This is a genomic window from Megasphaera jansseni (genome assembly GCF_047974155.1).
Classification (GTDB): domain Bacteria; phylum Bacillota; class Negativicutes; order Veillonellales; family Megasphaeraceae; genus Megasphaera.
The window spans coordinates 1-57,671 of the sequence record NZ_JBHYRR010000015.1; the positions used below are offsets into that span (position 1 = coordinate 1).

The 57,671-nt window shown below is 50.5% G+C and carries 48 protein-coding genes, 1 tRNA gene and 1 rRNA gene (1 of these 50 running past the window's edge); 28 read left to right on the forward strand and 22 right to left on the reverse strand.

Going from position 1 to position 57,671, the window contains the following annotated elements:
• A 16S ribosomal RNA gene (locus tag ACE418_RS06995) occupies nucleotides 1-491 on the reverse strand; the annotation flags it as partial.
• 500 nt (nucleotides 492-991) lie between these two features.
• Here ACE418_RS06995 and ACE418_RS07000 point away from each other — a divergent pair.
• Nucleotides 992-1,067 (forward strand) — tRNA-Thr (locus ACE418_RS07000).
• Between the two features lie 148 nt (nucleotides 1,068-1,215).
• On the opposite strand, the gene ACE418_RS07005 is transcribed toward ACE418_RS07000, so the two are convergent.
• The gene (locus ACE418_RS07005; protein WP_416449943.1) at nucleotides 1,216-1,875 is read right to left on the reverse strand and encodes a helix-turn-helix domain-containing protein; all 660 of its coding nucleotides are present in this window, start codon (nucleotides 1,873-1,875) and stop codon (nucleotides 1,216-1,218) included.
• Between the two features lie 138 nt (nucleotides 1,876-2,013).
• On the opposite strand from ACE418_RS07005, the gene ACE418_RS07010 reads away from it, so the two are divergent.
• The 11 genes from ACE418_RS07010 (at nucleotide 2,014) to ACE418_RS07060 (ending at nucleotide 13,336) form a co-directional block, all read left to right on the forward strand.
• The gene (locus tag ACE418_RS07010; protein WP_416449944.1) at nucleotides 2,014-2,211 is read left to right on the forward strand and encodes a helix-turn-helix domain-containing protein; all 198 of its coding nucleotides are present in this window, start codon (nucleotides 2,014-2,016) and stop codon (nucleotides 2,209-2,211) included.
• A complete protein-coding gene (locus ACE418_RS07015) occupies nucleotides 2,208-3,512 on the forward strand; it encodes a tyrosine-type recombinase/integrase (protein WP_416449945.1) in 1,305 nt (434 codons plus the stop codon). The genes ACE418_RS07010 and ACE418_RS07015 overlap by 4 nt, the downstream gene beginning before the upstream one ends.
• Nucleotides 3,513-4,805 (forward strand): VapE domain-containing protein, encoded by a 1,293-nt coding sequence (locus ACE418_RS07020; RefSeq protein WP_416449946.1) that lies wholly within the window; start codon nucleotides 3,513-3,515, stop codon nucleotides 4,803-4,805.
• Between the two features lie 346 nt (nucleotides 4,806-5,151).
• On the forward strand, nucleotides 5,152-6,789 hold the full coding sequence (locus tag ACE418_RS07025) for an ATP-dependent DNA helicase (RefSeq protein ID WP_416449947.1): 1,638 nt from the start codon (nucleotides 5,152-5,154) through the stop codon (nucleotides 6,787-6,789).
• Nucleotides 6,790-7,226: 437 nt separating this feature from the next.
• Nucleotides 7,227-7,553 carry a MobC family plasmid mobilization relaxosome protein gene (locus ACE418_RS07030; protein ID WP_416449948.1) on the forward strand — a complete coding sequence of 109 codons (327 nt, stop codon included), beginning with the start codon at nucleotides 7,227-7,229 and terminating at the stop codon, nucleotides 7,551-7,553.
• Nucleotides 7,514-8,719: a relaxase/mobilization nuclease domain-containing protein gene (locus tag ACE418_RS07035; protein WP_416449949.1), complete on the forward strand. Its 1,206-nt coding sequence runs from the start codon at nucleotides 7,514-7,516 to the stop codon at nucleotides 8,717-8,719. The genes ACE418_RS07030 and ACE418_RS07035 overlap by 40 nt, the downstream gene beginning before the upstream one ends.
• A 452-nt stretch (nucleotides 8,720-9,171) precedes the next feature.
• The gene (locus ACE418_RS07040) at nucleotides 9,172-10,353 is read left to right on the forward strand and encodes a zinc ribbon domain-containing protein (protein WP_416449950.1); all 1,182 of its coding nucleotides are present in this window, start codon (nucleotides 9,172-9,174) and stop codon (nucleotides 10,351-10,353) included.
• 964 nt (nucleotides 10,354-11,317) lie between these two features.
• On the forward strand, nucleotides 11,318-12,016 hold the full coding sequence (locus ACE418_RS07045) for a metallophosphoesterase family protein (RefSeq protein WP_416449951.1): 699 nt from the start codon (nucleotides 11,318-11,320) through the stop codon (nucleotides 12,014-12,016).
• Nucleotides 12,017-12,050: 34 nt separating this feature from the next.
• Nucleotides 12,051-12,347 (forward strand): hypothetical protein, encoded by a 297-nt coding sequence (locus tag ACE418_RS07050; protein WP_416449952.1) that lies wholly within the window; start codon nucleotides 12,051-12,053, stop codon nucleotides 12,345-12,347.
• A gap of 23 nt (nucleotides 12,348-12,370) precedes the next feature.
• Nucleotides 12,371-13,114, forward strand: coding sequence for a DUF6557 family protein (locus ACE418_RS07055; protein WP_416449953.1), 744 nt, complete (start codon nucleotides 12,371-12,373; stop codon nucleotides 13,112-13,114).
• Between the two features lie 15 nt (nucleotides 13,115-13,129).
• The gene (locus ACE418_RS07060) at nucleotides 13,130-13,336 is read left to right on the forward strand and encodes a type II toxin-antitoxin system HicB family antitoxin (protein WP_416449954.1); all 207 of its coding nucleotides are present in this window, start codon (nucleotides 13,130-13,132) and stop codon (nucleotides 13,334-13,336) included.
• Nucleotides 13,337-13,416: 80 nt separating this feature from the next.
• Here the strand turns inward: ACE418_RS07060 and ACE418_RS07065 are convergent, their stop codons facing one another.
• Nucleotides 13,417-13,692 carry a type II toxin-antitoxin system HicB family antitoxin gene (locus ACE418_RS07065; protein WP_416449955.1) on the reverse strand — a complete coding sequence of 92 codons (276 nt, stop codon included), beginning with the start codon at nucleotides 13,690-13,692 and terminating at the stop codon, nucleotides 13,417-13,419.
• 30 nt (nucleotides 13,693-13,722) lie between these two features.
• Nucleotides 13,723-13,896, reverse strand: a complete 174-nt coding sequence (locus ACE418_RS07070; protein ID WP_155274709.1) for a hypothetical protein — start codon at nucleotides 13,894-13,896, stop codon at nucleotides 13,723-13,725.
• 362 nt (nucleotides 13,897-14,258) lie between these two features.
• On the opposite strand from ACE418_RS07070, the gene ACE418_RS07075 reads away from it, so the two are divergent.
• From ACE418_RS07075 to ACE418_RS07095, 5 genes are all read left to right on the forward strand, one after another.
• Nucleotides 14,259-14,477: a FliH/SctL family protein gene (locus tag ACE418_RS07075; RefSeq protein ID WP_416449956.1), complete on the forward strand. Its 219-nt coding sequence runs from the start codon at nucleotides 14,259-14,261 to the stop codon at nucleotides 14,475-14,477.
• Between the two features lie 467 nt (nucleotides 14,478-14,944).
• Nucleotides 14,945-16,441, forward strand: coding sequence for a ShlB/FhaC/HecB family hemolysin secretion/activation protein (locus ACE418_RS07080; protein ID WP_416449957.1), 1,497 nt, complete (start codon nucleotides 14,945-14,947; stop codon nucleotides 16,439-16,441).
• Nucleotides 16,442-16,491: 50 nt separating this feature from the next.
• A complete protein-coding gene (locus ACE418_RS07085; protein ID WP_416449958.1) occupies nucleotides 16,492-23,991 on the forward strand; it encodes a two-partner secretion domain-containing protein in 7,500 nt (2,499 codons plus the stop codon).
• A gap of 740 nt (nucleotides 23,992-24,731) precedes the next feature.
• Nucleotides 24,732-25,058 carry a hypothetical protein gene (locus tag ACE418_RS07090; RefSeq protein ID WP_416449959.1) on the forward strand — a complete coding sequence of 109 codons (327 nt, stop codon included), beginning with the start codon at nucleotides 24,732-24,734 and terminating at the stop codon, nucleotides 25,056-25,058.
• Between the two features lie 132 nt (nucleotides 25,059-25,190).
• Entirely contained in the window at nucleotides 25,191-25,724 is a 534-nt protein-coding gene (locus ACE418_RS07095) for a peptidase associated/transthyretin-like domain-containing protein (protein WP_416449960.1), read from the forward strand.
• Between the two features lie 1,154 nt (nucleotides 25,725-26,878).
• Here ACE418_RS07095 and ACE418_RS07100 read toward each other — a convergent pair.
• From ACE418_RS07100 to ACE418_RS07115, 4 genes are all read right to left on the reverse strand, one after another.
• The gene (locus tag ACE418_RS07100; protein ID WP_416449961.1) at nucleotides 26,879-27,439 is read right to left on the reverse strand and encodes a GNAT family N-acetyltransferase; all 561 of its coding nucleotides are present in this window, start codon (nucleotides 27,437-27,439) and stop codon (nucleotides 26,879-26,881) included.
• A 230-nt stretch (nucleotides 27,440-27,669) separates the two neighbouring features.
• Nucleotides 27,670-28,239, reverse strand: coding sequence for a kinesin (locus ACE418_RS07105; protein ID WP_298589232.1), 570 nt, complete (start codon nucleotides 28,237-28,239; stop codon nucleotides 27,670-27,672).
• A 228-nt stretch (nucleotides 28,240-28,467) separates the two neighbouring features.
• Complete coding sequence (locus ACE418_RS07110) at nucleotides 28,468-29,256, reverse strand: hypothetical protein (RefSeq protein ID WP_416449962.1); 789 nt, start codon at nucleotides 29,254-29,256, stop codon at nucleotides 28,468-28,470.
• 75 nt (nucleotides 29,257-29,331) lie between these two features.
• The gene (locus ACE418_RS07115; protein WP_416449963.1) at nucleotides 29,332-30,687 is read right to left on the reverse strand and encodes a purple acid phosphatase family protein; all 1,356 of its coding nucleotides are present in this window, start codon (nucleotides 30,685-30,687) and stop codon (nucleotides 29,332-29,334) included.
• A 143-nt stretch (nucleotides 30,688-30,830) separates the two neighbouring features.
• Between ACE418_RS07115 and ACE418_RS07120 the strand changes: the two genes are divergently transcribed.
• Complete coding sequence (locus tag ACE418_RS07120; RefSeq protein ID WP_416449964.1) at nucleotides 30,831-31,388, forward strand: manganese efflux pump MntP; 558 nt, start codon at nucleotides 30,831-30,833, stop codon at nucleotides 31,386-31,388.
• 282 nt (nucleotides 31,389-31,670) lie between these two features.
• On the opposite strand, the gene ACE418_RS07125 is transcribed toward ACE418_RS07120, so the two are convergent.
• Nucleotides 31,671-32,696, reverse strand: a complete 1,026-nt coding sequence (locus tag ACE418_RS07125; RefSeq protein ID WP_416449965.1) for a branched-chain amino acid aminotransferase — start codon at nucleotides 32,694-32,696, stop codon at nucleotides 31,671-31,673.
• A gap of 226 nt (nucleotides 32,697-32,922) precedes the next feature.
• Here ACE418_RS07125 and ACE418_RS07130 point away from each other — a divergent pair, with 226 nt between their 5' ends.
• The 3 genes from ACE418_RS07130 to bioA are packed head-to-tail and all read left to right on the forward strand — an operon-like array spanning nucleotide 32,923 to nucleotide 35,537.
• Nucleotides 32,923-33,489, forward strand: coding sequence for a biotin transporter BioY (locus ACE418_RS07130; RefSeq protein WP_416449966.1), 567 nt, complete (start codon nucleotides 32,923-32,925; stop codon nucleotides 33,487-33,489).
• Nucleotides 33,490-33,506: 17 nt separating this feature from the next.
• Nucleotides 33,507-34,175 carry a dethiobiotin synthase gene (gene bioD / locus ACE418_RS07135; protein WP_416449967.1) on the forward strand — a complete coding sequence of 223 codons (669 nt, stop codon included), beginning with the start codon at nucleotides 33,507-33,509 and terminating at the stop codon, nucleotides 34,173-34,175.
• A gap of 15 nt (nucleotides 34,176-34,190) precedes the next feature.
• Nucleotides 34,191-35,537, forward strand: coding sequence for an adenosylmethionine--8-amino-7-oxononanoate transaminase (bioA, locus tag ACE418_RS07140; protein ID WP_416449968.1), 1,347 nt, complete (start codon nucleotides 34,191-34,193; stop codon nucleotides 35,535-35,537).
• On the opposite strand, the gene ACE418_RS07145 is transcribed toward bioA, so the two are convergent.
• From ACE418_RS07145 to ACE418_RS07160, 4 genes are all read right to left on the reverse strand, one after another.
• The gene (locus ACE418_RS07145) at nucleotides 35,534-35,815 is read right to left on the reverse strand and encodes a glutaredoxin family protein (protein ID WP_020311601.1); all 282 of its coding nucleotides are present in this window, start codon (nucleotides 35,813-35,815) and stop codon (nucleotides 35,534-35,536) included. The genes bioA and ACE418_RS07145 overlap by 4 nt on opposite strands.
• Before the next feature lie 32 nt (nucleotides 35,816-35,847).
• Nucleotides 35,848-36,246, reverse strand: coding sequence for a NifB/NifX family molybdenum-iron cluster-binding protein (locus ACE418_RS07150; protein WP_416449969.1), 399 nt, complete (start codon nucleotides 36,244-36,246; stop codon nucleotides 35,848-35,850).
• 244 nt (nucleotides 36,247-36,490) lie between these two features.
• Complete coding sequence (locus tag ACE418_RS07155; RefSeq protein WP_416449970.1) at nucleotides 36,491-37,624, reverse strand: L,D-transpeptidase family protein; 1,134 nt, start codon at nucleotides 37,622-37,624, stop codon at nucleotides 36,491-36,493.
• 54 nt (nucleotides 37,625-37,678) lie between these two features.
• A complete protein-coding gene (locus tag ACE418_RS07160; protein WP_416449971.1) occupies nucleotides 37,679-39,007 on the reverse strand; it encodes a nucleobase:cation symporter-2 family protein in 1,329 nt (442 codons plus the stop codon).
• A gap of 224 nt (nucleotides 39,008-39,231) precedes the next feature.
• Between ACE418_RS07160 and ACE418_RS07165 the strand changes: the two genes are divergently transcribed.
• Both ACE418_RS07165 and ACE418_RS07170 read left to right on the forward strand, forming a co-directional pair.
• A complete protein-coding gene (locus tag ACE418_RS07165; RefSeq protein ID WP_416449972.1) occupies nucleotides 39,232-39,861 on the forward strand; it encodes a DUF47 domain-containing protein in 630 nt (209 codons plus the stop codon).
• On the forward strand, nucleotides 39,854-40,849 hold the full coding sequence (locus tag ACE418_RS07170; RefSeq protein WP_416449973.1) for an inorganic phosphate transporter: 996 nt from the start codon (nucleotides 39,854-39,856) through the stop codon (nucleotides 40,847-40,849). Before ACE418_RS07165 ends, ACE418_RS07170 begins: the two co-directional genes overlap by 8 nt.
• 201 nt (nucleotides 40,850-41,050) lie before the next feature.
• Here the strand turns inward: ACE418_RS07170 and ACE418_RS07175 are convergent, their stop codons facing one another.
• Nucleotides 41,051-42,055 (reverse strand): 1-aminocyclopropane-1-carboxylate deaminase/D-cysteine desulfhydrase, encoded by a 1,005-nt coding sequence (locus tag ACE418_RS07175; protein WP_416449974.1) that lies wholly within the window; start codon nucleotides 42,053-42,055, stop codon nucleotides 41,051-41,053.
• A gap of 67 nt (nucleotides 42,056-42,122) precedes the next feature.
• Complete coding sequence (locus tag ACE418_RS07180; RefSeq protein WP_416449975.1) at nucleotides 42,123-43,730, reverse strand: gamma-glutamyltransferase family protein; 1,608 nt, start codon at nucleotides 43,728-43,730, stop codon at nucleotides 42,123-42,125.
• Between the two features lie 182 nt (nucleotides 43,731-43,912).
• Between ACE418_RS07180 and ACE418_RS07185 the strand changes: the two genes are divergently transcribed.
• Together ACE418_RS07185 and ACE418_RS07190 are read left to right on the forward strand one after the other, a co-directional pair.
• Nucleotides 43,913-44,791, forward strand: coding sequence for a diacylglycerol/lipid kinase family protein (locus tag ACE418_RS07185; protein ID WP_416449976.1), 879 nt, complete (start codon nucleotides 43,913-43,915; stop codon nucleotides 44,789-44,791).
• A 22-nt stretch (nucleotides 44,792-44,813) separates the two neighbouring features.
• Entirely contained in the window at nucleotides 44,814-46,070 is a 1,257-nt protein-coding gene (locus ACE418_RS07190; RefSeq protein ID WP_416449977.1) for an amidohydrolase family protein, read from the forward strand.
• A 412-nt stretch (nucleotides 46,071-46,482) separates the two neighbouring features.
• Here ACE418_RS07190 and rpsR read toward each other — a convergent pair whose 3' ends face one another.
• The 4 genes from rpsR to ACE418_RS07210 form a co-directional block, all read right to left on the reverse strand.
• Nucleotides 46,483-46,713, reverse strand: a complete 231-nt coding sequence (rpsR, locus tag ACE418_RS07195) for a 30S ribosomal protein S18 (protein WP_014015538.1) — start codon at nucleotides 46,711-46,713, stop codon at nucleotides 46,483-46,485.
• Nucleotides 46,714-46,758: 45 nt separating this feature from the next.
• Nucleotides 46,759-47,199, reverse strand: a complete 441-nt coding sequence (locus ACE418_RS07200) for a single-stranded DNA-binding protein (protein ID WP_020311592.1) — start codon at nucleotides 47,197-47,199, stop codon at nucleotides 46,759-46,761.
• Between the two features lie 16 nt (nucleotides 47,200-47,215).
• Nucleotides 47,216-47,500 carry a 30S ribosomal protein S6 gene (gene rpsF / locus ACE418_RS07205; RefSeq protein ID WP_014015536.1) on the reverse strand — a complete coding sequence of 95 codons (285 nt, stop codon included), beginning with the start codon at nucleotides 47,498-47,500 and terminating at the stop codon, nucleotides 47,216-47,218.
• A 231-nt stretch (nucleotides 47,501-47,731) separates the two neighbouring features.
• Nucleotides 47,732-51,475, reverse strand: a complete 3,744-nt coding sequence (locus ACE418_RS07210) for a phosphoribosylformylglycinamidine synthase (protein ID WP_416449978.1) — start codon at nucleotides 51,473-51,475, stop codon at nucleotides 47,732-47,734.
• A gap of 174 nt (nucleotides 51,476-51,649) precedes the next feature.
• On the opposite strand from ACE418_RS07210, the gene ACE418_RS07215 reads away from it, so the two are divergent.
• Entirely contained in the window at nucleotides 51,650-52,225 is a 576-nt protein-coding gene (locus ACE418_RS07215; RefSeq protein WP_416449998.1) for a xanthine phosphoribosyltransferase, read from the forward strand.
• 11 nt (nucleotides 52,226-52,236) lie between these two features.
• Nucleotides 52,237-52,857 carry a hypothetical protein gene (locus ACE418_RS07220; RefSeq protein WP_416449979.1) on the forward strand — a complete coding sequence of 207 codons (621 nt, stop codon included), beginning with the start codon at nucleotides 52,237-52,239 and terminating at the stop codon, nucleotides 52,855-52,857.
• Here ACE418_RS07220 and ACE418_RS07225 read toward each other — a convergent pair.
• The 3 genes from ACE418_RS07225 to pepD all read right to left on the reverse strand — a co-directional run bounded on the left by ACE418_RS07225 (nucleotide 52,840) and on the right by pepD (nucleotide 55,495).
• Nucleotides 52,840-53,541 carry an FprA family A-type flavoprotein gene (locus ACE418_RS07225; protein ID WP_416449980.1) on the reverse strand — a complete coding sequence of 234 codons (702 nt, stop codon included), beginning with the start codon at nucleotides 53,539-53,541 and terminating at the stop codon, nucleotides 52,840-52,842. The genes ACE418_RS07220 and ACE418_RS07225 overlap by 18 nt on opposite strands.
• A complete protein-coding gene (locus tag ACE418_RS07230) occupies nucleotides 53,538-53,795 on the reverse strand; it encodes a 4Fe-4S binding protein (RefSeq protein ID WP_416449981.1) in 258 nt (85 codons plus the stop codon). The genes ACE418_RS07225 and ACE418_RS07230 overlap by 4 nt, the downstream gene beginning before the upstream one ends.
• A gap of 245 nt (nucleotides 53,796-54,040) precedes the next feature.
• Nucleotides 54,041-55,495, reverse strand: coding sequence for a beta-Ala-His dipeptidase (gene pepD / locus ACE418_RS07235; RefSeq protein WP_416449982.1), 1,455 nt, complete (start codon nucleotides 55,493-55,495; stop codon nucleotides 54,041-54,043).
• A gap of 243 nt (nucleotides 55,496-55,738) precedes the next feature.
• Between pepD and ACE418_RS07240 the strand changes: the two genes are divergently transcribed.
• Nucleotides 55,739-57,671, forward strand: the 5' portion of a protein-coding gene (locus ACE418_RS07240; protein ID WP_416449983.1) for an OPT family oligopeptide transporter. It continues 158 nt past the right edge of the window; the window shows 1,933 of its 2,091 coding nt (coding positions 1-1,933); the start codon lies at nucleotides 55,739-55,741; its stop codon lies beyond the right edge, outside the window.

Genomic DNA, 57,671 nt, shown 5'->3' on the forward strand with positions numbered 1-57,671 from the left:
CGGGTATTGACCGTCATGCCATTCGTCCCGTATAACAGAACTTTACAACCCGAAGGCCGTCATCGTTCACGCGGCGTTGCTCCGTCAGACTTTCGTCCATTGCGGAAGATTCCCCACTGCTGCCTCCCGTAGGAGTCTGGGCCGTGTCTCAGTCCCAATGTGGCCGTTCATCCTCTCAGACCGGCTACTGATCGTCGCCTTGGTGGGCCGTTACCCCTCCAACTAGCTAATCAGACGCAAGCCCCTCCTCCAGCGAAAGCTCCGAAGAGCCTCCCTTTCTTCTCTCTGCCATGCGACAAAAAGAACGTATTCGGTATTAGCAGCCGTTTCCAGCTGTTGTCCCCATCTGAAGGGCAGGTTGCTTACGCGTTACTCACCCGTTTGCCACTCGAATTGATAAGAAGCAAGCTTCTCATCGCTTCTCGTTCGACTTGCATGTGTTAAGCACGCCGCCAGCGTTCGTCCTGAGCCAGGATCAAACTCTCCATGATATATGGAAGAGCGTTTGGCTCTTGTTTATTGATTGGTATTACTCATTGTTTGACGTTCTATAAATAGAACCTCGCACGTTGGCGTTCATTCAGTTCATTGTTCAGTTTTCAAAGGTCATCGTTGTCATCGCCTCACCGCGACGACTTGTATATCTTACCAGACGTTTCCCATCTTGTCAACACATTTTCCAAAAAAACTCAAAATAATTTCCATTCGTCTGCAAATACCGGTGTTGGTAGTAAAATATCCGTAGTTAGTCCCCCAATCCGAGAAAATTCCTATAATGGTATTATATAATATAAACAGGCCAGTAGAACCACCTCACCAACTACAACCTAAAACCCTTTCACAATCATCACGGAAACAGCCCCGCCGCGGTTCTCCTTCCCCAGCGGGGCTGTTCCCGTACACGCCATATGGGCCTCTTCAAAAAAAATCAGAAAAGTTTAAAAAAAGTGTTGACAACCATAGGCCTCGTGAATATAATATAAGAGTACTTGCCACTATAGCTCAGCTGGCAGAGCATCTCATTCGTAATGAGAGGGTCGTAGGTTCGAATCCTATTAGTGGCTCCAATAAAATCAAGGCTTCCGAGAAATCGGAAGCCTTTTTTCTTATATTTTGGCAACACTTTATGGGGGGACTTTTATCAATTCCCACATCAATCCTTGTATAAAAACCCGGAGATATAACCAGCCATATCTCCGGGTTTATTTTTTTACATTATTTTTTAATATTCTTATCTTTCATTGATGAATCAATATATGCCTCCAAATCAAAAATCGGTTTAGAATATGGCATTAGCCTTGCTTGTTTTTCAGGCAATCCAAGTCGATTATTAACACTTACCAATCGATAAAGAGACATCATATATTCTTGGTTTATATCGGTATATAAAACCGAATACTTATGATTGGCCGGATTTTTGATAATCAAATCATTCTTTAGAACGTCCAATTTTATTTGCTGCAAGAGTAATAAAATATTGGCCCTAACGCCTAATGAGTAATATATATGTCTGACCCGCTCGTTAATATATTCATCAGGAGCCATAGCCGTTTTAGCAGGCCACAATGTAATAATCGATTCATCTGGAGCATTAACTTTCAGCGGACAATATTCGCGTTCCAACGAACACATTAAGGATTCCGTATAAGGAATATCTGAGCGTCCAGAGAGCCAATCCAATGATACAGAAAACACGTCAGCAATACCTTGTATGGCTGATAATGCTGGAACGCGCCGTTTATTTTCCCAATGATTTATCGTTGCTTGACTCACAGGCAATGCAAGAGATGCCAAAGAAGAAAGTTGTTGAAGATTTAACTTATATACCCTTCGTAACAATTTTAACCGTTCTGCAAAAATTTCGGCATCATACATAAAAAGCCCCCATTTCACCTTGACCTGATTTATACAATAGTATATAATATACTTAAGATATTTCAACAAGCATTTTTTTAACACATGCAAAAAAATATCTTTTTGTATTCATTATAGCAAAAAAAGGAGGTAAACACAATGGCAACAAAAACGCTGTATACGGTTGCTGAAGCTCGAAATGCGTTAGGATGCACCATGAGTAGCAGCTTCATTTATAAGCTTTTGAGAAAAAATGAGATCCCATATGTAAAAATCGGTAATCGTAAGCTAATTACCGGTGCATGGGTTCGCAGAATTTTGGAGGAAGCACAAAAGTCAGGTGGTGATTCCCAATGAGTCGTACAATAAGAAAGCGCGGTAACGGTACCTATTGGCAAGATCGCACCACCGGGCGCTGGTGCTGGCAATGCCAGGAAACCGGCCGGGACGGCATCCCACGTCGAAAGAAAATCACGGCTAAATCGCTGGAGGTCTTGACTCAGAGGGTAACCACCTACCAGCAACAGAAATCTCAAGGTCTCCCAACCGATGAGCTCACAGTTGAGCAATGGGCAAAGGTTTTCTTGCAATCCGGAAAATCCACGTGGAAAGGCAAGACATACCGTAATTACCTCGGAGCCTTAAAAAACCATATTGTCCCAGCATTCCGTACAAGAAAACTTGCCACCCTAAGGCCATATGAAATCCAACAATGGTTCCAAGAGCTCCTCGAACGTCCCTTGTCGATATCAACCGTACTCACGATACGGCGAATTTTCGAAGTCGTCCTGTCCGAAGCCGTTCGCAACGGATTGATTGATAAGAATCCAGTGCGCTTAGCGCGACCTCCAAAGTATAAGAAGAAGCCCATCCGAATCATGAGCCTCGAACAAATGCAAGAACTCTTGCGCTTGGCAAAAATCAAAGCCGATGAAGGTTCCAACAATATTGGCACTGACTACCTTCAAAAGATGTATTACGTCTTTATTTACCTCGGAGCCATGACCGGATGCCGAGCTGGGGAGCTAGCGGCTTTGACCTGGCCGGATTTCCAGGACGGCAAGCTAAAAATCCACAACAACCTGACCGTAGACCATGATGGTCGGCAAATCATTGCGGACCCTAAGTCAGAGACATCTCGACGCACGCTAGCTCTTGACCCGGATACAAGCCACCTTTTAACCAAATGGCGACAATACCAGCAAGGCTATCGAAGAACAGTCGGCACGTATTACGCCGACGAGCGGCAGCTAATTTTCGCCAATGCGGCCGGAGGCTTTGTTGCTTTAACAAATCTAATCCGTCGGTATTGGCACCCGCTACTCCATGAGGCAGGCTTGCCATCCATGGGCTTGCACAGCCTCCGCAAGTTCCATGCTTCATATTTAGCCAAGGTCGGCATTGCCTTGCCTGATATCGCGGCGCGTCTCGGCCATGCCGATTGCACGGTACTCAATCGTTACTACCTGACGACCGTCTCAAATCAGAGGGACATCATTAATGCCTTGGCCCATTTCGATTCTGAGCCAGAACCCAAGACGCCAAAAAATCCGCCCGATGCTGCAACATCGAACGGATTGTACCGTGACCAAAATTCTCCTCAGCCACGCCCCCATTGTACCACAATTCCGCCCTCATCGGCAAAGGGGGCCAAATAAATGAATGACATCAATAGCATCAACAGCCAGTGGAACTGGCCCGTCGTAGACCTAGACATTCGCCATGGGCAAAGGCGCAGTATACCTATCCCTTCCGCTCTGGAAAACGTAGAGTATGCCTTAAAACAGCTGGGCATCAAGGTCCAGTACAATCAAATGACCAAAGAGATTGAGCTGACTGGTGGCAATCTGTTAGCCAATGCTCCACTGGATGTCGGTATCACACAGCTTCGTAGCCAGCTGACAGCCCATCACCTGAGAATCAGCAAAACCGAGACATGGGATGCCGTCTCAGCCATTGCGGCCAAGCACCCCTACAGCCCTGTCTGTGAGTACCTGAAAAAATGCCATCAAAATTGGGACGGCAAATCCCACATCGACGACATTTCCCGCTTATTGAAGCTAGACCCAAAAGTTCAGCAAGATGCGGACTTTTGCAAAATACTTCTGGAAAAATGGCTTATTTCTGCCGCCAAGTTAGCTTTTAATAAAGGGGCCATATCCGCGCAGGGCGTACTGATACTGGTAGGTCCGCAAGGCATCGGGAAAACCCGTTTCCTTTACCGATTGCTGCCTCATTCGGATTGGGGTGCCGACGGCATCACCTTAGACCCCAGCTCCCGTGATGACACTATGCGCGTTATGCGGTTTTGGATTGTCGAGCTCGGAGAGGTCGGCAATACCATCCGCAAAGAGCGGATGGACGCGTTAAAACAATACATCACTCAAAAACAAGATGTTTTTAGAAAGCCCTATGCCCGCTCCGCGGAAATGATACCACGCCGGACAATCTTTCTCGGGACCGTCAACGAGCTCCCAGGAGAGGGATTTTTACGAGATCTTACCGGCAACCGTCGCTATTGGCCTATTGCAATCTCACAAGTGCTGGATCTGCCCTTGGACCGTGACCAGCTGTGGGGATACATCATGCACCGCGCCTTTGATTGTCAAGCCCCACACTACCTCAACACCGCTGAGCTGGTCCAGCTCGAGTCGATGAATACGCAACATCTCCTGCTCTCGACAGAGGAGCGCCTGCTACTGGATTCCCTGGACTGGAACGCCCCACTGAACCATTGGCATAGGATGACGGCTACCGACCTCTGCGATGAGATTAATATTGCTCCGCAAAATAACCGTAAAGTCGGCAGAGCCTTGCAAAACATCTCTCGCAGGGATTCCCGTCTCAAGACGCCGAGTAATCACCATCATCGAGAGTACCTCGTCCCGCCTACGAAGACCCCATCTTGGGCTTCACCTGATCGGACAGAAGAAAGCGGGACAGCCCCTTGAACCGTCAATGTCCCCCCCACCGAACCGGATAAAATACACTCTCCCTCGTCTCGGGGACATGGGGACATTGATTCCCAAAAACTATTCTAGATTAATTAAAAATAAGTACACAGGGGGACGGCCGCCCTTGATAGCCCTAACGTCCCCACCCCCGATTCTGTGTACTTCCGGGGGTACAGGGGGCTATGCCCCCTGTGGTTGGGAATTGGGCCACCGCCATCCGAAGACGGTTTGTTCAGAACACCTGCGGCTACCGTTCCACTTATCCCCAAATTCGGCCATACCCCTACAGAACCCGCCGCCCTTGTCAGCTATAATTTTTCTCCGTGAAAGAAGCGTGATAAATATGATAAATAAACGCCGGGGTCGTAAGCCCCTAAATATTCCCGAACAAGACAAACGTCGCACTTGTTCGATTCGGGCCTCCAAAACTGAATACGAAATCGTCAAAGTGTTTGTAAAATTACTCCGCCAAGATATGGCAAAATGTCGTGTTTTTTTGGGCCTCGCACAACCCTCAGAGGCCGTATGCTCACCGTCCCCATCGACCTCCGAATCCGGGGCAGCTGAGTCTGGGGCATCCGCTGACTCGGGTCTGACACCGGAACAGCAAATCGTCTTCGCTGCCATGGTGGACGGGCATAATGTGTTCCTTAGCGGCGGTGCCGGCACTGGGAAAACTTACCTCTTGGAGCATTTCATTCAGTATGCTCAAGGTGAAGGGAAAACCGTATTACGTATGGCGCCAACGGGTATTGCGGCACGCATCATCCATGGTACGACTATCCATCGGGCCATCCATGCCCCTACTACCGTCATCGGTCCGGATAATTTTCAGCCTGCCAGCTATGCCCATCAAATGGGTAAAAAAGTGTATGAAGTAATCGCCCGAACCGACATCCTCATTGTCGATGAAATATCCATGTGCCGAAGCGATCTCTTTGCCTACCTGGCAAAAATCATCTTAGCCGAAGATCAGCTCCATGTCCCCTTCCGCTTTGATGCCAAAGAGGAAGATACACAAAAATATGAGGACCTCACCCCAATAAAGCATCATATCCAGCTTATACTTTGTGGCGACTTCGCTCAGTTGCCGCCTATCATCGGTAAAGACAGTCGAGAAGTCTGGCGACGCTGCTATCCTGAAAATGAGGCTGGCTGGCCTTTTCTAACGGCCCAATGGGATGCACTCAAGCTGAAAATATTCGATTTGAAAAAGGTAATACGTCAAGCGGATCCTGCTTTTGCGGAAGCCTTAAACTTAATTCGGCGCGGCAATCCAGCCGGTATCCAGTATATTAACGAGAACAGCGCAAAAATGCCGCAACCAAACTGTATGACCGTTTGCACAAAAAACAGCGAGGTCGACCGGATTAACAAGGAACACTACTCACAGCTGGACACGCAATATCAAAAAACATATCAGCTTGAGGAAGAAGGGGATGTAACCGACGACGATAAGCGAAATATCCCCAGTCGTTTAAAACTCACGCCGGGAGCTCGCATCCTGTTCTTAGCAAACGATACCGAAGAAAATCCGCCTCGATACTCCAACGGGTCTTTCGGCACCGTGACGGCCACTAAAATGGACTCTGTCATGGTTGAGCTGGACAGCGGCTCTGAGATTGAAGTAAAACGCAAAATCTGGCAAGTAACTCGTCCGGTCTTGATTGAAGACGAAGATACTGGAGAAAAAAGGGTAGAAGAAAAAGTGGTGGGGAAGTTTTCCCAAATTCCCGTAATGCTCGGCTGGGCCATCACCATCCACAAGAGTCAAGGTCAATCATATGACGCCATGAACGTCGATCCGGCGAATATATTCGCGCCCGGCCAGTTGTACGTTGCTTTGTCACGCTGTAAAGATGTGCACAAATTGCACTTATCTCGTCCCCTCGTTCCATCCGATGTAATAACGTCCGATGCCGTAAAGCGCTTTTACGGCTGGACCGAACAAGGTGTTGATTCGCAAAAGGAAGGAGAATAAATGTATGACACCGACTCAAAAAGACTTTATCTCGATTTTCAATGCCTTGTGTCGATTGCACCGGGTAATACGTCTGCATCACTCCATTTGCAATTGGAATGATGGAGAAATACTCTCAATTAAAATGGTGACGTCGAATCACTGGATTGTCACCTATGCGTCCGGATTGTATTACCACTATGACCTCCGGGACGCCACATGGTACTGATACTCTGCCCCACGCCGATAACGCATCGACGTTTTGCCTATCCCCCGGCCTGCTCCATGGTCATCGGTCGTCGGCAGTCCGGGGATTCCCGTGTATTTTTTTCTGACGGCGTGGGGGCATCTTTGCAAGTTCCCTATTTGGCCAGCCACCGGCTGGTCAAACAGAACTTGCGAGGGGCGCTGCCCCTTCGAACCCCGGACCCCAAATACAAAATAAGGAGGTTTTCCCAATGGCTAAAGGTAAGCGGACCCGGCCTTATGGCCTGTCCATTCGCATGACTGCCGAAGAAAGAAAGGCAGTGCAAAAACGCATCAAGGAATCGGGAAGGTCGCAAAGAGACTTCGTTCTTCATGCACTTTTGTCGATACCTATTATCAATAATTACGGACTGCAATCTCTGCTTCCGGAAATACGGCGCATTGGCAATAACCTGAATCAGATGGCCCGCAGCTGTAACCAGGGGAAGCATCCAGCGTATGTTGAAATCATCGCTATGCGGAAGGAGCTGAGTCAGCTGTGGCAATCATTAAGGCAGCTCAATCAGGAGCATCTTTGAAGCGTATCCTTAATTACGTAACACAGCCGAAGAAGACGGAAGAGCATTTAATAGTCGGCATTGATTGCGACCCACAAAATGCATATGATGACATGATGATGACGAAAGAACTGTTCCATAAGACGAACGGTCGGCAGTACAAGCATTTCATCTATTCGTTCCCGCCAGGGGAAGCCATTACGCCAGAGCAGGTGCTGGAAAACGCACAGCGTCTCGTGACGGAAACGCCGGCACTGCAAGGCTATCAGGCCCTCATCGCTGTGCACCAGGACCGGAAGCATATCCACGCCCATATTGTCGTCAACTCCGTCCATACTGAAACGGGGTATAAGCTGCAATGGTCCAAGCAGGACCTGGCGGATCTGAAAGAACGCTGTAATACCCTATCGCAGGCCCAGGGACTCTCAGTGCCCGAAAAAGGGCCGGATATCACCGCTTGGAATATGCCCAAGCAGCAAGCCTTGTCAAAGGCCTTAGCAGGCCAATATCAAAGTTATTACCTCGAGATGGCCGATGCCATCTCAACATGTCAAAGCCAATCCGTGAGCCGGACAGACTTCGTCCGGCTGATGGATGAAAAGGGGATCCAGGTCACTTGGACAGACAAGCGGAAGCACATTACTTTTGCTGATGCCGAAGGACATAAGGTAAGAGATAGTAATTTTGAAAAGACTTTGAAAATCCCCTGCTCCAAAGACTCTTTGGAAGCCCATTTCGCTGAAAACGCGAAGAATATCCAGGCCTTGAAGAAGTTGCAAGAAGAATCAGCTAAAACTGAAAAGACGTCGTTTTGGAAATCGCTTACGCAATCCATTACGCAGACCGTTTCTTCCTGGCGAAAACAGCACCAAGAAGCGACAACCCAGGAAGCCTTACAAATTGCGGCTCAAACTTCGATTATGACAGAAAAGGAGGTATCCCCCAATGAAATATCAGCCACCGTCCGCACAAGCGGAAGAATCAGGCCGTCAACGCCTGATTACAGAACTCCAGAACAAGGTAGAAAGACAAACAGCCGAGATTCAGGAACTGGAGAAAGAGAAGCAACAGCTTCGTCAGGAGAAAGACGACCTGAATCACGACCTGGAGCTCATCAGCGAAAGCACTATCTCTCTTCAACGAGAAATAATGCAAAGAAAAGCCGAGACCAAGGCATGGAAAGATAAATATAACCGGAGCCGTCAAGGTAAAGGATTTTCCATGCGCTGGAGCTTCCTCTTGACAGGCTTGCTACTTTACAGTCTTTGGATGACAGCCTATTTCATCCCCACTACCCAGACCTTCCAATCTATATGGGCCTTCATGAAATCCATGACGCTCACTGATTATGTATTGGCTGGCGTAATGATACTTCTGGGCGTTTTATTACTGTATTACTTTATGGGTAAGCTTCATAAAATTTTTTATGGCTATTGAGTATGAAGTAAAAAGCCATGATAAGTCCTAACGAAAATGTGACCTAACCCAGGGTGCTTTTTCGCGCGTCATTCTAAACGGACCTGTGCCGCCGGCAAGGGTAAAATGTACAGCAAGCTGCCCCTGCCTCTGGCCCAGGTCCGTTTTTTCATTTTGCGCAAAAAGCAAACCATTGTGGTGTTAAACAAAGGAGTGGGTTCACATGACAACAACAACCAATACGTATACCAGACAGGACAATCCTACCTCTTCCTATTTTCATTTACCAATTCTCCTGCATCCAGACCAGACAGCCATGGACCTGTTGCAACATACGCAGGATACATACCGGGATGCCTGCCTGGATATTGTGAAATTTTTTGAAGAAAGGAATATAGATATCGCCGTGTTCGAAAAACAATACTGGGAATACAGAAATAAGGGGGAAATCCATTCAGAAGAAGATAAGAGTATAAATCAGGTAAAAAGAATCAGTCACCAGATAAGCTACCGGCTGAACCAACGTTTTAAACTTCGTATAAAGTATGGCCAATACCCATTAGCTACCGTGATGTCAGCATATCGGCAAGCGAAGAACCAGCACAAGGAATTTAACCTTGAGCATTCTCGACACCTTTCTGTTCGGCTCATTCCAGGACGTTCGTACGATATCCATTTTCAGGCAGATAATGACGCGGATTCTTTTACCTGTGTACTCCGTATTGGCAAAAAGGTAACGGTGAAATTCTCATTGCCCGCTGGCATTCCCTTACCGCCGAGTTCCTGGAAGTCAAAGATGGCTTTCCTTGAGTACAAACATGGTACGTGGATGATGAGAATCGCCTTTAGGAAGCCGGAAATAACATCTCTCAAACAAGTATCTCGCATTGTCGGGGTTGATAGAGGCATCATTAATATTGCCACTACGTATACACCAGGAAATACCAAGCGGTATTCTAGAAAAGAATATTTGCCGGATTGCGGTTCTTCGTCATCCCAGGATAAAGGCGAGCAAGCGCTTACCGCCAATATCAAAATCGCGCGAGAAATCGTAAGCCAGGAACCAGCGGGAACCGTTTTCGCTTTAGAAGACCTTACCTTTAAAGATGAAGAACGGCCCAACAACTGGCCGTATAGGCATCTGGAAGACATGCTGACCTATTTTGCGGCATTGTCCGGCCAATGGATCTATACATGCTCTCCCCACGATACCAGCATAACCTGCCCCGTATGTGGTCATGTAGAAAGAGCCAACCGCTTGCAGAATGAACATCGCTTCGTCTGCCAGAACTGCGGCTATGGGGCAGATACCATCGTAAATGATGACGAAAACGCTGCCCGGAACATTTACGAACGTGGGAAAGCCAACCTTGGAAAAGAATTCGGTAATACGTTAGGTACGTAATCAATTCCTGGAAGCAGGCTGCGGATTTTGCGGCCTGCTTTTACATATAATAATTCCAATGCCATGTTTATTATTCATTACGAGGAATAAATATTCCGAAATAAGATTAACACAAAACTACATATACACATACACATGTGTATGTGTATAATAGTAAAATGGCTAAATAAAGCCATTTTTCGTGAACGAATTCATAGCTTGAAAAGAGAAATCAAGGTCGCGATAATAAAAATCCATTTGGTTTTATATGCATGATTTTGTTGACAACAAAGCAAAAGTGTCCTATAATAATACTTGTAATCGATGTACCGCAATGTACATCAATGGCACCTATTGGGTTCGTTTGCTTTTCCCTAAGCCGAGAAGGGCCGGCGTCGAAATCACCGGTACCACTCGGTAAAAGCCTGGCAAAAAATAAGTCCAGCAACTCACCGTGAGCGAGTTGAAATAAAAAAACGCCCCGTCAAAGGATAGGGTACATACCATAATTGGGTTCGTTTGCTTTTCCCTAAGCTGAGAAGGGCCGATGCCGAAATCACCGGTACCGCTCGGCAAAAGCCTGGCAAAAAATAAGTCCAGCAACTCACCCAATTTGTGCGAAGCTTGCCAGGGTACTCCACTCTGGTAACACTCTTAAATGAGGTTCGCAAAAACCAAAGACCGGAATAAGATGGGTACTAGAGTTTTCCACCACCCCTTTGCAATCCGTGTATATGAGTGGGTTGAAATGATGGTACAGGTAACGTTGTCCTAGTAGTAGACAGTTTGCAATCCGTGTATATGAGTGGGTTGAAATACGGCCGTAACAACGTCATCCCCACACGTGGGGCTTGCAATCCGTGTATGTGAATGGGTCGAGAGTTGAAATCCTGATCTGCTTTTATTTAGACAAAAGGTGCCAAAATAAGAAGAGAGCGAGTTTTCAGGCTTGCTCTCTTTTATTTTATATTGAGGAGGTGTTCTTATGATCTATATTACCGGAGACATTCATGCCAATCCGGAAAGGCTGGGTATGGATGCATTGGCCCAACGCGGGATTCATATGAATCCGGAAGATTATATCATCGTTTGCGGTGATTTCGGGATTCCCTGGGTTGGGGAATCGGATGAAACAGATCATAAGTGGCTGGAATGGCTGGCCCAGCTGCCGTATACGGTCCTGTTCGTCGGCGGGAACCATGAGAACTTCGACCAGCTCTGCCGCTATCCGGTGAAAAGCTGGTCCGGCGGCCGGGTCCAAGAACTGCGGCCCAATCTCTATCACCTGCTGCGCGGCGAAGTCTTCACCCTCGAAGGCCAGACCTTCTTCACCTTCGGCGGGGCCAAGTCGACGGACAAGGCACAGCGCTGGCCCGGTGTGTCCTGGTGGCCCCAGGAAGAGGCGTCGACCGAAAACTTCGACAATGCCGCCAAGAACCTGACAGCCCACGATTTCACCGTCGATTACGTCATCACCCATACGGCGCCAGCCCGTTTTGTCGACCAAGTCGCGGACATGGCCCAGTGGATTGAAGGCTGCAAGACCTCCCAACTCCTGAGCGGCCTGGAAGAGCTGATGACCTATAAGAAATGGTACTTCGGCCATTTCCATGTCGACTACATCCGGGCCGACTCCGTGGCCGCCTGGATGTATCAGGACGTCGTACCGATCGAGAAAAAATGATGCCCCAAAAGGACGTGATAGGATGGATGACGTCATGGATGAACGATTTCCAGAGCAGGAAATATGGGTCAAAGCCATCGTTGCAAAGCAAAATGAATCTCGGTGGCGGGTAACCGATGGGAGCAGCACCTTTGAAGTCCATATCGAAAAGGATGTCCTGGACCGGCTCAAGCAGGAAAACCTCAAGATTACCCGCGGAAATATTTTCCGTATCCGCTACTATATCCGGCAGAGCGTAAAGGATTATGCCTTGTCGAGCCAATATGTCGTTACGGAAATACTCGAAGTCAAGAAGAGAACGACGCAAATTGAAATGCCCTGGACCATCTAGTAAGCACTGAGGGAGGCGATTCTATGATTTTACAGGAAGCCTTGCGGCAGGCTGATGCACAGAAATTGGCGGCGGCGACGTATGAATATCATCGTGCTGCTGATTCGGGCCCGACTGTGTATGATGAAAGGCGATGTCATGGGGTTACGAAAGCCTATTCCGATTTCATCCAACGGCTACTGACATTATCCCCCAAAAAGGAAGACGAACAATGCTTGCTGCCGGATAACGATGGGGCTTTCATGACTGCTGCATTATATTTGTATAGTGATGTGCGGGCCACTCTAGCAAAATGGCAGCTGGAAAGGTGCTACACGAAAGCGGAATTACAGCACTTTTCTCTGGCTGAACTCAAAGCCATCCGTCAAACGCAGCAACAGCATCAGCCGGATAGTTATGCCTATACGTTTGAACCCTGGGAAAATATGCTGGCTGTTGATATTTGCTGGCCGTGCGATTTTTCAGAAGACGAAAAGTTGCAATTTTTAGCCGCCGTGTTATACGAAATATCTTTTTGCGGCGTTACCTTGGAAGAGCATCACCGTGCCCTGGCAGAAATGGAAGACGAATGGCAAGCCGTGAAGAACGCACAAACCTATCCGTTCGACGAATTCCGTCGTGAAATGGGCTGGGACGCCCTGCCCAAACGGGCTGAAACGGAAAAACGCGAAGACATCATCAACACGATTCTTGCCATTCAGCAGACGTATAAGATGTTCCAGCGAGTCTTTACGAAAGCGCATTATCCGGCCATCTTTACGAAGTAATCAGACGGAATCCATGTGACATTCTCCGATTTGCCGGGATGCATATCCTGGGGCCAGGACGTCCCCCAGGTCATCGAAGCCGCCCAGACAGCGCTGACACTGCATCTGTCGGGAATGAGGCAGGATAAGCTATCCCTTCCGCCGGCAACCCCGGTGAGCCTATGCAAGGAACGGGAACCGGTAAAGGACGATGAAGCAATCTATATCATTTACGAATCATGACGCGTATACTATAAAGCGCTCCAGATGCTGAATGTCTGGAGCGCTTTATTCATAGTTTGAGCTATAGAAAAAATAGTATGCTATATGTCGATTTCTATCATTTTGACAAAAGCCCGTACATATTCCCAATCTTCGGAGTCGATGCAGTGTATGTCCAGGTCTTCGATGGGCGTCGGCTTCGGGATTTTGTGCCGATCTTCTTTTTCGATGGTGATAAGCAGGGACAAACAATCCTTTGCCATGAACTCGGCATCCGCTAAATCATCGCCGCAGGTGACCTGCTGGAAATCAGGAAAGAACACGGTATAATTGCCCTCCTTTTCTTCATAGAAAATGGCGGGATAGCTTACCTTCATCGCCTCATGCCTCCTTTATGAACCCCGTAGTCATTGGTTTTCGTCATTTACTTCTGGTTTGGGATCATCTTCATGCCGTATTTCTTTTACCAATCGAATGACGTCTTCTTCTGTCCGGAGGCCGGCTTTTTCAGCTTCGCCTCTCATTTGTTCCTGTAATTCTTCCAGGGCTTTTAATGCCATGGCCTTTGCGGCTTCGTCCATATTCTCCACCTGCCTCATCAACGATTATCCATCAATAATAGTCCTAATGCTATATTTCGTCATGGCATAGCCATTTCCCTTTTTCTGAGAAGAAAAGAGTCATCTTCCCCTCGGCATTCCGTTTCGGCAGCCGTCTTGCCCTTCCTTGCGGTCACGATCTGACGGGCTGAAAAAGTACGTGAAAGCCCATGCACACAAGGCTGCCGACTGGGTATTTTTTTGTAATAGCGAATTTTAATAGCACTACACATGTGTATGTGTACATGTATATGTGTATGTGTAGTTCTACGCCGTCTTTTCGCTCTTGTCTTTCCATAGCTATTGTGCTATCGTTCAAATAGAACGACGAGGAGGTGTTCACCATGAGTCGGGAATTGGAACAATGGTTGCTGGAGGAACGAAGAGAAGGATTCAAGGAAGGGTTCAAGGAAGAATACAAGAAAGGACTGGAGGAAGGCGAAAACCGAGTGGCAGCCTTGTTTAAACGGATGAAAGCCGACGACCGCTTGCAGGATTTCGATAACGCCCTCGAAGATAAGAATGCCAGAGAAAAACTATATAAAGAATACGGTATCGAATGACCGGAAAGCCCCGTGCAGAACGTGCGGGGCTTTTTTATCTTGTCTAAAAATGCTTTGTTGTATTATTATACGCTATATTTGTTGCTTAAAATGCTAAATGATTGCATATTTAGATATATAAACAGTATGGTATACGTAATAATGACGGTGGTTAATGATTTTTATGAATTAATAATTTTGTAAATTACTATATTGAAGATTAGAATTTATTGAATTTATGTGAAAATTATTGTAAAATACAAACGTATTATCAATCGTATTCTTTTAAAGAGGTGAATGGATTCATGATATTCCGGATTCCCTTATACAGTCTGGCTATGATGCTGGCTGTATTCCCTATGCAAGTATTGGCTATAGATTCTGTGTTACAGCAGGAACAACTGGAGCAAGCACGGTAGCAGGCGACTCTTCGTGATGACCGTTTACAGTCACGACCTTTTTCTGTAATTCCAGTGCATGATATACCCGTGACCACGGAAGAATCACCGCAGGCAGGCTCTTCTTTTTGGATTCGTCATGTCCAATTGGATATGGACGATTCATCTTTTCGATTTCTGTCTTCTTATGCTCATGAATGTGAAAATAAGAACGTAAATGTCAAGAAAATAAATCAGTTAGTTCATGATATGAATGAAGAACTGTTGCGCCGCGGCTATGCAACCAGCCGTGTCATCATTCCAGAACAGAACATAGCTGATGGTGTTTTGCGGCTGCAAGTCCAGGCTGGGCGGATTCACCAGGTCCGTTATAGCGAAGGGAGCGCACAGCTGCCTTGGAGGACGGCCTTCCCCATCTGGGAAGGTGATATTTTGAACGTACATCTTCTCGAGCAAGGGGTAGAACAGATGAAGAAGCTGTCATCGCAAGATGTCAGCCTGCGATTAATCCCTGCTGAAACGCCAGGACAGAGTGATATTGAATTGACGATTCATCGGACAACCCCTGTGCATGGCATCCTCTCGCTGGATGATTCCGGTTTGACAGATACCGGACGCTGGCAGTTAAGTGCCGATATCGGCATAGATAATCCTTTTTACGGTAATGATTATCTTCAAATCGACCTTAATGGCGATGTCATGGCCGATGGTTATGAACGAGGTACACGGGGACAGCAAATCTACTATCGAATTCCTTATGGCAAAGAAACGATTTCCATCTCTTACAGTCGTTATACCTATCATCAGACCGTATACAGTACCCCCTACGATTTTCTCAGCCGTGGAAAGAGCGATATCAGCACTTTCTCTTGGGACCACCTCATCAGCCGCAATCAGCATCGCAAGACCAGCTTCGATGTCCAGGTCCGGAAACGTAATTCGCATTATTTTATCAATGACCTGGAAATCCCCGTCCAAACGCTGCATACGACGGCACTGGAAGCTGGCTTGTCCCAACAGGTATACTGTGGGGCCGATATGTGGTATGGCCGTATCGGTCATCGAATGGGTGTTGGCTGGTTCGGTGCTATGCCGGAAAATCCCTATGATGATGGCCCGAAGACACGTTACCATATGTGGCTCCTAGATGTAGATTACCGCCATCCCTTTATGATGGGACATCGTCAGGCCGTCTATACTTCATCTTTTCATGGACAGTGGACCGCTGGCGGTGATCGCCTTTACGGTGTCGATATGATCAGTATGGGCAACCGCTATACCGTTCGGGGCTTTGACGGCGAGATGACCCTCATGGCCGAAAGCGGCTGGTATTGGCGGAATGAGCTGGCTTCAGAGATTGCCCAGCTGCATAGTCAAGTCTATGTCGGCCTGGATGTGGGGGCCGTCTATGGTCCGGCTGTTGAAGATTTACTCGGCCATACGCTGGTCGGGACCGTATTCGGTCTGCGAGGAGATTTCCCATCGGGAATATCGTATGATGCCTTTATCGGCTGCCCCTTATATAAACCTGATGGTTATCATACAGACCGTGTCACTACAGGATTGACATTGAGCTGGCGCTTTTAACGGCCATTGATTCTAAAAGATACTTACCCTGAAGAAACGAGATGACGGATATGAAATATACAAATTTGAAACGACAGATTACAGCATGGATGCTGATGGGACTTTTTATCGTCGAACCGGCAGCTATCCTGGCCGCTGACGCACCCATTTTACCGGATACGAAAGCCCCGGCATCCCAGCAGCCACTCGTACAACAGACAGCGAATGGGATTCCCCTGGTACAAATTACGGCTCCGACCGCAGGCGGTGTGTCGCGCAATTTGTATACCCATTTTAACATCCCGGAGAAAGGGGCTGTCTTGAACAATGCCCATAAAGTAACGAATACGAAGTTGGCGGGATATGTTCAGGCCAATCCGAATATGGTCTGGGGAACGGCTAAACTTATTGTCAATGAAGTGACGGGATCGGGAAGAACAGCGATGAACGGATTCCTGGAAGTTGCCGGGGACCGGGCCGGGGTCATCGTGGCCAATCCGAATGGGATTGCCGTCAATGGCGGCGGATTCCTGAATACGTCCCGGGCCATGCTGACGACGGGCCGTCCTATTTATGATGCCAGTGGCCGGGTTACGGATGTCACCGTTGCCGGTGGCCGGATCCAGGTTGCAGGAAAGGGGCTTGATGCGTCCCAAACGGACCAGGTTGATTTGCTGGCGCAGGCTGTTCAGGTCAATGCCGGCATTTGGGCGAAAGAAGCCCATGTCGTAACGGGGCATAACCGGATTGCTTATGATGGATTACAGGTGACGCCCCTATCAGAAACGGACAATCAGAACGTAGCTGACGAACCGGGAGTAGCCTTAGACGTCGCAGCTATTGGCGGGATGTATGCCAATCGGATTTATCTGGTCGGTACGGAAAAAGGGCTGGGTGTCAACCTGGGTGGGACGCTGTCAGCTACTGACTCGCTGGCCTTGGAAAATAACGGGGATCTGCATATTACTCAGACCGGGACTGTCTATAGCGATGGAACCCTACAGGTGCATACAACGGGGGCTGTGACCAATGAACAGACCCTGGCCAGTGGGAAAGATGCCGTCATCCGTGCGGACCAAGGGCTGACGAACCATGCCGTTGTCGGGGCTGGCATCAGCCGGGATGGTCAGGTGAATCAGGCCGGGAATCTGACCGTTCAGACGACCACATTGACCAGCGATAAGGCACAGATTGTCAGTGGTGGAAACTTGGATATACAGGCGAATCAAGTATCTGTCAAAGAAGGTTCCATCGCTGCGCAAGGGAATGCAGACGTTCAGGTACAGCAGACCTTAGAAATGGAAAAAGGGAAAGTTTCAGCGGCCGGGAATCTGACGATTCAGGCGGATAAACTGCCTTTGAAAGGGGTCATCGCCAGCGGAGGTGATACGGCGATTACAACGCATCAATCCCTGCAAAATGAAGATAGTGACGCTTCAATGGGAACGATTACGGCGGACGGGAATCTTACCCTGCATACCGATGGAACCTTGACAAACAGCCGCAAGATAGAAAGCGGCAAGACTTTGAAAGTGGAAGCCGGACAGGGAATCCAGAATAACGCAACCGGCGAACTGAATGGACAAGATGTCGTCCAGCAAACGACGACCCTCGATAATACGGGGCTGATTAATGGAACGCAGCACGTCGCCGTAACGGCAAAGCATATCATTAATCACGAAAATGGCCGTATATATGGAGAGGACGTGACGCTTCAGGCGGACCGGCTGGAAAACCGCCGTCAAGCTGAATTGGAAGAACAGCTGGCCGCAGCGATGAAGACTTTACAGGAAAAAGAAGCTGCCCTGGAAGCTGCTTATTCGGCTGATGTCACGAAATATACGAGTAGTGCACAGGAGTCCCAGTACAAAGCAGATATCGAGCAGGCTGATAAAGCCTATGCTGCACAGCTGGCGGTAGTCCAGGGCCTCCTGGCCAAGCTGGATACCCATAAAGCCGGTACGATTGCGGCCCGGAATACCTTGACGGTACAGGCCCAAGCCATTGAGAATCGTCATAATGCGACCTTGTACAGTGGTGGAGACATGCATTTAACGGCGGACGATACGCTGACCAATCAGGGCGCTTCCATTGAAAGTATGGGGAATCTGACGATTCAGGCCGGGCAGATTCGCAATGAAAATGATGCTTTTTCGGCGAAACGGGTTGGCAGTGCCTGGATGACGAATCCTGAAAAAATCCGTATCGACCAGGCTGGACATGCCGAACAAGGGCAGGCTTTTGACCGTAGTGAATTTTCCAACCTGTCCAGTGGTTATGGCGCCTATCACCACCCGAAGGCGATGACGATTTACGAACCGGTCTATGATACGGTGGACGCTCCCGAATCGGGAGAAACAGCGGATCCGGCTTATAAGGAAGGTACGAAAATCTCGAATTATGAATGGAATGACCCTATCTTTCAGACGTTCGGCCTGACTCCGATGGCCTCAGAGCGGCCGGCCGCCGCTGGCCCTGCCCAGACTGCTTGGGATACACAGTTCCAGGCCTTGCTGGCTGAGCTGGACAAAAAGGTTACAACTCATAATCAGGAAGCCGAAGCCCATAATGCGGCTTTAGGACTGGCAGATTCTCAGAAAATCAACAATTATACCATTATCCGCAGTCATTCCCAAACGTCACATGAAGAGGTAACATCGACTAATGCCGGCGTCATCCGCAGCGGCCAGGCGATGACATTAAAGGGAGACGTGACCAATGAGAACAGCCAGTTGACCGCCGGGACGACGCTGACGGCTACAGGTCGTGTCAATAATATTGCAAAAGAGAACCAGGAACGGACCGTGACTTTTGGGACGACCCAGGGCAGTTACACTTATAAAAGAAAATGGCCCCATAAATCCCGGCGCCGCGGCTATAACTCCGAAGTTTTCATGACACCGCAAGTCGGTCTCAGTAATACCTCGTCTCTGAAGGTAGCCGAGTATGCCGACCATGGGACGACTCCGGCAGGGAAAGACATTACGGATACCCTGCGGGAATCGGCCTCCTCTTTTTTAGATCCCTTTTCGCTGGATACCCGGCATCCGTCGGACACGACGACAGCTTGGAAAGCAACCGCAGGAAACTTGGCCAGTTCGTTATATACCTTGCATCCAGAAACGACGGCGAAGTATCTCGTAGAAACGGATCCGGCTTTTACCAATAAACATAATTTCTTGTCTTCCGATTATATGTATCAGCAGTTGAAATGGGACCCGGACAAAGTGCCGAAAAGACTGGGCGATGGGTTCTATGAACAGAGCCTGATCCGCAGCCAGATCCTGAATCAGACGGGACGACAGTATCTGGGAGACTATACGGATGACATGACCCAATATAAGGCCCTCATGGACGCAGGACTGGCCTATGCCAAAGCGACGGGGCTGGCCCCTGGCGTGTCCTTATCGCCAGAACAGGTTGCGGCATTGACGAGTGACATGGTATGGCTGGAAACAAAGACGGTCACCGTAGATGGCAAGGAAGAAACCGTTATTTATCCGAAAGTATATCTCCGGGGCCATGATGACCTGACGCTGACCGCCGATGGCAGCCTTATCAGTGCGAATACGCTGGTCATCCAGACCAAGGAAGCCGTCCGCAATGCCGGGACCTTATTCGGGAAGACCGTTCAGATCCAGGCGGGCAGCTTGGATAATTCCGGCCATATCCAGGGCCAGAAAATAGCCATGGCCAGTGAAAACGATATCCACCAGACAGGCCAGGTTACGGCTTCTGACCGCCTCCAGATGCAGGCTAAGGGGAATATCACGATAGAAAGCACAGCCATCCACCTGGCAAACCAGGACGTCCTCGACCGGACAGCGGGGATTGCTGTGACCCGTACCGATGGGGTCGCCATTATCAGTGCGGGACAGGACCTGGACCTGGCTGGGGCGACATTGCAGGCTTTAGGCCGTCAGGGAGCTGTCCTGCTTCAGGCTGGGAATGATGTGAATCTGACGACGCTGACATTGGCTGCCAAAAAAGATATGACCCTAAATCAGGATAATTACCTGCGGACACAGCGGCAGACAGAAGCTGGTACCGTCATCAACGCCAATGGCGGCGTATCCCTGGCAGCTGGCCGGGATATTACGGCACGGAGTGCCTATATGAACAGCGATGACGGCACGGTTTCGCTGATGGCAGGCCGGAATCTCGCCCTGACGGCAGGCCGGTCCGTGGCTGTGGATGACTACGGTCTGAAACATAAGGAAAAAGGCCTCTTGTCCAGCACGACGACGACCGTCCGCACTCATGACGATCATGAAACCGTCTTAGGGACGACAGTGACCGGGAAACAAGTCCAGCTGGGTGCTGGGCAGGACGTCCGTCTGACAGCGGCTGCGGTGGCCGGACAAGGCGATGTAGTCGTCGCAGCTGGCCGGAATTTGACGGCGGATACGGCCGTCCAATATGACCAGGCGACGGCCTATACCAAGGTCAAGTCGTCCGGCGTCCTCGGTGCCGGGCTGGGCGTCCTCATCGGGACCCAGCAGACAAAGGATAATTATGAAGGAGAATGGAAAACCCAGGTCGGCAGTACCCTGGCATCGACAGGCGGCAGCCTGACCCTGGCTGCGGGCGATACGGCCCATTTGACGACAGCCGATATCTTCGGCCAGCATGGCGTGACCTTGACGGGACAGGAAGTGCTCGTCGATGGGGCGACGAATGAAGCTCACGAAAAACGGACCCATGAAGAATCCCGGTCGGGCCTGAGCCTCAGTCTGAGTAATTCGGCCATTTCGGCGGGTGAAACCTTCCGCGGTGCCGTCCGCACAGCCCAGTCGCGGGACAATAAGACCTTGCAGGGCTTGGAACTGGTAGAAGCCGGCCGGAACCTCCGGAAGGACCTGAAAGGCAAATCGCCTGCCGATGTGACGTCAGTTGGCCTGCATGTCGGGATTGGCTCCAGCTCTTTCAAACAGGAATCAGAAGTGAATCAGCAGACCTATGCCGGCGGCCGGATGATGAGTGCCGGCGACGTGACGGTCCGGTCTGAAAGTTCACAGGAAAATAAAGGAAATCTGACGGCGGTTGGCGAATCTATTCAAGGGAAGAATGTATCCCTCACGGCCAGCGGAGACGTCCGCCTCCAGGCCGGTACGAATGAAGAAACCATCCGTGACAGCTATCAGAGCCATGGCGCTTCAATCGGCGCGTCCTTCCATGGCGGCCTGACCAGTATCGACGCATCGTATGGCAAGATGAAAGACCAAGGGACGACGACACGTGTCACCCATACGGGCAGCCAAGCCACGGCACAAGACAGTCTGATGACGAGTTCCGGAAAGGATACGACCCTCGTCGGTTCCCAGCTCCAGGGACAGTCGGTGACCGTAAAGACGGGCGGGAATCTGCACATCGAAAGTGTACAGGATTCAGAGACCTACCGGGGTAATCGTTCGTCGACTGGAATTAGCGTAGCTTATTCCCCCTCTGTTGACGTCCAGGAAAATTTCTTGCCACAAGGGACCCATGCTACGCATTTCACCTATACTGGGACGGGAGCGAAAAGTGGAAACGCTTCGTACAGCCGTGGGAAGACGACCAGTGATTACGCCAGCGTGATCGAACAGGCCGGTATCTATGCCGGTGACCAGGGGTATGCTGTGGATGTGAACAAGGATACCCAACTCAAAGGGGCTGTCATCGCCAGCACGGCTGATGCCAACCGTAATCACCTGACGACCGGCACCCTGCACCTGGAAGACATCCAGAATAAGGCCGCTTATGACGTAAAAAATACCGGTGTGGCTTATAACCACTATGCGTCAGACCAGGAACGCAACCAGCATTTCAATGAAACCGGCCTCACACCGGATATTTTGCCAGGCACCACTAAAGATGCTCATTCAGTCACCCGGTCAGCCATTTCCCAGGGAACGATTCAAGTCACCCAGGGCGCTATGGATGTGACGAAAATTAACCGCGATACAGCCCATGCCCTACAGACGCTGGATCACATCTTTGATAAGCAGAAAGTAGAAGAACGGCAGGAACTGGCCCGGCTCTTTGCGAAAAATGCAGATGAACTACTCCATTACTATGACCGCGACGGCAAATTCGATAAAGCCCTGGCTCATGGCCTTGTAGCCGAAATCACGAGCCAGCTTGCCGGAAATAAGGCCGGCAGTGGCTTTGCCGCGGGCATGACGAATGAACTGCTCATTAATAAGATTAAAGAATGGGCAGGAAATGACCCGGCCAAAGCCCAATGGATCAGCGCAGCTTTGGGTGCTACTGTCAATGCGGCTACCGGCAAGAATATCCAGACAGGCGGTGCTACGGCACAGTATGGGACAAAATGGAATGATGAACTTGCTGCTGAGGTTTATGCTGCCGCGCTTCTTTTAGAGGATGGCGCAGGAGAAATCGCAGGAGCAACGGTAGGCAGCATAGGTGTTGCAGGTGCCCTCATCCTGGGTGGTACACAAGAAGCTGGCGGCGACGTTTCTTATAATGCGGATGCAAATGATTGGAACTATGAAAGTGTGTTAAATGTAGAAAATAATTATTCCAATAGTGGCTCATCATCAGACGATAATATTGATAATTATGATGACAGCGATACATCGGAATCAGTTTCCACTTCACCAGAATCAGTTCCTATTGAGCCTCCGGTAACATACCAAGAGGTAGTGGCTGAAGATGGCTCTATTCATAAAATGGGTAGTGATGGGAGCAATATAGTTACAGGAAAATATCAAATTGACGGGCATCTATATTCTGATGATGGCGGATATGATCAACTACATCGCAGATTTTTAACTGGCATTGATACCGGTAATCTTTATAGCGGTTATTATCGGACTGCTGATGGAAAAGACAATTGGAAAGAATTGCCTTATGATAGGCTGAAAAATAAATTTGGCCATATTTCATTGGTAAACCCATTGGGAGAGCAGACACAGCTTGAAGATGTTACCTATGGCGAAGAAGCTGTTATTAATGGGGCAGATATTGTTTATTCGCCAGAAAGAAAAGTCTTTGTCGATACTCAGATGGAGGCTCCCATTCCTTTATCGTTTGTTAATGAACACCGGGATCGGATTATTCCCTCTTCTTTACAGCCAACTGAAATTCAGGCAGGTGATGATGGTTTTACGGCAACTCCCATTGAGCCGCCGACGCCGCAAAAACCTGATAATTCTGATATAGCACTTATTGGAAGTGGGATTGCCCTTTCACAACAGGCGCAAAGACAAGTTCCTGTTCCAGATAATACGTTTACACAGTATTCAGCAGACGTACTCAAAGAAAGTGTACTTAGTACAGCTGATGATACAGTTTTAAAAACCATGGGCAAGGACTTGAAACCATTTGGAACTATAGACGACTTTTATACGGTACAAAAAGATTTGGAAGAATATCAGTTTCCATACAGCCATATGATTGCGGCAGGAGATATTTTTTTATCGAATCTGGGTGGTTTTTTTAGTGGTTACATGGCTCTTAGATGGGGGCTTTATAATCCTGGACTTGCTACTCTTTTGGGAAAAACTGCTACTAATACCGCCTTTGATAAGATAAAAGAAAAATATTTAAAAAATTTAAAAAGATAATGTAAAATGCGAAAGGATAACTATAACAATGATTCCAAAGTCAAATTTCATACTTACTATATGTAGCCTTCTTTTATATGCGCAGAGCTTACAACATTCTAAATTTAGTATGTATAGAAAGTATACATGCCCGTTCGCTATATATTTATCAAGTTATGTTATTACAGGAATATCGGTTGTTTTAATGTTTATTTTTATAATAGATGAAGACTGCTTTTTATATTTAATATGTATGTATCTTGCAGGATTATTGATTCGCGTCTTTGGGAAATTTACTTATGCAAAAAAAGACAAAAATATGAAAATGTATGGGGACGTAATAAGACAAGCAAAAGATATCGCTTTTTTTCTTGGGATAGGGGCCTCCTTTTTAGTTGCTTTTTTTGTAATTTTAGAAATATTGTATATGTTTTATCATTAACAGCAGTTTACAACTTTTTGAACAAATAAATATCACGTAACCACACTTTGAAGTATAATGAATCTGCTAAATCTGGATGAACATTTTGCGAAGCACCAAAACGCCAGTCCGCAGGAGCTGCGAAGCCATATAAGCTGGCAAATACAGCGTGAAATATTTTTGAGCACTTTGGTCGCTAAGGCCCAAACCGCAAAAAATCCAACGGACTTAGTTCGGACCTTGTGTAAACTAGCTTCGTCAACTTCCGAGGCGGCGTAAAAGTTGTAAAGTGCTGTAAAAGATAGATACCTCGAGAATTTAAAGAAGGAGAAAACAAAACATGGAAAGTAGTTACCATTACCATACCATTTTGCTTTTTGTATGTTTTGCGATTATATATGCACAAAGCATTAGACACTCAGAGTTTTCAATTTATAAAAAAAAGAGAATTCCCTTTATATTATATTCTTCGAGCTTTTTTATTACTGCGATTGCTTTAATTGGAATGTTTATTTTTAGGCATGATTCTGATGTTTTCTATTTATTTATGGGGTTATATCTTTTAGGGGGATTGATTAAATTAATTGGGAAAATGATATATGCAAAATTAGTGAAAGATGAGTATTTATATAAAAGTATAGCGACGCCATTAAAAAACTTTTTTTAATGATATTATTTGGCATGGGTCTTGTCATTGTGGCAACGATAGTAGGAATGATTATTTATACCTTATTTCCATGAAATAAGGTTGTTATGGGGAGTTACAGTAATTAGAGATTCATATTAGTAGGTGATAAAAATGAAAAAATCAATGCATTTAATAGCTATCGTTGTTGCCGTCGGAGCCGTTGCCTTACTTTATCCACACATAAAGCCTTTAGTTGCGGAATATCGGCAGCCTGCTGAAAAGACGAAGGTCGTTCAAACCATCAAGGGAAAGCCGAAAGAAGGCGTCGTCAGTGCTTATGTACCGGATCAGCCAGTAGAAGATGATGACGGGTATCATGCGCTCGTTATTGATAATAGCAATAATGAAAACCCCGTGTACGCACGCCTTTGGACAACCGGTGAGGATGCTCATCCAATCCGTGCTTTTACGATTGGTGAACACGGAAGTTTTAAAATGGAAAATCTGCCATCCGGTACTTATGAACTCCGTTTCAAGATGCTTTATGAGGGTAACGATGCTGTCGATGGCTATAAGGTCGATGGGATTGTATTGGAGCCAAAACAAGTAGAAGGTGGCGTCAGTTATCCTACGTACACCCTGCAAATAGCCCTGCGCAATGGAAAAGGAGAAGCCTCGAAACATACATTAGCTAGCGATATATAGATTCAAACTGATAATACATCAAAAAAGTCGCATAAATATAGCTCCAAAGCGGCGCAATTTATGGCGCTATAATAGAAGCGATACCGTGTAAAATATAGAACAAATCCCCTATAAACACAAAATATAGTGTTTTCCAGTCATTGATAAATACTATATAAGCGGTGCAAATATCTACGGCTGTTCGTAATGAGAGGGTCGTAGGTTCGAATCCTATTAGTGGCTCCAATAAAATCAAGGCTTCCGAGAAATCGGAAGCCTTTTTTCTTTGTTTATGGCAACATTTTGTGGGGGGACTTTTACGGTTTTCCCTTTTTACTCTGTATCAGCAGTTTACAACTTTTTGAACAAATAAATATCGCGTAACCACACTTTGAAGTATAATGAATCTGCTAAATCTGGATGAACATTTTGCCAAGCACCAAAATGCCAGTCCGCAGGAGCTGCGAAGCCATACAAGCTGGCAAATACAGCGTGAAATATTTTTTGGCACTTTTGGCACTTTGGTCGCTAAGACCCAAACCGCAAAAAATCCAACGGACTTAGTTCAGGCCTTGTGTAAACTCGCTTCATCAATTTCCGAGGCGGCGTAAAAGTTGTAAAGTGCTGTAATTATAATATTAGGGAAAAGGAGGTACATGTAGAGGGTAACCAGCTTGACGAAAGAGCTGGAATAACGGTATAATAAACGTGAAAGAGGTCCTGCCGATAGACGGTTGGCCCCAGATCAATAATACTACAAAAGTAGCCACTTAAGATTGGAGTCCTGGGCGGCTATTTTTGTGTTTTATTTGAGGCGCATCCGATGGCATACCCAAGCGCAAAAGCACCTAAGCAGAGGCCGAGAATACCAATGAAAGTATCTACAGTCAGAAGCATACAAATTCCCTCCTTTCCCATGGATTGGAGGGTTTACACAAGATCCCTCCTTAGAAAGCAAGGGACCAACCGCCTACCGTTTTAGGCAGAACCTCGAAACTAGTATATCATAGGCATACTTTATCGTCTACCTTTGTGTGGCTAGCACCAACCGAATAAGAACCACAAAAATAGTCGCTTAAGATTGGAGTCGTGAGCGGCTATTTTTGTGTAATTCACCATAGAGAATACGATAAACACGCGATTTCCATGCTACAAACTATAAAACAAAAAGGGCCTTATTTTTTTGCTGGAAATTTCGGATGGGCGGTATGGGGACCGAGCATTTTTTCCATCCATATGACGTCATACCAGCGGTCGAATTTGTAGCCGCTGTTGTGGAAACGGCCAACCAGGGTGTAGCCCAGACGTTGATGAAAGTGCAGGCTGCCGTTGGTGACATATGGGTCTTTTTCATTGCGGGGCACGGCAATACAGGCGTTAATGTTTAGGATTCCCATAGATTTCAAGGCTTTTTCCAAGGCTTCATACAGTCTGCGGCCAACGCCTTGTTTACGATTGTTTACATCGACATAGATACTCGATTCCACCGACCAGGCATAGGCTTCACGGCCATAAAATGCATGGGCATAGGCATAGCCGACGACCTTGCCTTCTGATTCGGCCACTAAATAGGGATAGCGCTGCGAAATTTCCTGGCGGCGCCGTTCCATTTCCGTCGTATCCGGCGCGGTGTATTCAAACGTAATGGCTGTCTTTTCTACATAGTGTGCGTAAATTGAGGTCAAGGCCACCGCATCATCTTTACAGGCAGGCCGAATCAAAATGTTACTGTTCATCTGCATCGCTCCTTTTTAAGAACCCCTCAGACCGCCTTTGGCGGCCATCTCCCTTTCTCAGAGGAGCCTTAAATCTCTCAGACTGCCTTCGGCAGACAGCTCCCCTATCATGGGAGCCTTAACCTCTCAGACTGCTTTCGGCAGCCAGCTCCCCTACCATGGGGGCCTAAAAAAAGACTATGGCATGCTCTCAGAATTTCCACGCCATAGTCCCTGTTATCGGTATATGATTATTTCCAGAATTCCCACCAGTGATGGTTGTCTTTTTCGGCCAGCTGCTGGCGCAGGCTGTCTCGTTCTGCCTGGACGGTGGCCAATGTTTCCTGGAGCTGTTTGTGTTCGTCTTCGATGAGGCTGCCTTCTTTTTTCAGACGGTCTACTTCACTTTGCAAAGCGTCGGCCTGGTCTTTGTTCTGCTGAGCTTCCAGAGCCTTGACTTTGACTTCGGACAGCTCATTCTGTTTGGCAATCAGGTTCTGCTGCAGTGTGATGACCTGCTGCTGGGCCGTGTTGAGGTCCTGCTGGGCTTTGAGCAGCAAAATGCGCAGGTTGTGCGATTCCTGCTGGGCATTGGATACTTTTTCGCTTTCCAGTTCGGTAATGGTCGCCTGGTCGTGGAGGCCGCGCAGCTGGTCGAGGATGCGGACAGCTTCGGTATCGAAAGCCCATTCGCCTTTCTGCATGGTAGCGTGTTCTTCTCCGTCATGGTTGATTTCGTCCAGGTGCTTCTTGACGAACTGGATAATGCCCTGACGGGTCTTGATATTATAGCGGTCCATTAAATCTCTTGTCGTAATCACGTATTTTCTCTCCTCATGTTTACTATCTCTGTTTTTGCATTTACCTGGCTCATTTTTCAATAAAAAAAAGGCTTAACCATGCCAGCCAGCGCAACAGCAATTCATATAAATCAATTACCTTTAGTTTACCGTATTTCAAAGAATAATGCAACGAAAAGGGGGCTGTCACACGAAGTTTCCCGTCATGTGAGGCCCCATTTCAGTCGATGTGTATTTGTTTCTATCGGATTAGATGGAAAGCTGGACGAAATCCTGGCCAAAGCGCAGGTATTCGCCTTGCGGCAGTTTATAGGCTTTGGAAATGGCATTGGCTTCTGTCGGTACTTCCGGCGTCGTTTCCAATTCGTAAGCTTTGGCATAAGCACCAGCTGTATCCGAAGCCGTCAGGCCGGACTTATCGAATTTCAAATCACTGCCATCATAGATGCGGATACCGATGACGATGCCGCCCTGGAGGTAAGCATCCATGTGGTGGTTATTGTAAATCCAGCGGTCCGTCCCCTGGTCTTCGGCCTTGCTGTCCGGCTGACCATAGGCAGCCGTCAGGTCGTCCTGGGTCATGCCGAGGTAGACGCCGCCAATGGATTCGTAGCGGTCGGCATTGAGGGAACGGCGTAAAGGCATCTTATTGTCTACGATAAGGTACTGATGGGATTTATGGCCCATGAGGTCCATCTTGATGGTCCGGTCGCCGGTCTGTTCATGGATGGTAAAAGTCCCGGTCCGCGGATAGTCATAGGTGCAATCCTTAGGATCCGTTACGGCACACCCATTGATGGTATTGCCTTCGATGGTCATGACCAGGTTGCCTTTGGTGCTGTACCATTCGCCAGCAGCCGGGTCGAGCCAGTCGACGACATTCTGATCCGGAGCGGCCTGAGCCGTTGCCGTAACCGTAGCCGTTGCCTGCGGTTCAGCAGCCGCCGTCGTGTCCGTCGTATCTTCTGCAAAACAGACAACCGATAAACTCATCGTCACGAGCGCACAAAGGATCATATTTTTTGCTAATTTCTTCATTATGATTCGCTCCTCTTCTGTTTACTTTCTGTAATTGTCTATTATACACGTCTTCCAGAAAGAAAACAACCGTCTTTACTTCTGTTTATGTTTGTTTACACTTTTCTTAGCAGACTGCCCAGCACTCTGCTTGTCCTTTTTCACCTTCGTTTCCGGCGCCTTTACGGCGTTGTCTGCGTCCTTGGAAACTTCCGCTTCCTGATGCTTAGCCGGAATGGAAACGGTATCGATCAAGGTACCGTCATTCTTCACAGCGCTGACCCGGAATTCATCCGGTTCGACCTGGAGCGTCAGGTACATGGGCATATCCGTCGGATTATAGTAAATGACGTCGGTCGGTTTCTTGACAGAACCATCCCACGATTCTGTCCCGGAGCGGCCCGTAGCGATATAGACCGTCCCTTCCGTAGCAGCCTGGTCATCCTTGATAGGAACGGTCCGTTCATAGCAATGTTCATGGGCTGTAAATACCAGGGGGACGTTGTATTTATCAAAGATGGGCATGAAGTATTTGCCATTTACATCGAGGGTGCCATTGTACGGGCTGTCCCAAGGCGGACGGTGCATGAGGACGACGAGCCGTTTCCCGGCCTTCTTGGCAGCAGCCAGGTCTTTATCGAGCCATGCCGCTTCATCTTCCATCATCGTCGGGCGCCAGCCGCTCAGCTCTTCATAATCCGTATTGAGGGACACATAATGGACGTCACCATAATCGAAGGAATAAGCCATGCGGTTCTGATCCTTCGGGCCGCCATAGGGCACGGCAAAGAGCGCTTTATATGTATACGGTTCGGTAAACTGCCAGTTCATGCTGTAGGCTTCGTGGTTGCCCAGGACGGGAGCAAAGGGGATGTGGCTGGTCAGGACATCGGCATTTTCAAACCAGTCCCGCCACTGGAAATAAGCCTGGCCGTTATCGGTAATGTCCCCCATGTTGATGAAGAAAGCGGCATCATCGTTCTGCTGCCAGGCGATCTGTGCCGTCTGTCCCCAGACGCTGTAATCCGTGGACTGGGAATCGCCGAAAATGAGGACTTTATATTGGTTTAAATTGGCTTTAGTCGTCGAAAAAGTAATCCAATCGGTTGCGCCGTCGGCATTGACGATGCGATATTCATATTCCGTCGCCGGTGTCAGCTTCTGCATATAAGCCCCATACGTATAGGGTGCCGGATTGCCGGCGTCATAAATGGGAGGCCGTTTCCCTTCGGTCACATAAGCCAGCTGGACATCATCCTTGTCCTTGTGGCGGTATTCTACACTGTAATCACTGCGGTTGCTATCATCCTGCCAGGAAATAGTCTTGCCTGTCGCGCTGTCCTTGGCGACAATCTGCATCAGGTTATCCACGGACATGGCCAGGGCCTGACTGGAAAATAAAGTAAACGCGCTGAGAAGCGCCGCCAGGAGATGGCGCTTGCTATATTTCATATATATTCACGTCCTTTCTTGTCACAAAATGTATTGTAGCACAATCCGTTGATTTGGCAATCTTTTTCGTTGACATCAATTTCTCTATCTCTTATAATAAGTGAATTGTATATCGTTGCATTAATGAGGAGAGAAGAGAAGAAATGAATACACTCGATTTACTGCTACTGGCCGTCGGCCTCTCGATGGATGCCTTTGCTGTTTCCATCTGTAAAGGCCTTTCATTAGGGAAAATCAGCTGGCGCCACATGGTCCTGGCTGGTTTATGGTTCGGTATTTTCCAGGCTTTGATGCCGACTATCGGCTATGGTCTGGGAAGCTTCTTTGCCGACATGATCGACGCTTATGACCACTGGGTCACGTTTATCCTGCTCGGTGCCATCGGCCTCAATATGGTCAAGGAATCCTTTGAGGATGAAGAGCACTGTGATGCATCTATGCGTCCCTATACGATGCTCATGCTGGCTATCGCCACCAGTATCGACGCCCTGGCCGTCGGCGTCACCTTTGCCTTCATGGACATCGATCTCGCGCCGTCAGTAACCCTCATCGGCGTGACGACGTTCCTGTTCTCTGCCGCCGGGGTCAAAGTCGGCAGCCTCTTCGGGACGCGCTACAAAAATAAAGCCGAACGAATCGGCGGTGTCGTCCTCATTTTGATTGGGCTGAAAATACTGCTGGAAGGACTGGGCTTATTATAAAAAAAGGGCTTGTCGCACGACGACAAGCCCTTTAAAGTGGTTAGTGGCTAGCAGTTAGTTGTTAGCGGATGGCTTTAAATTTAAAGGTTTTCTCTGAAAACTACAAACTCTGTTGCTGCAAACTATAAAGTAAATGGGGCCTAGCATGAAAGCAAAAGCCTTCGTGCGACAGCCCCTTTTCTGTAGGGGCGCCACGTGGGGCGCCCGTTCGCGCAAATCGGTTCACGGGCATCTTACATATACCCGCGGGCTCGCCACGTGCGAGCCCCTACGAAATATAAATTATTTAACTTCGTGGATCCAGCCTTCGGGGCCTTCGATTTCGCCCATCTGGATGCCTCTCAGGGTCTTGTACAGTTTCGTCAGGACAGGACCCATTTCATCCATACCGCTGGGGATGCAGATTTCTTTGCCGTGGTCGACGACTTTGCCTACCGGGCAGATAACGGCAGCCGTACCGCAGAGGCCGGCTTCAGCAAATTCGCTGACTTCCGAGAATTTAACCGGACGGTGTTCGACTTTCATGCCCAGCATATCCGTTGCAATCGTGATGAGCGAACGGCGGGTGATGGACGGCAGGATGGAGTCCGATTTCGGCGTAACCAGGGTGCCATCTTTCTTGACGAAGAGGAAGTTAGCGCCGCCCGTTTCTTCTACATACGTACGCGTAGCCGGGTCGAGGAACATGTTTTCATCAAAGCCGTTCTGATGAGCTAAAATGTAGGGATACATGCTCATGGCATAGTTCAAGCCAGCTTTGATATGGCCTGTGCCGCGCGGTGCTGCACGGTCGAAGTCAGAAATGCAGATCGTAATCGGTTTGACGCCGTTCTTGAAGTAAGAACCGACGGGTGTACCAAAGAGGCGGAACTGATATTCGTCAGCCGGTTTGACGCCGATGACCGGGTTGGTCCCAAAGAGATACGGGCGCAGGTAGAGAGCACCGCCACTTTCAAAGGGAGGAATATAATCCTTGTTGGCACGGACGACTTCGTCGACAGCTTCCATGAACATATCTTCCGGAACCGGCGGCATTTCCAACCGTTTAGCCGAGTCCATCAGGCGTTTTGCATTCTGGTCCGGACGGAAGGTGACGGTACGGCCATCTTTGGTTTTATAAGCTTTCAAGCCTTCAAAAACTTGCTGGCAGTATTGCAGGATGCCAGCACATTCATTGAGGACGACATTCGGGTTATCCGTCAATTCCCCTTTTCCCCATTTGCCATCTTTATAATTGGCAACATAGCGTTTGGCAATCGGCTGATATTCAAAGCCTAATGCCGACCAGTCAATATTAACATTTGACATCGCAATTCCTCCATTTCTTTTATAAACAAAATAATTTATATCTATTTTGTAATTATAGATTAATCACTTCCTTCACTTTTGTCAATGGGAGAAATCCTCGCCAGTTCATTGTCAACTAATTTAATTTTATTAAAAATTGACAATGAGCCGATTATTGGCTATAATCCAGATTATCGTAAACTTTTATCTAATCGTTTATGGTTTACATTTTAAAAGGAGTGATTTCATGGTTTCATCTGTTCTCTCATCCCACCGCTGGGATACGCGGGATCTCGTCCTGTTCGCCCTGTTCACGGCACTCATCGCCATCGGGGCTTTTATCCGCATCCCCGTCCCGTTCTGTCCTTTTACGCTGCAATTATTGTTCACCACCCTGGCCGGACTGGTCCTGGGCAGCCGCCGCGGTGCTGCTTCGGTCGCCGTCTATGTCCTCTTAGGATTGGTCGGCCTGCCGGTCTTCACATCCGGTGGCGGACCATCGTATATTTTCCAGCCGACCTTCGGCTACCTCATCGGCTTCATCGGCGGCGCCTGGCTGACCGGATACATCGCCCATCAACGCGCCCTGCCGTCGCTGCGCCGTCTGCTGGCTGCTGATTTCGCCGGTCTCTTCATTGTCTACGCCTGCGGCATGGCCTATTTAGCCTTGATCAACAATGTATATCTGGGTACGCCGATCAGTTTATGGACGCTATTCGTCTACTGTTTCGTCCTGCCCATTCCCGGTGACATCTTCCTCTGCATCGTCGCCGCCATCCTGGCCCGCCGGATACATCGGGCCATGTCCCTTTAGAAAGGAGTTCGTTTACTATGAGTAAAGGTTTATTCATTACCGGAACGGGGACAGACATCGGCAAGACCTATGTCACAGCCCTGCTCATCAAGACATTGCGCCAGCACGGCTATGACATCGGTTACTATAAGGCCGCCATCAGCGGTGCCCCGACCGTCGCTGCCAGTGATGCCGGCTATGTGAATGATATAGCCCGTATTGGCGAATCGCCGGACCTGCTCTTGTCTTACCTTTATAACCACGCCGTCTCGCCTCACCTGGCAGCCCGCTGGGAAGAAAAGCCCATCGAAAAAAGCGTCATCCTCCGCGACTGGCAGCGCGTCACGGCAGCCTACCCCTATGTCACCGTCGAAGGCAGCGGCGGCATCATCTGCCCTCTCCGCGATGACGACCAGGCCTTCTTCCAATTAGAAGATGTCATCACCTGGCTCCACCTGCCGTCGCTCATCGTCTGTCCCGCCGGCCTGGGGACCATCAACGGCGCCGTCCTCACGGCCTTTTATATGAAAGAAAAAGGACTGCCCGTCCAAGGCTTCATCGTCAACCATTATACGGGCAGCCCCATGGAAAAAGACAATATCCGCATGATTGAAAAACTGAGCGGCAAGCCCATCCTGGCCGTCGTCACCGACGATGACACGCTGCTCCATGCTGATGCATCCTCGCTCATTTCATTGTATCAATAAGGAAAGGTGATTTACATGAATTTACTTGAAGCGGACTTGAAATATATCTGGCATCCAGCCCAACAGATGAAAGATGCCGAAGTCTTCCCGCCCGTCGTCATCGACCACGGCAAGGGCTGCTATCTCTATGACACGGAAGGCAAAGAATATATCGACATCATCAGTTCCTGGTGGTGCAATCTCCTCGGTCACTGCAACGACGAAATCAACGCCGCCATCAAAGACCAGCTCGACAAGCTGGAACACGTCATCTTTGCCAATTTCTCCCATCGCCCGGCCATCGAACTCTGTCAGGCCCTGCTGCCGCTGCTGCCGAAAGGGCTGACGCATTTCAATTTTACGGACAATGGCTCGTCGTCTGTCGAATGTGCCCTGAAGATGGCTTTTCAATACCAGTACCAGTCGGGCCATCCCGAACGGCAGCGTTTCATGTGCCTGTCCGAATCGTATCACGGTGAAACCATCGGCGCCCTTTCCGTCGGCAGCATGGACCTCTATGCCCGTATCTACAAGCCCATGATGATGAACAACATCCATTTCGACGGCCTCGACTGCTACCGCTGTCCCTATGGACGGACGCGGGATACGTGCGACTGCGAATGTTTCGTCGGTGCCGAAAAGGCCTTTGCCGCTTATGGCAAAGAAACGGCCGCCCTCATCGTCGAACCCATCCTGCAGGGTGCTGCCGGCATGCGCATCTATCCTCCAGAATATCTGCGCCGCCTGCGCCAGCTCTGCGACGAGTACGGCGTCCTGCTCATCGACGACGAAGTCGCAGCCGGCTTTGGCCGGACGGGCAAGATGTTCGCCATCGAACACGCCGGCGTCAGTCCCGATATCCTCTGCACGTCGAAAGGCCTGACCGGCGGCTACCTGCCCATGTCCCTGACGATTACGACCGATGCCATCTACCAGGCCTTTTACGATGATTTCAAGACCCATAAGGCCTTCGTCCACAGCCACACCTATGCCGGCAATCCCCTGGCCTGCCGGGCTGCCCTGGCCGTACTGCACATCATGGAGCGCGACGATATATTAAAAAAGGCCGCCAGAAAGAGCGTCTACCTTCATGAAAAGTTAGACGCTGCTCTCGGCAGCCACAGCCATGTCGGCGAAATCCGCCACATCGGCCTGATTAATGCGATTGAGTTAGTGGAAGATAAACGGAGTAAACGTGCCTTCGACCCGGAAAAGCGGATCGGCTGGCACATCTTCCGCAAAGCCATGGACCTGGGACTGGTCCTGCGCCCCATTGGCGACGTCATTTACTTCAATCCGCCCCTCACCATCGATGAGCAGACCATGGATGAAGCTGTCCGCCGCTGCCGGGATGCCGTCCACGCCGTCTTGGGAGACGATTAAGCCTTCAAAGCGGCATCCAAAGCAGCCTTGACATGGGCCTTGATGTCATCGTAAGACTGGCCCGGCTGGGCTTCATAGAGTTTTTCCGTGCCGATGAACATAGACGGTACGTAGTAGTAAGAATGGCCCTGTACGACTTCAGGGTGTTCCGATTCTTCGTACCAGTCGACAGCTACCTGGCGATAAGCCGGATTTTCTTCAATCAGTTCAGCCAAGGCTTCTTTGGCGCCCTTGCAATAGGGGCAGCCGTTCATATAAAAAGCGGTGATATTCTTCAAGGGAATCGTCTCCTTTCTGGGGAACAGACAGATTACTGATGGCCCCCACAGCCGTGAGTGCCACAGTGGTGTTCACCATGGCCATGCTGCTGGTCGTGGTGGCTGCAGGCTACGTCCGGATTGAATTTCAGCGTACCATTGAGCAAATCCTTGACGGCTTCATCAGCACCGCCCGTGACGCCGCCATAGAGGTCGATAGAGGCTTCAGACAGAGCCTGTTTCGCTCCGCCGCCGATACCGCCGGCAATGACAGCATTGACTTTCTGAGCCTGCAGGAAGCCGACCAAGGCACCGTGGCCCTGGCCATGGGTGCTGATGACATCGGCCTTGACGATATTACCGTCTTGGACATCATAGATCTTGAACTGTGCCGAATGGCCGAAATGCTGGAATACATTCCCATTTTCATACGTAACTGCTACTCTCATCATAACAATTCCTCCTCCAAAATGCAATAATCTGACGGGTCCTCGCGGCCCGTCTTTTTTGACATATGTCATTTATCTTGTCTTTAGTATATGACATATGTCAGTATTTGTCAATAAAAAAGGAGCTGTCGCATCGCGACAGCTCCTTTTTGAGTTCATCGTAGGTCGTTCATCGTTCGTCGTAGGGGCGCCCACGTGGGGCGCCCGTTCACGCCAATCGGTGCATGGGCATCTTACATATAAAACGTCAATCATTCCCGCTTCCCGGCGAGATGACGACGGTCGGGGTATTATTGCCTTTGACGGAGTACATATTATAAACGTAGTCCGGCGTCAATTCGCCTTTGAGATGAAACAAGGAGTAGGCATCGATGGCATTCATGTAAACGACGTCGCTCTTGACGTATCCCGGGGCAATGCCATAAGGACTGGTCAGGATGCCCTGCTGGGGATTCCACTGTAAATCCAGTTTCAGCGCCGTCGCTACGGCGACAGACGGCAGGTAAATCTGGCCATTTTTGCCAAGAGCTCGTTTGCTCAGTTTATTTCCGTTTACGACTAAGTCATAGGCCTTGGCGATGTAGGTGACGTTGCCATCAGATGCGTTAATCTTATCGGAAATTTCCTTAAAATCAGCAAAATCTTCTACGCCATAACCAGCCAGGGCCTTCTTGACCTGAGCGATGCTCAATGACTGCCAGCCATAGCCGTCCGGATAAATATAATAGGAAACCGTATGGTCCGGGTCGACGTCGATGACCAGGCGGTCGTAGTAGACCGTAACCGGGGTCCCGACGGATACATACTGATAGAGGTCTTCCACATCGGCTTCGTTCATGCGCACACAGCCATTGGATACGTAACCGCCGATGGATTCGGGATGATTGGTCCCATGGATCCCATAGTTACCATAAAAACCGATCCAGCGGTAGCCAATCGGATTATCCGGCCCCGAGCTGATCTGGACGCTCGTATCATCCGGGTCGACCCAGGTCGGGTTTACTTCCTTATACTGAACGGAGTAATACCCTGTCGGCGTCGGTGTCGACGTCTTGCCGACACCAACATGGTACATCTTGACCTTCGTATCGCCCTCATAGAGCGTCAAGATACGGCTGGCCAGGTTGATTCCTATTTTCTTTTCCGATTCTGCCGCTTGAGCCTGCTGGCCTTTCTTGGCGGCCGTCTGGCCTTTCGTGTCTTTCTTCGCCGTTGCGGCTGGCTGAGCCGGTTTTGTTTCTTCCTGCGGCGCTGCCGTCGGCTTGATTTCTACTTTGACAGAAAAAGGAGCCGGTGCCGTTTTCAGTTCCGGCGTATCTGCCCAGGCAGCCCCGGCAGTCAGGGCCAAGACACAAGTCAAGGCCATCATTCGTTTCAGCAAAAAAATCCCTCACTTTCATCGCGCTGATGCGCTTCTATTTTGATTTACATTAATTTAATCTTCGTTTACATCATCTTCTCGTCCGCTGCCATTCAAAATCAAGTTGAGGACGACAGCCGTAATGCTGCCCAGGGTAATGCCGCTGTGCAGGACGATATTCGCCCACGACGGGAAGCTGTGGAAAAAGTTCGGCGCCGTCAGGGTGATCATGCTGACGCCGATACTGACGGCAACGATCATCAGATTGTAGGTCCCGTCGAATTTGACTTTGCTCAAGGCCCGGATACCGCTGGCAATAACCATGCCAAACATAGCGACACCGGCACCGCCTAAGACGGAATTCGGGATAGAAGCGACGACAGCCGCCATCTTCGGGAACAGGCCCAGGGCGATGAGGATGATGCCGGAAGCAGCGACGACGAAACGGCTCTTGACGCGGGTGACGGCGATGAGGCCTACATTCTGGGCAAAGGCCGTATAGGGGAAGCTGTTGAGGATACCGCCGATAAAGGTCGATAAGCCATCGGCCCGGAGGCAGCGCGCCAGGCGGCTGCGGCCGATCGGCCGGCCTACGATGGACCCGATAGCGATGCAGTCGCCTGTCGTTTCTACCATCGTGACGATCATGACGACGATCATCGACAGGATGGACCCGATGTCAAAGGTCGGGAAACCGAAGGAAAAAGGCGTAACCAGGCCTATCCAGGCAGCGTTGCCGACTTCGGCAAAGTTCGCCTGTCCCAGGGCCATGGCGATGATCGTCCCGCCGATGAGTCCCAGCAAGACCGAAACGTTGCTCAAGAAACCCTTGCCACAGCGGTATATGGCGATGATGATGACCAAGGTGATGAAGGCCAGGAACAGATTCATCGGTGACGCAAAGTCCGGTGACTTCGGATTGCCACCGCCCATCCAGTTGACGGCTACCGGCAGCAGGGTGATACCGATGATGGTGATGATCGTCCCCGTGACAACAGGCGGGAAAAAGCGGATGAACCGGCTGAAGAAGGGAGCAATGAAGAAAGTGAACAGCCCGGCAATGAGGATCGACCCGTAAATAGCTGTAATCCCGTGTTCTGCCCCGATAAGGATCATCGGCGTGACCGAAGCAAAAGTAACGCCCTGGATCATCGGGATGCGGGCACCGATTTTCCAGAAGCCCAAGGTCTGTATCAGCGTGGCGATGCCGCAGGAAAATAAGTCGGCATTGATCAGATGGACCAGTTCAGCCGGCGACAAGTGCAGGGCCTGGGCAATAATGATGGGGACGGCTACGGCACCGGCATACATAGCCAGGACGTGTTGCAGTCCGTAGGCAAAGAGCCGGCCAGCCGGCAGCATTTCGTCAACGGGATGGATCCGTTTAGTCAGGTTTTCGTTCATTTCGTAAAAGTCACCTCATGTTCAAAAAAAGCCTGCACCACGGCAAGCGATTTTTCTTTAACAATATACATACCTATAAAAAATAACCATACCGTTTTTATTATACCATTGCCTCAAAAAAAATAAAATATGTAGCTAAATTTTACTCAATCTTTACATATTCTTTTCAAAACACTGATATGTCTCTCATATACTGATTATAAGTACATAGAGGAGGAAATAACATGTTCAGTATCAGCAACAAGCACGAAGAATTCTTCGATTATCTCATGAAAAACGCCGAAAATTTCCATCGCGGCGCCATTATCGCCCATGAAGTCATGGAAGACGTCTCGACCATTTCCATGCACCTCAAGGAAATCGTCAAGCTGGAACATACGTCCGACAAGACCAACCAGGAAGTCATCTTCAAGTTATCCCGGGTCTTCATCACGCCAATCGACCGGGAAGATTTCTACAAACTGACGTGCCAGCTCGAAGACTGCATCGATTCCCTGCAGGGCGCCCTCATGCGTACCAGCATGTATCACGTCACGGAAGCACCGAAAGCAGCTGTCGCCATGACAGAACAGATTGTCACCATGGGTGAAGAACTGAAGAAGATTTTTTCCTTCTTGAAGGATATCGATCACAACGAAGCCAAGCTGATGCGTCATGCTGAACGACTGAACCGCCTCGAATCGGAAGTAGACCATATCTATCGCCAGGAAATTTCCCGGCTGTTCAGCGGGGATGAAGCAGACCTGCTCAATGTCATCCGCTGGAAAGATATCTTGGGGACCCTGGAAGAAGCAGCGGACCACGTCGAAACCCTGGGAAATACCATCAAAGAGGTGACCATGAAGTATGCTTGATACGTCGCTCATCATCATGGTCGTCGTCCTGGCCCTGGTCTTCGACTTCATCAACGGGTTCCACGATACGGCCAATGCCATCGCTACCTGCGTATCGACACGTGCCATCCGTCCCGGCGTCGCCATCGTCGGTACGGCTATCCTCAACTTCCTCGGCGCCATGATTTCAACAGGTGTCGCCAAGACGATTGGCGGCGACATCGTCGTCTCGCCAACACTCGTCAATGAAATGATCATCATCGCCGGTCTGGTCGGCGCCATCATCTGGAACCTCCTGACCTGGTGGGTCGGCATGCCGTCCAGTTCGTCTCACGCCCTCATCGGCGGCATGATTGGTGCCATCATCGTATCTGCCGGCGTAGCCGCCCTCAACGGCTGGGGTATCCTGAAGATTGTCCTGTCCCTCATCATTTCGCCGGTTTCGGCTATCATTACGGGCTTTATCATCATGAAGATCATCTTTGCCCTCTGCCATTCCTTCAAGCCGGCCAAGGTAAACCTGGCGGCCAACAGGCTGCAAGTCGTGTCAGCGGCCCTCATGGCTTTTTCTCACGGCTCCAATGATGCTCAGAAATCCATGGGGATCATCACTCTGGCCCTGGTATCGGGCGGCTTCATCACCAGCCTGGAGGTGCCGGATCTGGTCAAATTCCTCTGCGCCATGTCCATGGCCCTGGGGACCAGCGTCGGCGGCTGGAAAATCATCCGCACCGTCGGCGGCAAGATATTCAAGATGCACCCGGTCCACGGCTTTGCAGCCGACCTGAACTCAGCTGTCGTCATCTTCTCGGCCACCTTGCTTCACCTGCCCGTCTCGACGACGCACGTCGTGTCCGGCTCCATCATGGGTGTCGGCTCGGCACAGCGTGTCAAAGCCGTCCACTGGAGCGTCGCCCGCCAGATGGTCACAGCCTGGGTCATGACCATTCCCTGCACGGCTGTCATGGGGGCTTTGTCATACGTCATATTGACCCGAGTTTTCTTTTAAAAACATAGTAAAAGGAGCTGTCGCATCGCGACAGCTCCTTTTAAGCAGTTAGTGGTTAGCGGATGGGTTTAAATTTATTTTCCTGTCAGGGTACTAGGAGAGTCATCCAAATTCCTAACAGCACGCCCATCGCTGCTGTCCGTTTGGGGCGACCCCTACGAGCCACTAGCCACTAACTGCTGACTGCTAACCACTAGCCCTTTACTTCACAATTTCAATCTGGTCTTTCAGTTCGTTTTCAAATTTGATGCGGTGGGCCTTGGTGTATAAGCCGGGCATTCCGCCGGTGTGCAGGAGGATGACCTGGCGGCCCAGTTTGATTTTCTTTTCTTTGATCATCGACAAAACGCCGGCAAACATCTTACCCGTATAGCACGGGTCGAGGAGGATGCCTTCGTGGCGGGCCATGGTGTAGATGGCTTCGCGGACCCGCGGTTCCGGTTCGTTATAGCCTTTTCCGATATAGCCTGTTTCGACATGGAAGTCGCCGTCGAAATCAAAACCATATTCTTCCTTGGCCTGCTGGAAGTAGGCCTTTAATTTTTCCATGTCGAAGGGCATGACGGCAATGCCGACCAGCTTCAAATTCGACTGAATGGCTTTCAGGCCGCAATATAAGCCGAGATACGTGCCCATGCTGCCGACGGCGACATAGACCGTCGCCCCGTCGATCTGCTGTTCCCTAGCCTGAGCGTCGAGTTCACGGGCACAGTCCATATACCCCAGCATACCCGTCGTATCGCTGCCGCCCATGGGGATGAAGTAAACTTGTTCCCCTTTCTTTAGTTCGGCGGCCATGACTTTTTTGACCGTTTCTTCGAGCTGGACGTCGTGGTCGCGGCCGTCGTCATGCTTGAGGACGACGCGGGCACCGAAAATGCCATCGAGAAGCAGGTTACCGCTGAGCTCACCATCGGTATCGCCGACGGCGACGATGATGCACTTCAAGCCAAATTTCGCCGCAACAGCAGCCGTCAGGCGGCCGTGGTTGGTCTGCGGAGCTCCGACGGTTACAATAGTCGTTGCCTGGGAGTTGAGGGCTTCAATCATCAAATACTCTAATTTACGCAGTTTATTGCCACCGCCGCCGAAAGGCGTCAAGTCATCGCGTTTGATATAGATTTCACGGAATAATTCCTGCGACAGGCCCGACAGATACTGGAGCGGCGTCGGATTCGGATCTAAAATAGAAAGTTTCGGTTTCATGGGGACAGTCCTCCTTTTGTTTTCTCCATCCTACCATATTTTCCAGGAGAAGAAAAGTAAACATCGTTTACCAGGCAGCGACGCAGCCGTCGGCCCGGGGTTCCGTCCCGCCGATGAGCGTTCCCTGTTCATCACGCCAGATGATCTGTCCCCGGCCATACGTCTGGATATCGTCTTTGACAACGACGTCATGACCGCGGCGGCGCAGGGCTTCGACGACGTCTGGCGGAAAGGCCCGTTCCATTTCAATCTTCTTGCCGCCGACCCACTGCCAGCGCGGCGCATCCAGGGCTGCCTGGGGGTTGAGATGATAGTCTATGGTGTTCAGGAGGACCTGGAATTGACCCTGGGGCTGCATGAAAGCGCCCATGACGCCGAAGGGCCCGACAGGACGGCCGTCTTTCGTCAGGAAGCCGGGAATAATCGTATGGTACGACTTCTTCCGCGGCCCGACGCAGTTATCGCTGGACGGGTCCATAGAAAAGTTATGCCCCCGGTCACTGAGGGAAATGCCGTATCCCGGAACGACGATGCCTGAACCGAAACCGTTGTAGTTGCTCTGGATGAAAGAGACCATATTGCCTTCGTCATCGGCGCTGCACAAGTAAACGGTACCGCCGCAGTTTACATCAATGGGCTGCGGCAGCAGGGCTTCGTGGCCGATGAGGGCCCGCCGCTGGCTGGCATAGGCCGGAGAGAGCCAATCATCGACAGAGGTCTTCATAAAACGCGGGTCGGCAATGTATTTCTTGCCATCGCAGAAGGCCAGTTTCATGGCTTCAATCTGGCGGTGGAGTGCTTCCACATCATCCCGTTTACTGAAAGTAAACCCGCTGGCAATATCCAGAGCCATGAGGACGACCAGGCCGTGGCCGTTGGGCGGCATTTCCCAGACATCGTAGCCACGATAGGTCGTATGGATTGGGTCGGCCCACTGCGGCTGGTATGCGGCTAAATCAGTCTTGCGGATCAGGCCGCCCGTCGCCTTCGACCAGGCATCCATGGCATCGGCCAGCGCTCCATCATATAAGGCCCGGCAATGGCTGTCCCGCAGGAGTTCCAGGGACTTGGCCAATTCCGGCAATTTGAGGATATCCCCGGCTTTGGGCGCCTGGCCATGCGGGAAAAAGGTGTCGAATAAGTGCTGAAAGATCTTTTCCCCTTTATAAGCTGCAAAGGAATCCAAACTGTCAGCCAGCATAGCCGCCAGGTTCGGCATGACGGCATAACCGTCACGGGCATAGGCAATAGCCGGTTCAAACAGTTCTTCAAAGGCTAAGCGGCCAAAACGGCGATGAACTTCGGCCCATGCCGCCGGCGCCCCTGGGACCATGACCGGTTCCCAGCCCCGGAGCGGAACCTGGTCATAGCCCCGTTTTACTAATTCGTCCCGCGTCAGTCCCGCCGGCGACCAGCCGCTTCCATTGATTCCATAGAGCCTGCCCTGGGTCCATATCAGTGCGAAAGCATCGCTGCCCAGACCATTGCTGGTCGGCTCCAGGACCGTCAGGCAAATAGCCGTGGCCAGGGCAGCATCGATGGCATTGCCGCCTTTTTTCAGCATATCCAGCCCGGCCTGGGCTGCCAGGGCCTGAGACGTACAGACCATGCCCCGGCGGCCATAGACGACTTCGCGATGGGACCCATAAGGATAAGCAGAAGCATCAAAATCCATATCATTCTCCCCTTTTCTAAAAATTATAAGCATCCATTACCTAAAGAGTTCGACGAAAATCAGAGAAATCCTTTGTTTACACCTTCACGAACGACTTTTTTACCGCTATAATAATAATCATCAGTCATTTTTAGGACTTATCACAATTTACAGGTAAGGAGTAGAGCAAGTTGAAACGGTGTATGTTAATCGTCAACCCTACAGCAGGGCGTGAACGGGCGAAATACCACAAAGATAATTTAAGACGACAGCTGGAAACGATGTTCGACGACGTCGAATTACGGGAAACGCAGAAGGCCGGCGATGCGACGGAATGGGCCAAGGAAGCCGCCCTGACCGGCTTCGATTCGGTCTTTTCCATGGGCGGCGACGGGACGCTGAATGAAACCATCAACGGCCTGGCACAGGCCAACAGTGCCATCCACTTCGGTTTCATCCCCCTGGGGACCATCAACGATCTGGCACGAGCACTGAACATCCCCCTCCATCCGGAAGCTGCCATTGCCATGCTGCAGCACTGCAAGACGGTCAAAGTCGACATCGCCAAGGCCAATGACCGCTACTTCGTCAATACCATTGCCGCCGGCATCATGCCGGAAGCCGTCGGCCACGTATCTATCGAACAGAAGACACGCCTCGGCCCGCTGGCCTATTTCCTGACCGGCATCAAGGCCATGCAGGCCCACAAGACGTCGCTGTTCAAGATTACGACAGCCGAAGGTTCGACGATCCATCGCTCGCCGCTCATCGTCGCCATGCTGACCAATTCCGTCGGCAGCTTCCGCAACCTGGCGCCCCAGGCCCGCGTCGATGACGGAAAAATCTGGCTGGGCATCTTCAAGGACTTCAATTATCTGGATCTCATCAAGGTCATCCCGGAATTTCTGGCCGGTCAGCCGCTGACGTCGGAATTGATGACCTTAAAGACCATGGACCGCGTCCGCATCGAACTGCTGGATGACAGCCATCTCTCGACCAACATGGATGGCGACGAAGGGCCGGACTTTCCCTTGGATATCGAGGTCCTGCCATCATTCTTATCGGTTTACGTACCTGCATAAACGATAGACAAGGAGCGTTTACATGTTCATTAAAGGAAATTTTCTCTACACGCCGTCACGCAAGGAGCTGGCGATCCGTGAAAATCAATATGCTCATATCGAACACGGTGTCGTAACCGAATTCATGACGGACCTGCCGGAAACGATAAGCCCGGAAAAAGTCGTTGATTACGGCCAGGACATCATCATCCCGGCCTTCGTCGACCTACATATCCACGCCCCGCAGTACATCAACCGCGGCCTCGGCTTTGACGAAGAACTCCTGCCCTGGCTGGAACATTACACCTTCCCGGCAGAAGGGAAATTCGCCGATCCTGCCTTTGCCCGCCGCGTCTATACGGCTTTCCTGAAGCGCCTCAAAGCCGAAGGGACCTTATGTTTTTCCGCCTTTGCGACGATCCACAAAGAGTCAACATGGCAGCTCATGGAGCTGGCTGAAGAAATGGGTTTCAAAGCCTATATCGGCAAAGTAAACATGGACCGCAATGCCCCGGACTACCTTCTGGAAGACACAGACCGTTCCCTGGCTGACACGGAAGAACTGGCCGTCCGCTGCCGCGAAGAATTACAAAAGGTCCGCTTCATCGCGACGCCGCGCTTTGTCCCGTCGACGACGGAAAAACTGATGACCGGCCTGGGCCGCCTCTGTGAAACCTACAATCTGCCCGTCCAATCCCACCTGTCAGAAAACCGGAACGAAGTCGCCTGGGTCAAAGAGCTCCATCCCGACTTGCCGTCCTACACGGCTGTCTATGACGCCTTTGGCCTCTTGCGTCCTGAAAAGACCATCATGGCCCACGCTATCTACTTGTCAGACGAAGAAAAAAGTTTACTTCACGATAAAGGCGTTTACTTAGCACACTGTGCCCAGTCCAATGCCAATCTGACCAGCGGCATCATGCCTTTGCGGCGCAACCTGGAAAACGGATTGACCTGCACGATTGCCAGCGACGTCGCCGCTGGCCACACACCGGCCATGAACAAACAGATTGCCCTGACCATCGAAATATCGAAGCTCTATTCCCTGCAGCACGATACAGAAAAAGCCCTCACCATCGGTGAAGGCTTGTATTTGGCCACCAAAGGGCCGGGCCGCTTCTACGGCCAGACTGGCAGCTTTGAAAAAGGCTACGCCTTTGACGCCCTGGTCATCCACATGGACGATATCGAAGGCCTGGAACGGACGCCTTTTGAAAAGCTCCAGCAGTTCATCTACGACGGCGACGACCGCAACATCATCGCCCGCTATGTAGACGGGAATTTAGTGGCTGGTGATTAGTGGTTAGTGGTTAGTGGCTCGTGGTTCGTGGCTCGTGGTTCGTGGCTCGTGGCTCGTGGTTCGTGGCTCGTGGTTCGTGGCTCGTGGCTCGTGGCCAGTGGTTAGCAGTCAGCACTTGTAGGGGCCGTCCTGTCAAGGCGGCCCGTTGGGAATTTGGATGATTCTCCTAACACCCTGACAGGGAAATCGTACATATCCTTGAGCGGGCGCCCCACGTGGCGCCCCTACAAAAAAAGGGGCTGTCGCACGAAGGTTTTTGCCATCATGCGAGGCCCCTTCAACTTAAAAGTTTTTCGTTCGTAGTTCATCGTTCATCGCGATGGATTGATATTTTTAATCTCATACGACAAACGATGAACGACCTACGATCAACGTAAAAAGAGGCTGTCTTAATGCGACAGCCTCTTTTTTATTATTCAGCCGTATACGGCAAGAGTGCGATTGCACGTGCGCGTTTGATGGCAACAGTCAGTTTACGCTGATGTTTAGCGCAAACGCCAGAAATGCGGCGCGGCAAGATTTTACCGCGTTCTGTTGTGAAACGGCGAAGTTTTGCAACGTCTTTGTAATCGATCTGTTCAGCATGATCTACGCAGAAGCTGCATACTTTTCTTCTCGGTTTTCTCGAGCGATCTCTTCTCATGTATAGTTTCCTCCTTCAAGAATTAGAAGGGGTGTGTCTGACCTTTTAGAATGGGATTTCTTCGTCTGTGCTGGAACCCATGCTGTCAAAGCCGGTTCCCGGTGCAGCCGGTTTCGGCTGCGGTGCACTAGCATGCGGTGCCGGAGCAGCCTGCTGGTGTTCTGATCCCATTGTCTGGGCAACGAAGTCGCATACAACTTCCGTGCGATAGCGTTTCTGGCCATCCTGCGTTTCGTAAGAACGAACGGAGATACGGCCCTGGACGAATACACGGCTGCCTTTGGACAAGTTATTGCCACAGTTTTCCGCCAAATTACCCCAAGCAACACAAGGAATAAAATCAGTTAATTCCCGCGGTTCTGAACTGCCGGCCGGAATATACGACCGCGTGCAGGCAACGGTAAACATAGCGACTGCCCGGCCGGTCTTCGTAAAACGGATTTCCGGGTCACGAGCTAAATTCCCTAATAATTGGACTGAGTTCATACCTTTGCGCCTCCGGTTATTCGTCGATCTTGACGATCAAGTGTTTCAGAATAGTATCGTGGATCTTGATGACACGGTCGATTTCTTTGATGACGTCAGGTTCGCCTTCAAAGTTGATCAAAACGTAGTAGCCATCAGCCTGTTTTTTAACAGGGTATGCGAGATGACGTTTACCCCAGCGATCTACCTTTTCGATGGTGCAGCCGTTCTTGGTGAGAAGGTTGGATACCAATTCAACGATCGGATCTACTTCTGCTTCTTCGAGCGGTTTTGCAATAAACATGACTTCGTACTTGTTCACGAAATCACCTCCTCTTTTGGACATATGACCCTTCCCGCAGAAGGGTTAGGAGCTTGACACAGTTCAAGCTTGTTAATTATATCATAAGTGATGAGGGAATGCAAGAAAAAAGCTGCCATTCGGCAGCTTTTTCTTGTAAGTAACTCGTAGATAGTGAATCGTAGGGGTCGCCACGTGCAAGCCCCTACGACTAAAACTAACATGGGAGCCACGAACAATGAACCACTAATTTTATTTAAAATATGCTACGCCCGATTTGAAGATCGGCTGGAGTTTGTTGCCAGCGATGTTCTGGAAGACGTCTTCGGCGCTGAAGCGTTCGGTGTGCGCCATTTTGCCCAGGACTCGGCCATCGGGGCTGGTAATGCCTTCTACAGCCAGGACCGACTGGTTCGGGTTGTATTCGCTGTCATACGTAGCTTTGCCCGACAGGTCGACATACTGTGTCGCGATCTGGCCTTTGGCAGCCAGTTCACGGATCTGTTCCGGTGTGGCAACGAAACGGCCTTCGCCGTGGGAGATGGCAACGGTATGGACGTCGCCGGCTTTGCAGCTGCTGAACCACGGGCTCATGACGGAAACGACCTTCGTTTCGACCATGCGCGACAGATGACGGCCGATGGTATTGTAGGTCAGCGTCGGGCTATCCGCTTTCAACGGCTGGACATGGCCGTAAGGCAAGAGGCCGAGCTTGATCAGGGCCTGGAAGCCGTTGCAGATGCCGAGAGCCAGGCCATCGCGCTGATAGAGCAGGTTTTCCAGGGCTTCCGACAGGACGGGGTTGCGGAACAAGGTAGCAATGAATTTGCCCGAACCTTCCGGTTCGTCACCGGCACTGAAGCCGCCGGGGAACATGATGATCTGGGCTTTGGCAATGCGTTTGGCCATTTCATCGATAGATTCTGCCAAATCCTGCGGCGTGTTGTTGCGCAGTACCATGACATCCGTCGTAGCACCGGCCCGTTCAAAGGCAGCCGCCGAGTCGTATTCGCAGTTCGTGCCCGGGCAGACCGGGATGAAGACCCGCGGCGTACCAAAGGCTTCGCTGCGGCGCGGACCGTACGTCGTGAACAGAGGCAGTTCGGCGTCGCCCGTACCGCTTTCGCTCTTAATGGGGAAGACGTGGCTCAGCGGTTTTTCCCAGGCATCCTGGAGGTCTTTCAGAGAAATCGTCACGCCATCGACGGTCACATCGGCAGCGGCCGTCGTCTTGCCGACGAGGGAAACGTGATCCCGTTTGCCCCATTCAGCCGCCGTAGCCGCATCGGTTTCGACGAGGATCGAGCCATAACGGAGGTTGAACAGTTCCTGAACAGCAAAGGCCGCATCAACGGCAAAGCCAATGCCATTGCCGAAAGCCATCTGGGCGACGGCAGCGGCGATACCGCCCTGACCAACAGCATGCATGGCTTTGATTTTACCATCGAGGACAGCCTGATGGAGGAAGTCACAGTGGGCTTTGAAAGTATCGAAATCCGGCATTTCTTCACCGTCGCGGGGCAGGTCGAAGAGGAGGACGGCGTCATCAGCGGCTTTGAATTCCGGCGAAATGATATGATTGGTGTGTTCCGGTGCAATGGCAAAGGAAACGAGCGTCGGCGGAACGGTCAGGTTTTCAAAGGTGCCGCTCATGCTGTCCTTGCCGCCGATAGCGGCCACTTCCATGACCTGCTGGGCTACGAAAGCACCGAGGAGGGCGCTGACCGGCTGACCCCAGGCCTTTTCATTCGTACCCAGGCTCTGGAAGAATTCCTGCATGGTCAGGTAAACTTTCTTGCGGTCGCCGCCGAGGGCAACGAGTTTGGCGATAGACTGGATGACCGCATAGAGGGCTCCGTGGAAGGGGCTCCAAATAGCCAGATCCGGATCATACCCATGGGTAAAGATGCTGGCCGTCGTCGTATTGCCGTGTTCAACAGGAATCTTGGCAACCATGCCTTCGACAGGCGTCTTCTGGTATTTGCCGCCAAAAGGCATGAGGACCGTGCGGGCCCCGATAGTGCTATCGAAGCGTTCAGCCAGGCCCTGTTCCGACGCGATATTCAGGGTACCCATCGTATCGAGCCAGGTCTTGGCGACGTCTTTGACTTCCGGAGCTTTGAAGAAATCTTTGTCTTCCGGAGCGACGACAACGGCTTTGCGATGCTGGGTGACGCCGTTGGTATCGAGGAAAGCACGGGTAATATTGACGACATTCTGGTCGCGCCAGTGCATGACCAGTCGTTTCGTATCCGTAGCGACAGCGACAATCGTAGCTTCCAGGTTTTCTTCAGCGGCATATTTCATGAATTCATCGACGTGTTCCGGAGCGACGACGACAGCCATACGTTCCTGGGATTCCGAAATGGCCAGTTCTGTGCCATCCAGGCCTTCGTATTTCTTCGGGACTTTGTCGAGGTTGATGTCCAGGCCGTCCGTCAATTCACCGATAGCGACGGAGACACCGCCGGCACCGAAGTCGTTGCAGCGTTTGATGAGGACCGTGACTTCATGACGGCGGAAGAGGCGCTGGATTTTGCGTTCCGTCAGGGCATTGCCCTTCTGGACTTCGGCGCCGCACGTTTCCAGAGATTCAACAGTATGCTTCTTGGACGAGCCCGTAGCACCGCCGCAGCCGTCACGGCCGGTCTTGCCACCGAGGAGGATGATGATGTCGCCAGGGAGCGGTTCTTCACGGACGACGTTATTGCGCGGAGCTGCACCGAGGACGGCACCGATTTCCATGCGCTTGGCAATGAAACCGGGGTTGTAATATTCTTTGACTTCGCCCGTAGCCAGGCCGATCTGGTTGCCATAAGAGCTGTAGCCCTTAGCAGCCCCCGTCGTCAGCTTGCGCTGGGGCAGTTTGCCGACGAGCGTATCCTTGACCGGCTGGCGCGGGTCGCCGGCGCCGGTGACGCGCATAGCCTGATATACGTAGGAACGGCCGCTCAAGGGGTCGCGGATACAGCCGCCCAGGCAGGTAGCAGCGCCGCCGAACGGTTCGATTTCCGTCGGATGGTTATGGGTTTCATTCTTAAAGAGGAGGAGCCATTCTTCTTCGACGCCATCGACATCGACAGGGATGATGATGGTGCAGGCGTTGATTTCTTCCGATTCGTCGAGGTCATCGAGTTTACCGGCAGCTTTCAATTCTTTGACGGCAATGGTCGCCATATCCATGAGGGTCTGTGGTTTCTTGCGGTTCAAGTTTTCCCGCGTCGTCTTATACGATTCATAAGCACGCTGGATGGGCGCCGTAAAGGTCCCTTTTTCAAAAGAAACATCCGTGAGTTCGGTCATGAACGTCGTATGACGGCAGTGGTCCGACCAATAGGTGTCGATGACACGGATTTCCGTCACCGTCGGATTGCGTTTTTCTTCATCCCGGAAGTATGTCTGGACGAATTTCAAATCATCGAAGCTCATGGCCAGGCCCATGTGAGCCGACAATTCCTGCAAAGCGCTGTCATCCATGGCATCGAAGCCGTCGATGACGGGGACGTCAGCCGGTTTTTCCCAGGGCATTTCCAAGGTCGAAACGGGGTCCAGCGAAGCTTCGCGGGCTTCGACGGGGTTGATGCAATAATGTTTGATGGCAGCGACATCATCAGCGGATAAGTTGCCGGACAAAACGAGAACCTGTGCCGTGCGGACGAGGCTGTCGTTCTTCATGGTCAGCATCTGCAGGCACTGCATGGCCGAATCGGCGCGCTGATCGTACTGGCCCGGCAGATATTCAACGGCCAGGACTGTATCGTCCTTACCAGCCGGCAGTTCATCATAGACGGCATCGACAGGCGGTTCGGAGAAAATCATATTTTTAGCCGCTTCAAAAGCCGCATCATCGAGACCGGATACGTCATAGCGGTGATAAATGTGAATATCGGTCAACCCTTTAATCAACAGGTTTTCCTGTAAATCAGTGAGCAATCGTTTTGCTTCGTCAGCAAAAACACCTTTCTTGGCAACATACAAACGTCGGATAGACTGCATGTCATGACCTCCCTCAAAGATAGATAACTTATCATTAGACAACTTTAGTATACCTGTTTTAAAACCATAAGTAAACTTAGAATTTTATTGACTTGCCTATAAAATCGTATTAGACTAGTACTATTATAGTAGACAATGTTTACCATTTTTCATCACAGGGAGGACATGGAAGTAATGGAAGAATTGAAACAGCGAATTTTACAGGATGGCCTGGTCATCGACAACCGGATTTTAAAGATTGACAACTTTTTGAATCAGCAAATCGATACAACCCTCATCAATCATGTAGGTCAGGAGTTCGCCCGCCGTTTCAAAGACGTACACATCGACCGCATCGTCACCATCGAGGCTTCGGGCATTGCCGTAGCTTATGCGGCTTCCCTGGCTATGAACAACCTGCCTATCGTCTTTGCCCGCAAGAAAAAATCCCTGCTCACTAAGGGCGAACAGTATACGGCCAAGATCTACTCGTATACGAAAGAAGAAGAATATACGGCAACGATCAGCAAAGCTTATCTCCACGCCGGTGAATCGGTCCTCATCATCGACGACTTCCTGGCCAGCGGAGCCGCTGCTGTCGGTCTGACGGACATCGTCGCTCAGGCAGGCTGTACGGTCGCCGGTATCGGCATCGTCGTCGAAAAGACCTTCCAGAGCGGCCGCAAGACGTTGGAAGATAAAGGCTTCCGCGTCGAATCCCTGGCCCGCATCGCCCGTTTTGAAAACAACAAGCCTGTCTTCGTCGAATAAGGAGAATCATCATGCGCGCCCAATTTTTTGACGGTTTCGATTTTGCCACATATAAATTCAGCATCGTCGCCATCGAAGAGGTCGATGAATTCTTTAACATCGAAGAATTCGGCCTCCACCCCATCATGTACAATGAAGCCTGCCTGCGCGGATATACGGCGATTTTCGGCTTCAACGATGAAAAAATGCTGACCCTCCATAAGTTACTGACCAATAACAACGGCATGGAACCGCCTGCTATCGACGGCATCCATCCCGTTTCCTTCCATTCACCGGCAGGGGACCTGAAATATGAGCTCAACCACGTCATGGATTACAGCGGCTCCATCCTCATCGCCAACAGCTTCATCGACAAGTATTTCGTCCCCTTCGGCTTCCAGCTTCCCCATGCCTTCCGCAAGGTCTATGAACTGACTTTCGACAAAGGCCTGTTCGTCAAAGTCCAGGACCATTCCCAGGAAGCGCAAGAACTGCGCATCGAGTACGAAGAACCCTTGACTTCCAAGAAGAAGCTCCAGATCAAATGGGGCAATCTGACCCATAAATCGGAGGAATACGGATTCGACGACGAAACGATTGCGCAGTACATGGACCTCAGTTACGATACGAAATATTTATTTAATCACGCGTGATACATAGAAATCCCGGACAGTCGGCCATTGGCTCTGCAAGATGAGGCCATGGCCGGTTGCTGCTGTCTGGATAGGCATAGCGGCGATGTCGGCGATGATGGCCTTATCGGCATCTGATGCCGGTGCAAAGACCCGTTCAAAATAAGGTTCGGCCCCTTTGAGGATATCTTCCTTAGAATAACCAGCATCGACAGGCGGTTCTTCGGCTAAATACTGGCCAAAGAGGTCATTGGAGAAGAGGATTTTTTCCGAAGCCAACCAGGTGACCATATTATCTGGCCAGTGGAGACCCGGCGTATGGATGAACTGGAACGTATAATCACCTAAGGTCAGGGTTTCGCCATGCTGGACGACGCGGAAATCAGCCGACGGATATTTTTCCTGGAGCCGTTCTTTCGTAGCCGGCGTGCAGTATACGGGCAGATCCGGGTGGCGGTCCAGGACGGCCTGCAAAGCACCGCTGTGATCTTCTTCAGAATGATTGAGGATCAGGGCATCGATCTGGCTGACAGGCAGGACATTTTCCATATCCTGGATGTAGGCATCGGCTGCTTTATCGGGAACGGTATCGATGAGGATATTTTGTTTACCACGAAGTAAATAAGATAAGAAAGAAATAGAAATCTTAGGTTTATTGATGGTCTTACCAAAGACAAAGATGTGTGGATTCAGCGAGTATTTCATAAAGAAGACCTCCTGGCAGATTCATATTTTCCCTGGGGAATGTAGTAACATTTATATATTTCACAGGCATCCATACAACGGTTGCATCGCAGGCACTTCGTCATATCGACACGGGGCCGCCGGATGCCGTCGGCACAGGTCTGCATCGATAAGGCTTCATACGGACAAATGCTAATACAGCAGCCGCAGCCTTCACATTCCCTGCGGTTGAAATAGTCCGGGGTAATCAGTTGATCAATATGCGTTTTTTCCATCGTACTCCCCTCCTTTTGCTATACTTATACTATATCAAAAACATCTGAATAAAACTGTTGCAAATACAACAAAAGGGCTTGTCGCACGACGACAAGCCCTTTTGTTAAGTTTTACTGTAGGGGTCGCCACGTGGGCGACCCGCTGGGTATTTATATGACGCCCATGACACCTGACCGGGAAATCACATATATCCCGAAACGGGCTTGCCACGTGCAAGCCCCTACGAACCACGAATCACCAGCCACTAATTATTTAATTTCCCCAATGTCTTGGCGACGATGCGGGTCAGGAGTGCTACGGTATCGAGTTCGACCGATTCGTCGGCACTATGGATGTCGTGCGTCGTCGGCCCGACAGAGATGATGTCCAGTTTCGGATTCATGGAGAAGAAATATCCCGTTTCCAGGCCGCCGTGCATGGCTTCGATGCGGGCTTCTTTACCGGCTTCTTCCTTGTAAACGTCGGCGACGAGGGGGACGAGCTTGCTGTGCGGATTTTCTGTCCATGCCGGTTCCGGCGAAGCCAGTTCGATGTCACAGCCTGTCAACTCTGCGTAAACGGGAAGGATCGCCATCAATTCGCGCAGGCGGGCATCGGCCGATGCGCGTGGGAAGTACTGGATAGCGACATGGTCGCCTTCAGTCCGGATGGTCCCGATATTGGCCGACAAGTCCGGCAGTTTCGGCAGCAGCTGGTTCATGGCAAAGACACCGCAGTGAAGGATATTCAGCAGGCTGACCAGATTCTTCGTATCGTCAGCCGAGAAGGTCTGCGCCGGTACGTCCGCATCTTCGACGAGGAAATGGGCATTCTTTTCGACTTCACCGTATACTTCAGCGATTTCAGCCTGTTCTTCGCCAACGGCTTTCTTCACGGTTTCGCCTGCGTTTACATCGTTTACAACAATGACAGCCGAAGCTTCTGACGGAATGGCATTGGCTGCTACGCCGCCGGTGATGGAAGCCAGGACGTAGGATACGCCGGCCTGGGCAATGCGGCGGAGGGCCAGGCTCAGGGCTTTGATAGCATTGCTCTTACCATCGTTGATGGTTTCCCCGGAATGGCCGCCGGCAAAGTCTTTCGCCGTAATGGTAAACGCCTGTTTACCTTCGGCAGCCTGCCAGTGGATGGGACGGCTGAAATGGGTGTGGACACTGCCGGCCGAGCCGACGCAGAGGACGTCCATATATTCGGAGTCACAGTTGATGATGTACTGTACATCCTGGACATATTTCGGATCCAGATGAGTAGCCCCGGTCATGCCCGTTTCTTCGTCTACCGTAAAGATGAGGCGCAGCGGGCCGTGCTGGATATCCTGTTGGATGAGATAGAGCGACAAGGCGACGGCAATGCCATCATCGGCACCGAGGCTGGTCCCATCGGCATGGAGGATATTGCCTTCACGGACCAGTTTGATTTCACTGGTCATGGGGTCGAAATCGACGCCGGGCTTAGCAACGCAGACCATATCCATATGGCCCTGGAGGACCGTAAGCGGCCAATCTTCACAGCCCTGGCTGGCCGGTACATTGGCGATGACATTATATACTTCATCCTGTGTAACATCGGCAATGCCCAATTCGTGGAGACGGCTGACAATATAATCGCTGACGCCTTTTTCATGATGAGACGGACGCGGATGCTTAGCCAGTCCTGCAAATTCGTGGATGACACCTTCAATGATTTCATGATCGTTCATAGGATAAACGCTCCCTTCAAAAAGTCTTGCTTAATCGTTTATTTATTATACCACGGACGAGGCCCATCGGGCTACTATCCGCATGTGTATATTTTTGCTTGCAAAAAAGTAATTATACGGCTATTTTTCCGCGTACAGTGTACAAATTGATATATGACGAATGCAAAAAAATTGAGTATAATATAAGCATCAGTAAAGTTGTACGTTTTAGTACTTCTTAATTTTTATTTGGGAGGTTTTCTTATGAAACCACAATCAAACCTGACTGTGAACTACCCAAGTATGCCGGAATTGACGGCCCGCGGTATGATCCTCGGCGCCCTGATTACCGTTATCTTTACGGCTTCCAACGTATACCTGGGCTTGAAAGTCGGCCTGACGTTCTCATCGTCCATCCCGGCTGCAGTCATCTCCATGGCAATCCTGCGCATGTTCAAACATTCCAATATCCTGGAAAATAACATGGTACAGACGCAGGCATCTGCTGCCGGCACTTTATCTGCTATCATCTTCATCCTGCCGGGCTTGCTCATGCTGGGGTACTGGCAGGGCTTCCCGTTCTGGCAGACCTTGCTGCTCTGCGCTTGCGGCGGTTCTCTCGGTGTCTTGTTTACCATCCCCCTGCGCCGGGCTATGGTCGTCAACAGCGACCTGCCGTATCCGGAAGGCCGGGCTGCTGCCGAAATCCTGAAAGTCGGCAGTGAAATCCGCAAGGAAGAAGCCAACGGCGAAGATACGAGCAAAAAAGAAACAGGCATGAAAGATATCGTCGGCGGCACGGCCCTGGCCGGTATCTTCAGTCTCTGTTCCAACGGCTTCCACGTCGTTTCTTCGGAATTCAGCTACTGGCTCTCGTTCGGCAAAGCCGTTACCCAGATTCCCCTGGGCTTCTCGACAGCCCTCCTCGGTGCCGGCTACCTCATCGGTATCGCCAGCGGCATGGCTATCTTAATCGGCACACTCTTGGCCTGGTACGTCTTCGTCCCCTATCTGACTTCGGTCATCACACCGGCTGAAGGGCAGAGCGCAGCGGCATTTGCCAAGGCTATCTGGGCTCAGAAAGTCCGCTTCATCGGTGCCGGCTGTATCGGTATCGCTGCTGTCTGGACCTTGATCCGCCTGGCCAAACCGGTCGTCGACGGCATCAAGATGTCCATCAACGCCCTGCGTGCCAATGATACGGAAGAAAAGAAGCTGCTCCATCACACGGACATCGACATGTCGCCGAAATCGGTCGGCCTCGTATTCCTGGCCATCCTCATCGGCTTGTTCATCACCTTCTATACCTTTGTCAGCAACGCCGGCCTTTCCATGTCGGTAACGCTCATGTTCATCGTCGTCGGCATCCTGGTCGCCATCCTCATGGGCTTCTTCGTCGCTGCTGCCTGCGGTTACATGGCAGGCCTCATCGGCACGTCGGCCAGCCCGATTTCCGGTATCGGCATCCTGGGCATCATCGTATCGTCCCTGGTCGTCCTCGGTATCGGCTCTTCGGCCGGTGTCTTTGAAACCATGCAGGGTACGCAGTTCGCTACGGCCTTCGCTATCTTCATCACCAGCGTCATCGTCAGCATCGCATCCATTTCCAACGATAACCTGCAGGACCTCAAGACAGGCTATCTCGTCGGCGCTACGCCGTGGAAACAGCAGGTCGCCCTCATCCTGGGCTCGATCATCGGTTCCTTCGCCATCGCGCCGGTCCTGAACCTGCTCTATCAGGCCTACGGCTTCACCGGTGCCCTTCCGCGTGCCGGCATGGACCCGACACAGGCTCTGGCAGCTCCGCAGGCAACCTTGATGACGACCATCGCTCAAGGTATCTTCAGTGCCAGCCTCGACTGGAACTATATCCTCTTCGGTGTCGGTGTCGGTATCGCCGCCATCATCATCGACCTCATTTTGACGAAAAACACGAAATCCCTGGCACTGCCGCCGCTGGCTGTCGGCATGGGCATTTACCTGCCGCCGACACTGGAAATCCCGCTGGTCATCGGTTCGGTCATGGGTTATTTCATCCATAAGTCCCTGAAAGCCCGCGCTGCCCGCCGCAGCCCTGGCCACGAAGAAGAAGACGTAGAGGCCTGCAATCATCGCGGCGTCCTCTTTGCATCGGGCCTCATCGTCGGCGAAAGCCTCATGGGCGTCATCATCGCCCTGCTCATCGTCGTCTCCGTCA

Bases quoted from the DNA above. Each gene is read 5' to 3' on its own strand.
- ACE418_RS07110 (WP_416449962.1), bottom strand. From the start codon at position 29,256: ATGAAGAAATTAGCAAAAAATATGATCCTTTGTGCGCTCGTGACGATG.
- ACE418_RS07085 (WP_416449958.1), top strand. From the start codon at position 16,492: ATGAAATATACAAATTTGAAACGACAGATTACAGCATGGATGCTGATG.
- ACE418_RS07075 (WP_416449956.1), top strand. From the start codon at position 14,259: ATGAGTCGGGAATTGGAACAATGGTTGCTGGAGGAACGAAGAGAAGGA.
- ACE418_RS07055 (WP_416449953.1), top strand. From the start codon at position 12,371: ATGATTTTACAGGAAGCCTTGCGGCAGGCTGATGCACAGAAATTGGCG.
- ACE418_RS07170 (WP_416449973.1), top strand. From the start codon at position 39,854: ATGCTTGATACGTCGCTCATCATCATGGTCGTCGTCCTGGCCCTGGTC.
- ACE418_RS07065 (WP_416449955.1), bottom strand. From the start codon at position 13,692: ATGAAGGTAAGCTATCCCGCCATTTTCTATGAAGAAAAGGAGGGCAAT.
- ACE418_RS07185 (WP_416449976.1), top strand. From the start codon at position 43,913: ATGTTAATCGTCAACCCTACAGCAGGGCGTGAACGGGCGAAATACCAC.
- ACE418_RS07165 (WP_416449972.1), top strand. From the start codon at position 39,232: ATGTTCAGTATCAGCAACAAGCACGAAGAATTCTTCGATTATCTCATG.
- ACE418_RS07180 (WP_416449975.1), bottom strand. From the start codon at position 43,730: ATGGATTTTGATGCTTCTGCTTATCCTTATGGGTCCCATCGCGAAGTC.
- ACE418_RS07070 (WP_155274709.1), bottom strand. From the start codon at position 13,896: ATGGACGAAGCCGCAAAGGCCATGGCATTAAAAGCCCTGGAAGAATTA.
- ACE418_RS07010 (WP_416449944.1), top strand. From the start codon at position 2,014: ATGGCAACAAAAACGCTGTATACGGTTGCTGAAGCTCGAAATGCGTTA.
- ACE418_RS07215 (WP_416449998.1), top strand. From the start codon at position 51,650: ATGGAAGAATTGAAACAGCGAATTTTACAGGATGGCCTGGTCATCGAC.
- ACE418_RS07225 (WP_416449980.1), bottom strand. From the start codon at position 53,541: ATGAAATACTCGCTGAATCCACACATCTTTGTCTTTGGTAAGACCATC.
- ACE418_RS07090 (WP_416449959.1), top strand. From the start codon at position 24,732: ATGGAAAGTAGTTACCATTACCATACCATTTTGCTTTTTGTATGTTTT.
- ACE418_RS07120 (WP_416449964.1), top strand. From the start codon at position 30,831: ATGAATACACTCGATTTACTGCTACTGGCCGTCGGCCTCTCGATGGAT.
- ACE418_RS07045 (WP_416449951.1), top strand. From the start codon at position 11,318: ATGATCTATATTACCGGAGACATTCATGCCAATCCGGAAAGGCTGGGT.
- ACE418_RS07150 (WP_416449969.1), bottom strand. From the start codon at position 36,246: ATGATGAGAGTAGCAGTTACGTATGAAAATGGGAATGTATTCCAGCAT.
- ACE418_RS07050 (WP_416449952.1), top strand. From the start codon at position 12,051: ATGGATGAACGATTTCCAGAGCAGGAAATATGGGTCAAAGCCATCGTT.
- ACE418_RS07130 (WP_416449966.1), top strand. From the start codon at position 32,923: ATGGTTTCATCTGTTCTCTCATCCCACCGCTGGGATACGCGGGATCTC.
- ACE418_RS07025 (WP_416449947.1), top strand. From the start codon at position 5,152: ATGATAAATAAACGCCGGGGTCGTAAGCCCCTAAATATTCCCGAACAA.
- bioA (WP_416449968.1), top strand. From the start codon at position 34,191: ATGAATTTACTTGAAGCGGACTTGAAATATATCTGGCATCCAGCCCAA.
- ACE418_RS07005 (WP_416449943.1), bottom strand. From the start codon at position 1,875: ATGTATGATGCCGAAATTTTTGCAGAACGGTTAAAATTGTTACGAAGG.
- ACE418_RS07200 (WP_020311592.1), bottom strand. From the start codon at position 47,199: ATGAACTCAGTCCAATTATTAGGGAATTTAGCTCGTGACCCGGAAATC.
- ACE418_RS07175 (WP_416449974.1), bottom strand. From the start codon at position 42,055: ATGAAACCGAAACTTTCTATTTTAGATCCGAATCCGACGCCGCTCCAG.
- rpsR (WP_014015538.1), bottom strand. From the start codon at position 46,713: ATGAGAAGAGATCGCTCGAGAAAACCGAGAAGAAAAGTATGCAGCTTC.
- ACE418_RS07040 (WP_416449950.1), top strand. From the start codon at position 9,172: ATGACAACAACAACCAATACGTATACCAGACAGGACAATCCTACCTCT.
- ACE418_RS07030 (WP_416449948.1), top strand. From the start codon at position 7,227: ATGGCTAAAGGTAAGCGGACCCGGCCTTATGGCCTGTCCATTCGCATG.
- ACE418_RS07160 (WP_416449971.1), bottom strand. From the start codon at position 39,007: ATGAACGAAAACCTGACTAAACGGATCCATCCCGTTGACGAAATGCTG.
- ACE418_RS07210 (WP_416449978.1), bottom strand. From the start codon at position 51,475: ATGCAGTCTATCCGACGTTTGTATGTTGCCAAGAAAGGTGTTTTTGCT.
- ACE418_RS07190 (WP_416449977.1), top strand. From the start codon at position 44,814: ATGTTCATTAAAGGAAATTTTCTCTACACGCCGTCACGCAAGGAGCTG.
- ACE418_RS07020 (WP_416449946.1), top strand. From the start codon at position 3,513: ATGAATGACATCAATAGCATCAACAGCCAGTGGAACTGGCCCGTCGTA.
- ACE418_RS07115 (WP_416449963.1), bottom strand. From the start codon at position 30,687: ATGAAATATAGCAAGCGCCATCTCCTGGCGGCGCTTCTCAGCGCGTTT.
- ACE418_RS07095 (WP_416449960.1), top strand. From the start codon at position 25,191: ATGAAAAAATCAATGCATTTAATAGCTATCGTTGTTGCCGTCGGAGCC.
- ACE418_RS07125 (WP_416449965.1), bottom strand. From the start codon at position 32,696: ATGTCAAATGTTAATATTGACTGGTCGGCATTAGGCTTTGAATATCAG.
- ACE418_RS07220 (WP_416449979.1), top strand. From the start codon at position 52,237: ATGCGCGCCCAATTTTTTGACGGTTTCGATTTTGCCACATATAAATTC.
- bioD (WP_416449967.1), top strand. From the start codon at position 33,507: ATGAGTAAAGGTTTATTCATTACCGGAACGGGGACAGACATCGGCAAG.
- ACE418_RS07015 (WP_416449945.1), top strand. From the start codon at position 2,208: ATGAGTCGTACAATAAGAAAGCGCGGTAACGGTACCTATTGGCAAGAT.
- ACE418_RS07230 (WP_416449981.1), bottom strand. From the start codon at position 53,795: ATGGAAAAAACGCATATTGATCAACTGATTACCCCGGACTATTTCAAC.
- pepD (WP_416449982.1), bottom strand. From the start codon at position 55,495: ATGAACGATCATGAAATCATTGAAGGTGTCATCCACGAATTTGCAGGA.
- ACE418_RS07100 (WP_416449961.1), bottom strand. From the start codon at position 27,439: ATGAACAGTAACATTTTGATTCGGCCTGCCTGTAAAGATGATGCGGTG.